The organism is Janthinobacterium sp. GW822-FHT07H10 (genome assembly GCF_058798675.1).
On record NZ_JBXAKS010000013.1, the window covers coordinates 1 to 57,671 of the forward strand.

Genomic DNA, 57,671 nt, shown 5'->3' on the forward strand with positions numbered 1-57,671 from the left:
AACTTTGCGCCGATGATAGTGCTGCAACCAGTGTGAAAGTAGGTTATCGTCAGGCTTGTTATACGCAGTAGAGAAAAACCCCACCGGACTCCGGTGGGGTTTTTTTTCGTCTGCTGATTTCATATCGTACAACCACAAACGTCAAAGTCACCGCTGCGCGCGCTGCCATTCACTGATGTTGTCGTGATTGGCCATCCTTTTCTCCAGCGCTTTCCCTGCCGTATCCAGACACTTGCCTGGCACGTTGTGCATGAAATGCAACAGCTCCCATTATTTGCATAAGCACTTATATAAATACTGCTACTATCGCTACATGCAACAAGGATGCGGTACCCAACGACGGCAGCTGACCGAATTGCTCGCTGCCGCCGTTCAGCACGGTTTTTGAACAGCGCTCCTTTGGCGGGCGCATGCGCGACACAAGCAAGCAGGTAAAAGCAATTCCCTGAATACTCTCTGAGGAAAGTGACAATGGAAACGACACTGAACATGGCAACCAAGAAATCCCCGCTGGCCCGCCTGACGGCCTATCCCCTGGTGCAGATCGTGCTGGGCATGGTGCTGACTTTTGCCGCCGTGCCGCTGACCATGATCATGGCCTCCAAACTGGTGGACAAGTCCTATCGCATCGTGTGGCCGCAGCTGCTGGCGGCGGTACTGGTATGGTGCGGCTACCGTTTCCATGTCCGCCGCATCGAGAAACGCCAGCCCACTGAACTGGCGCTGCCTGGCATGGCGCGTGAGCTGGGCTGCGGTCTGTTGCTGGGCGCCGCACTGGTCACCCTGACCTTTGCCGTGCTGGCCCTGCTGGGTGTGTATCGCTTCAGCGGCGTCAACCCTCTGAACATGCTGCTGTTGTTCCCGCTGGCCGAACTGCTGCTGGTGGGGATGGCTGAGGAGATGATGTTTCGCGGCGTACTCTTTGGCGTGACGGAACGTGCGCTGGGCAGCAAGCTTGCCATCGCGATTTCATCCCTGGTGTTCAGCCTGGCCCATTTGCCCAATGACGGCTTTTCGGTGCTGGCGATCGCCGGGCTGGTCGCATACGGGGTGCTGCAGGCGGCGCTGTATATGCGGACGCGCCGCTTGTGGATCTGCATCGGCACGCATATCGGCTGGAATTACTGCGTTGGCCAGGTGTTTTCATCGACCGTGTCCGGCCATGCGGAGACCGGCGGCCTGCTGCGCGGCGAATTGGCAGGCAATGCCATGCTGACTGGCGGCGCCTTCGGCGTGGAAGGTTCGCTGGTGACCGTCTTGCTGATCAGCACCGCCGCCGCGTACTGCCTGCGCCAGGTCTTTGCCGGCGGGCAGGCGGTACGGCCGGCGGCGGCACCGGAATAAGTGCGCGGATCTTATTGGCCAGCAACCACCGGCGTCGCGCCACTCCTGGCCACCCACTCGATCAAGGCATCGACAGCGGCGCGGCCGTTGCCGTTACCCACCAGGTCGCTATTGATCATGGCGACCACCACGCACTGCTGGTTGTTGGCGTCGGGCACATAGCCGGCGACGGCCACTACGTTCTTCAACGTTCCCGTCTTGATGCGGGCCCGCGCGGCGGCCGGACTGCCCAGCAGGCGCTTGCGCATGGTGCCATCGAGCGCGACGATAGGCAGGCTGGACTGGAACTCGGGTGCCCACGGGCTTTGCAGCATCGCTTGCAGCACGCCGGCCATTTGCGCTGGCGCAATGCGGCCCGTGCGCGACAAGCCTGAACCGTTATCGACCAGCATGCCTTGCGTCTCGATATTGTGCCGCTGGAACCATTCCTGGATGACTAGCCGCGCGCGGGCAGCCGTGTCTTCCGGCGCCGTCATGGCGACGGGGCGGCTGCCCAGCCAGCCATCGCTTTGCAGGCTGCCCAGGCTCAGGAACAAGGTGCGGGCCAGGGTGTTATCGGAGATTTTGTTGATATCGCGCAGTACTTCCGGCAAGGCGCGTGCCACATGGTCGGCCAGCATGCGCGTGCCGACCGGTTCGGCCGTCGGCGGCAACCCCGTAAACGGCGCTTCGCGGACAACGCCCGTGATGGTGCCGCCCAGGCGTTTCCAGGTGGCACGGAACAAGCGGTCCGCGTAATCGTTGCGGTCGAGCACATTGATGCTGGTGCCCTTGTTGCAATTTTGCGGGAACGTGCCGTGCAGTATCACCTGCAGCTTGCCGCCGGCATCGCGCCGGTATTCGGGCGGGCGCCAGCCGTCTTCCCATCTGGCGCAACTGCCCTTGACCAGTTTCATGTCGCTCGTGATGCTGACGTTTTCCAAGGGCGGCTGCATCAGGATGGTCAATTGCCGCTCCGTCGAACTCATGTCGATATCGAGCAGATTGGTGTTCAGCAATAAGGCATCGGGAATGACGTTGTAGCGGAACTCGGCGGACTCGTCGAAGGGCGCGGCGCCGATATCGGGCCGGGCCGGCTGGAACAGCTGGCGGTCGAGGATCAGATCGCCCTTGATTTTCACGATGCCCTGGTTGCGCAGGGTTTGCAGCATGTGCGCGAGCACGTCGGCATTGAAATCCGTGTCGGCGCCGCCGCGCAGGATGAGATCACCCTTCAGCACGCCATTGATGACGTCGGCGCTGGTGCGCAGCTCCGTACGGCCGCGGAAGATGGGGCCCAGCTGTTCCAGGCCCACGGCCGTCGTCACCAGCTTCATGGTGGATGCCGGCTGCATGCTGCGCTCGGCCCCATGCGACAGCACGGTGGTGTTGCCGCGCAAGACGATGGCGCCCATGGCGTCTTCCGGGATATTCGCGCTGCGCAGCAGCAGGCTGACGGATTCGGGCAATTGCGCTTGCGCATTGGACAGGCCGAGGCCGGCCAGCAGGGCGGCGATGATGACGGGACGGAACATGGCTCTCCTTAGTGGAAAAAGACGTAGGCGACGAAGACGGCGGTGATCACGCCGGCCAGGTCGGCGATCAGGCCGGCCGTGATGGCATAGCGCGTCTTGCGGATGCCCACCGAACCGAAGTACAGGGCCACGATATAGAACGTGGTGTCGGCCGAGCCCTGGAAGACGCAGGCCAGGCGGCCGACGAACGAGTCGACGCCGTAAGTATTCATGGCGTCGATCATCATGGCTTTCGAACCGGAGCCGCTGAGCGGCTTCATCATGGCCGTGGGCAGGGCGGGCACGAAGTCCGTATTGATGCCCAGGTTGGCGAAGAACCAGTTCATGCCGCTCATCAGAAAATTGAATACGCCCGCGTTGCGGATCACGCTGATGGCCACCAGCATGCCGACCAGGTAGGGAATCACGGTGATCGACGTCTGGATGCCGCCTTTCGCCCCTTCGATGAAGGCGTCGTACACGTTCACTTTCTTGCGCAGGGCACCGATGATGAAAATGGCGATGACGCTGATCAATACCAGGTTGCTGACCACTTTGGAGACCAGTTCGATTTCCTGTTTCGTCAGGTACTGGGTGAAGTACCAGATCATGGCGACGATGGCGCTCGTCATGCCGCCCATCCAGCCCAGCACGACCCGGTTGAGCAAGTTGATGCGCTGCTTGATGGAGACGGTGATGATGCCGACCATGGTGGCCACATAGGTGGCGATCATGCAGGGAATAAAGATGTCGGACGGATCGGCCGCGCCGAGGATAGAGCGCTGCGCCATGATGGCCAGCGGAATCAGGGTCAGGCCCGAGGTGTGCAGCACCAAAAACATGATTTGCGCATTCGTCGCCTCTTCCTTGTTGGGATTCAAGGTTTGCAGGCTTTCCATGGCCTTCAAGCCGAATGGCGTGGCCGCATTGTCCAGGCCCAGCAGGTTGGCCGAGAAATTCATCACCATGTGGCCCGTGGCCGGATGGTCCTTGGGAATTTCCGGGAAGATCCGAGAAAAGAAGGGCGCGATCACTTTCGCCAGCCAGCCGACGATGCCGGCCTTCTCGCCGATGTTCATGATGCCCAGCCATAAGGTCATCACGCCCGCCAGCGGCAGGGCGATATCCATCACGCCCATGCGCGCCGTCTCGAACGTGCCGTCGATGATGCGCTTGAAGATATCGGTATCGCCGAGAAACAGCCACTGCAGCACTGCGGCCAGGAAGCCAACGAGGAAAAAGCCGGACCAGATGTAATTAAGTGCCATATGCGATCAGTTCTGTGTGTCGGGGAGGTGAAAAATATCTGCAAGCAAAGTATAGAGGTAGCCCGATACGAGTTGATGAAAGAATGCAGCAATCGCATGCCAAAAAGTTATAAGCTGGCAGTCTGTTTTCATTGGCGCCCCGTAGCTTGCCCGCGTAGTGTGGGGGATGCCTGTCGCTTGTCGCTGTTCTTTACCCTTGTCTGCACTGGATCACTGATGATGTTGTTACGCAAAACCGCCTGCGCCGCCGGCCTGGCCCTGTTGACGCTATTTACCGCGCCTGCCCATGCCGCCACCGATGCCACCGCCACGGCTGCCCGCGCGGGCAAGACCTTGCACCTGTTCCTCAGCACCAGCGAGACGGGCCTGGATCCGGCCGTGGCCTCGGACCTGGCCAGCCTGAATTTGCTGGAAAACATCTTCGATCCGCTGTTGCGCTACGACTACCTGGCGCGTCCTGTGAAATTGCAGGGCAATACGGCGCGCGGCTTGCCGCAGGTCGAGGATGGCGGCCGCACGTACATTTTCCAGATCCAGCCCGGCGTGTATTTCACCCCCGACCCCGCCTTCAAGGGCCAGCCGCGCGAGGTGACGGCGCAGGATTATGTGTACAGCCTGACGCGGCTGTATGACCCCAGCCTGAAGTCGCCGTGGCTGTTTTTGCTGGAAGACAAGCTGGTCGGCGATGCTGCCCTGAAAACCAAGTTCAGCTATGACACGCCGATCGCCGGCTTGCAGGCGCTCGACAAATACACCTTGCGCATCCGCCTCAACGCCGTCGACCCGAACTTCCTGTTTTACCTGGCCATGCCGGCTACTGGCGTGGTGGCGCGCGAAGTGGCCGAGGCGTATCCGGCGCCGGGGCAGATCGGCAACCATCCCGTGGGCACGGGACCGTTCCTGGTCAAGCAGTGGAAGCGCAGCGACAAGATCGTGCTGCAGGCCAACCCCACTTTCCGTCCTACCGTGTTCCATACGGAGGCCGCCGCGCTGGCCGCCTTGCCGGCGGCCGAACGGGCCGTCGCCACGTCGCTGGAAGGCAAGCAGTTGCCGCTGGTCGAGCGCATCGAGGTGCGCATCGTCGAGGAATATCAATCGCGCATGCTGGGTTTCCTGAAAGGCGAATTCGATTACCTGGAACAAGTACCGGAGTCGATGACGGACATGGTGCTGGCCAATGGCGCGCTGAAGCCGGAACTGGCCGCCAAAGGCATCGCGCTCGAGCGCTTCCCCGTGCTGCAGACGTATTACATGTGGATGAATATGGACGACCCCGTGCTGGGCGGCACGACCAAGGACAAGCTGGCCCTGCGCCGCGCCATCGCCCTCAGTTACAACGGCCGCGAAGATATTGCTTTGCTGAAAAAGGGCCTGGCCTTGCCGGCGCAATCGCCGCTGCCGCCCAACGTGCTCGGTTACGACAAGAGCTACCGCAGCCCCGTCGGCTACGACCCCGTGCTGGCGCGCGCCTTGCTGGACCGCTTCGGCTACAAGGTGGGGGCCGATGGCTTCCGCACCCAGCCGGACGGCACGCCCCTGATCCTGACCATGCACACGGAGCCGAGCACGGTGGGGCGCTTGCGCGATGAATTGTGGCGCCGCAACCTGAACGCCATCGGCGTGCGCGTGGAATTTAAAAGCGACAAGAAGACGGAAATCATCAAGGCATCGCGCCTGGGCAAGGTGCAGATGTTCGAGACCAACTGGATCGCCGACTTTCCCGATGGTGATAACTTTATGCAATTGTTGTACGGTCCCAACAGTGGTCGCGCCAACTATGCCCGCTTCAACTTGCCCGATTACAATAAACGCTATGAGGAGGCGCGCCTGCTATCCGATACGCCGCGCCGACGCAGTCTGTACTTCGACCTGTTTCAGCTGATCCATGCCTACACGCCATGGGTGTTGCTGACACATCCCATCTCTGCCGACCTGCGGCAACCGTGGCTAAAAAACTACAGGCGCCACCCTGTGGAATTCACGTCCTGGCGTTACCTGGACGTCGATACAGCCAAGGGCAGCCCCGCAGGCAAGTGACCATGTCGCTGAAAAGGGCATTCATTCCAAAAAGTTATGGTTAGGAAAGCATTTTTCATTGGCTGGCCGCGGATGCATCGCGCTACTCTGAAAATGAAAACAAATAAAGTAATGCGCTGGCGTCATAAAAAAATGTACTGCGAGACAGACGCCGCGACCTTACAAAACAGCCTGACTTGAGAATTCAAGTTTCGATTGCCCAAATAAAGGAGAGACCCGTGAAATTGAAGAAGCTAGCGCAATTGGTGGCATTGATGGGGGTGGTGGGGCCGGTAGTGGCACAGGAAGCGGCGCCGCCAGCGATGCAACGGGTCGAAGTCACGGGCAGCAGCATCAAGCGGGTGGCCAAGGAAGGCGCGCTGCCGGTGCAAGTCATCACGTTTGACCAGATCGAAAAGCAGGGTATCACGACGGCCGAGCAACTGGTGCGCACCCTGTCGGCGAATGGCACGGGCGCCGATAACATGACGTCGGGCAATAACGTGTTTGGCGCCGATGCCGACCGGGTCAGTGGCGGCGCCTCGTTCGCCTCGCTGCGCGGCCTGGGCCCATCGAGCACCCTGGTGCTGTTGAATGGCCGCCGCATCGCCACGCACGGCGCCAGCGGCAAGTCGGTCGACTTGAACTCGATCCCGCTGGGCGCGATTTCACGCGTGGAAATCCTCAAGGATGGCGCCTCGGCCATCTACGGCACGGACGCCATCGGCGGCGTGATCAATTTCATTCTGAAAACCAATTACAACGGCGTGGAAGCGTCCGTTTCCACCAACGACACGCAGGCAGGCGGCGGCGCCACGCGCCGCGCCTCCCTCCTGGCCGGCATGGGCTCGCTGGAAGAAGACCGCTACAACATCATGGCCAGTTTGACCGTCGACAAGGCGCAGCAGCTCAATGGCCGTGACCGTTCCTTCGTCAACGGCTACCAGCCTGGCCGTGGCCTGTCGCCCGATACCACGGGCACGCCGTTTGCCAACCAGCTGACGGGCGCCGGCACGGCGCTGGGCACGTCGTTCCAGCTGCCGGGCGATCCGAACAAATATTTGCAAGCCAATCCGCTGAGTTTCCAGGGCAAGTGCGACAGCATCGCCGGCATGTCGCAATACCAGACGGAGCTGTGGAAAGACGTGACGTCGCCGCTGCGCACCAAGTATTCGTGTGCGTACGACTATGGCGCCGACTATGTGCTGCAATTCCCCGTCGAGCGGGCCAATCTGCTGTCGCGCGGCACCTTCCAGCTGGCGCCCGACCACCGCATGTTTGTCGAAGTGCTCGGTTCGCGCACCAAGGCCACGGCCATTTTGACGCCGATGCAGGTGCAGGCGACCATCGCCAACAAGGCTGTGTATCCGGTCGGCGGCGCGTATTACCAGGACTTGTCGGCGTACATTCCCTCGTTCGACAAGAGCAAGCCGATTTCCTACAAATGGCGCGCGAATGACGTGGGCAACCGCACCCAGGAAAACACCACCGACAATGCCCGCGTGCTGGTGGGCTTCGAAGGCAACTTCGGCAAGTGGGATTACAAGGCCGGTATTTCGCGGGCCGAAAGCACCACCAAGACCAAGCTGACGGATGGCTATTCCTACACGGACAAGCTGTATGCCGCGCTGGCGACGGGCATCATCAATCCGTGGATCGGTGCCGGTCAGAGCCAGACGGAGGCGGCCAAGCAATTGATCGAATCGACCAAGTTCCGTGGCGCCTTCCAGCATGGCAAGACGACCCTGACGCAGATCGACGGTTCCGTCTCGGGTGAGCTGTTCCAGCTGCCGGCCGGCGCGCTGGCGATGGCGGCCGGTTTTGATTTCCGCCGCGAGGGCTATAACTTTGCGCAAGACGTCGACGCCACGCAGATTCTGCTGGCGCCAGGCAATGCTGCACTGAAAGATGCCAGCCGTACCGTCAAGGCCGTGTATGCCGAGTTGCTGGTGCCGATCATGAAGGATCTGGAAATGCAGCTGGCCGTGCGCCGCGACGATTACAGCCTGGTGGGCGCGACGACCAATCCGAAAGTGGCCTTCCGCTACCAACCAGCCGATTTCCTGCTGTTCCGCGGTTCGGCCAGCAAGGGTTTCCTCGCGCCAAGCTTCCAGCAGCTGTACTCGGGGTCGCTGAGCCAGGAATTGCCGAATGGCGTGGTGGACCAGGAAGGCTGCGCCAAGCACCCTGGCGTGCCTGAATATTGCGCCATCGACCGCCTCGATTACAGAACGGGCGGCAACACGAACTTGAAGCCGGAAACGTCGAAGCAGGGCAGCATCGGCTTTGTCATCGAACCGTTCAAGGGCTATTCCGCCTCCGTCGATTACTGGGCCATCAATACCAAGGACCGCATCCTGAACCGCACGCCGCAAATCGTGCTGGCCAACTACCAGGCGCTGAACCAGTACATCATCCGCAATCCGGACGGCACCATCGAGTACGTGCAGGCGGGCTGGATCAATGCCGCAGGCAGCCGCGTGCGTGGTTTCGACGTGGCCTTGCGCGGCGAAGGCAAGATCAAGGATGCGAAATGGACGGCCACCCTGGATGGCACGTATATGGACAGCTTCAAGTTTGCGGAATATCAAGGCCAGGAATACCAGGAGCTGGTCGGCAAGTTCTACACGCGCGACCTGTACCTGCGCTGGAAACACAATGCCAGCTTTGGCGTCTCGCGCGGCGACTGGAGCGGCTTGCTGATCCAGAGTTTTGCTTCCGGCTACAAGGACCAGTTGCCGAATGGCGGCAAGGGTACGCCGCCGCCAGGCTTCAAGTCCGACGTGTCCAGCCACACCACGTATAACCTGTCGGGCACTTACACGGGCTTCAAGAACACCACCTTGACCCTGGGCATCCAGAACCTGTTCGACCGCGATCCGCCGTTCACCGCGCACAACGTGGATGAAGTGGTGGGCGCCGGCTGGGATCCACGCGTGGCCGACCCGCGCGGCCGCGCCTTCACCTTCCAGCTGAAATACAAGTTCATGTAAGGCGGCCATGCCGGCGGCGACCCCGCTGGCGTGCTACTCTCGTGCGGCGGCGCCTGGCGCCGCCGTTTTTATTCCAGGAAAGGGCCGCATGTCCAGTCAGACCAATTTCAGCCGGCGCCGCTTCGGCGGCTTGCTGGCCGCCACCCTAGGGGCGGCAGGCGCACCGGCGTTGGCGGCGGCCGCGCAAGGGAAGGAAACCCGCATGCAACAGCAACATCCATTGATCAAGCCGGCGCGCCTGCGCCAGGGCGACCTGGTCGCCATCCTCGCGCCGGGCGGCTTTACCGATGATGAGGCCATCGCCAAGGCCGTGCGCAATATCGAAGCGCTGGGCTTGCGTACCACCCTGGGCGCCAACATTCGCGCCGTGCACGGCAACTATGCGGGCACGGTAGAGCAACGCCTCGACGACTTGCATGCGGCCTTCGCCGACCCTGAAGTCAAGGCCATCTGGGCCATCCGCGGCGGTTCCGGCTGCATTTCGCTGCTGGCGCTGCTCGACTACGCCTTGATCCGCCGCAACCCGAAAGTGCTGATCGGCTATTCCGACATCACGGCCCTGCACCTGGCCATCGGCCGCCAGACGGGCTTGGTGACTTTCCACGGCCCCGTGGCCTCGTCGACGTTTTCCGACTACACCGTGACGCAGCTGCAAAACGTGCTGATGACGCCGCACGACAGCTACACGATCCCGATGGCGCTGGAGAACCACCGCCGCGCGCAGACAGAGCCGAACTTCGCCATCCGCACCGTGCATGGCGGCCAGGCCACGGGACGCCTGACGGGCGGCAACCTGTGCATGGTCAGCGCGCTGGCCGGCACGCCGTATGCGGCCGATTTCCGCGAGCACATCTTGTTCCTCGAAGAAATCAACGAGGTGCCTTACCGCATCGACCGCATGCTGTGCCAGCTCGACCTGTCCGTCGGTTTTGCCAAGGCGGCGGCCTTGATGCTGGGCATCTTCGAGCATTGCGAGGCGGCCGAGGGCGACACGTCGCTGACGCTCGACGCCACGCTGGACCAGCATCTGCAGCCCCTGGCCATGCCTGCCGTCAGCGGCTACTCGTTCGGGCATATCCGCCACCAGTTCACGATACCGATGGGCATATTGGCCACGCTCGATGCGGACAGGCAAACATTGACCTTGCTGGAAGCGGCCGTAAGCTAGTCTGTTCGTTCGCGCACGGCGCAGCGCGAGGATTGTCAGTATGCTAGAGGCATGTGCGGCAAGGCATTCAGCCATGCCGGCATCCTTGAACGGTTTGCCCATGATCAACCGCCGCGCCAGCGCCTATATCTTCAGCCATCCGCTGGCCTTCGTGCTGCAGGTGCTGAAGGCTTTCCGCGCCAACCAGGGCTTGCTGCTGGCGGGCGCCGTCGCGTATTACTCGCTGCTGTCCATCGTGCCCCTGCTGATGCTGGTGGTGGTGGCCCTGTCGCACGTGATCGCGCAAGACGAGCTGTTGCGCACCATCGGCCACTACCTGGAATGGCTGGTGCCGGGGCAATCGAAGGCCATCGTGGCCGAGGTCGCGCATTTCCTCAACAACCGGGGCGTGATCGGCTGGCTGCTGCTGCTGACCATGCTGTTTTTCAGCTCGCTGGCGTTTACCGTGCTGGAAAACGCCATGAGCGTGATCTTCATTCACCGCGTGGCCATCCGCCGCCGCCATTTCCTCATTTCCGCGGTGCTCCCCTACTGCTACATCCTGTGCCTGGGCGTGGGCATCCTGCTGATCACCCTGGTGGCCGGCAGCCTGCAGGTGATGGGCGAGGAAAGCGTGCGCTTTTTGCGCCACGACTGGGGGCTGGAAGGGGTCTCCGGCGTGCTGCTGTATCTGCTGGGGCTGGCGGGCGAAATTCTCGTGCTCAGCTCGATTTACCTCGTCATGCCCGTCGGCCGGCTGTCGATCACGCACGCGCTGATCGGCGGCGTGACGGCGGCCCTGCTGTGGGAAATCGCCCGCCACGTGCTGGTCTGGTATTTTTCCACCCTGTCGCAGGTCAACGTCGTGTATGGCTCGATGACGACGGCCATCGTCGTCATGTTCAGCCTGGAAATCGGCGCCACCCTGTTGCTGCTGGGAGCACAGGTCATCTCCGAATATGAAAGGGTGGCCCGTGGCGGGCAAGAGGATAAGCCGCTGGCGCTAAGGACTTGATTTAAAAAGATTATTGCAGTGCACAAAAAGCTGTGTTATACTACGTTCAGTGATTGAGGTTTGGCAACAAATTATCTCACCATCCAGTTTCAGCGCGGCGACCGACAGGTGTAATGTCGATGGCGTGACAGTGTGAAGAAATGGATTTTGTAATTCCGGATACGATGGTCGCTACACCTTGGAGTCACCATGCAGATAGCATGGGAGTCCGAAAATCAGGAGGCACTTTGCAGATAGCACTGGCGTCCATGACACGATTAAAGCATTGGTAATACATTGGAACAAGCCCGCGTTTTAGCGGGCTTTTTTTCGTCTGTGGCTGGCGCGTTGAGCAACCCACTGCGCAGCCCGCTCTCGACTCGGCGTTACTCGCCGTACTTCAGTACGGCTGCGTTACTCAAGCCGATATCGAGCTTGCTCGCTACGGTTGCTCAAGGCGCCGGGACTTTTACCGCTTCACGCGCCTTCTTTCCCTGCTTATAAAGCTCTGGCGATGAGTATCCTCTGGATATCGCTGGTGCCCTCGTAAATCTGGCACACGCGCACGTCGCGGTAGATGCGCTCGACGGGGAAGTCGGACACATAACCGTAGCCGCCGTGCACCTGGATGGCGTCCGAACACACTTTTTCCGCCATTTCCGAGGCAAACAGCTTGGCCATGGCCGCTTCCTTCAGGCACGGCAAGCCCGCATCCTTCATGGCCGCCGCGTGGCGTATGAGTTGCCGCGCCGCTTCGATCTGCGTGGCCATGTCGGCCAGGCGGAATTGCACGGCCTGGTGTTCATAGATGGGTTTGCCGAAACTTTCCCGTTCGCGCGCATAGCTTAGCGCCGCTTCGTACGCGGCGCGCGCCATGCCCACGGCTTGCGAGGCGATGCCGATGCGTCCGCCTTCGAGGCCGGACAGGGCGATCTTGTAGCCTTGTCCTTCTTCGCCGATCAGGTTTTCCGCCGGGATGCGGCAGTTGTCGAACAGGATTTGCGCCGTGTCCGACGAATGCTGGCCCATCTTCTGTTCCAGCCCCGCCACGATGTAGCCCGGCGTGTTCGTCGGCACCCAGAAGGCGCTGATGCCGCGCTTGCCGGCCGCCTTGTCGGTGACGGCCATGACGATGGCCACGTCCGCATATTTTCCGCTGGTAATGAACTGTTTCGTGCCTTTGAGCACGTATTCATTGCCGTCGCGCGTGGCCGTCGTGCGCAGGGCCGAGGCGTCGCTGCCCGTGTGCGGTTCCGTCAGGCAAAACGCCCCGAGCATGGTGCCTTGCGCCAGCGGGCGCAGCCATTGTTCCTGTTGCGCATCGTTGGCGTACATCATGGCGATGCTGCAGACGGGGCAATTGTTGACGGAGATGATCGTCGACGTGCCGCCATCGCCGGCGGCGATTTCTTCCAGCACCAGGGCCAGCGACACGTAGTCGAGGCCGGCGCCACCGAGCGCTTCCGGCACGGCCACGCCAAAGGCGCCCAGCGCGGCCAGTTCCTGCAGTTCTTCTTTCGGGAAATGATGTTCCTTGTCCCAGCGGGCCGCGTTGGGCGCCAGGCGCTCGCGCGAAAAACTGCGCAGCGCTTCCTGGATCATCGATTGTTCTTCATTGAGTATCATGGGACGTCGTCTCGTTTGTTTTTATAGGTGTGGTGGAATTACCAGGCTATGGGCTTGCCATCGTAATTGCGGAACACGGCCTTGTCCGTGGCCGGCAGGCTGGCCAGGGTGGCGCGGATGCCGGCAGCGCTTTCTTCCGGCGAAAGGTCGGCGCCGGCGCCGCCCATGTCCGTGCGCACCCAGCCCGGATGAAAGGCCACGCAGCTGACGCCTTGCGGGCCATGCACGAGGGCCGTGTCGATCAGCACGGAATTGAGGGCTGCCTTGCTGGCGCGGTACAGCGAACCGCTGGGATTGCCGCGTTCGCTCAGGGAACCCATGTGCGAGGACAGCACGGCCAGCTTGCCTTTGGCATTGGCCACCAGCGGCGCCAGGATGGGCAGCAGCCGCATGGCGGCCAGCACGTTCGTGTGCATGACCGTATCGAAATCTTCCTGCGCGGGAAAACCGTCGTGGCGCGGACCATACACGCCCGCATTGAGGATGGCCACGTCGAGCTTTTCATCGTCGAGTTTCCAGCCCAGGCCGGCACAGCCTTCCACATCCGTCACGTCGAGCTGGTGCGCTTCGGCGCCCAGTTGCCGGAGGGCTGCGCAATCGTCCGGTTTGCGGGCCGTGACGATGACACGCCAGCCATCGTGACGGTATTGACGGACCATTTCGTGGCCGATGCCGCGCGAGGCGCCGATGATCAATGCGGTAGGCATATCTTTCTCCCTGAAAATAAAATGAAAGGCGCGCACCGTGAACCGCGGTGCGCGCCCGTGCTCAGGAGTAGCTTATACCAGTTCGATCGCCATCGCCGTCGCTTCGCCGCCGCCGATGCACAGGGCGGCCACGCCGCGCTTGCCGCCGGTTTTTTTCAAGGCGCCCAGCAGGGTGACGATGATGCGCGCGCCCGAGGCACCGATCGGGTGGCCCAGGGCGCAGGCGCCGCCGTGGATGTTGATCTTGCTGTGTGGAATGTCGAGGTCGTGCATGGCTGCCATCGGCACGGCGGCGAATGCTTCATTGATCTCGAACAGATCGACATTGCTGCTGCTCCAGCCCGTTTTTGCATACAGTTTTTTCACGGCGCCGATGGGGGCTGTGGTGAACTCGTTGGGCGCTTGCGCATGCGTGGCGTGGCCGTGGATCTTGGCGATGATGGTGCAGCCGAGTTTTTTCGCCGTCGATTCGCGCATCAGCACCAGGGCCGCGGCGCCGTCGTTGATCGACGAGGACGAGGCGGCCGTGATGGTGCCGTCTTTCTTGAAGGCGGCCTTCAAGGTCGGGATTTTTTCCAGGCGCGCCTTTTGCGGGCCTTCATCGATGCTGACGACGGTGTCGCCGCCGCGGCCGGAGACGGTCACTGGCACGATTTCCCATGCGAAGCTGCCATCCTTGGTGGCCGCCTGCGCGCGTTTCACGGATTCGATGGCAAACGCGTCCTGCGCTTCGCGCGTGAAGCTGTATTGGCTGGCGCACTCCTCGGCAAACGTGCCCATCGAGCGGGCATTGCCTTTTTCATCGCGGCTGTAGGCGTCTTCCAGGCCATCCATCATCATGTGGTCGTAGATCATGCCGTGGCCGATGCGGTAGCCGCCGCGCGCCTTCGGCACCAGGTATGGGGCGTTGGTCATCGATTCCATGCCGCCCGCCACCACCACGTCGGCGCTGCCGGCGAGCAAGGTGTCGTGCGCGAACATGGTCGTCTGCATGGCCGAGCCGCACATCTTGGACAGGGTCACGGCGCCGGTGGAGTCCGGCAAGCCGGCCTTGCGCAAGGCCTGGCGCGCGGGCGCCTGGCCCTGGCCGGCCATCAGGCAATTGCCGAAATACACGTGTTCGACGGCGTCCGGCGCGATGCCGGCGCGCTCGACGGCGGCGCGGATGGCGACGGCGCCCAGGTCGCTGGCGGTAACGTTGGCAAAGTCGCCCTGGAAGGCGCCCATGGGAGTGCGCGCGGCACCGACGATTACGACTGGGTCATTCATGGTGGATCTCCATTGTTAAGTGATTGAAAGGCGGTGCTGGCGCTGCTGGCGCCGGGCCTGGGTGCTGCGATTGGTAACAAAAACGGATGTGCTGCGGATAGGGAAAGACGTCCTCGATATGGCCGTCGAGGATGCGCTGCTTGCGCGCCTGCCAGTAGGCGGCCGTCAGCAGCTCGGCATGGTGCTGCATGAAGTAGCTGCGGATGCGCGGATTGCCCAGCAGGAAGCGACCGAATTGCTCGGGAAACACATCGTTCTTGCCGATGGGATACCACGGTTCGGCCGACATTTCTTCTTCCTCCGTGCGCGCCTCGGGAATGACGCGGAACTGGCAATCGGTGATGTACTCGATCTCATCGTAATCGTAAAAAACGACACGCTGATGACCTGTCACGCCAAAGTTCTTGTACAGCATGTCGCCAGGGAAAATATTCGCCGCCACTAATTCCTTGATGGCGTTGCCGTATTCGACGATGCCGTGCTCGACGAGGTCGGCGCGGCCGTCCTTTTCGGCATTGCTGAGCCACATGTTCAGCGGCACCATGCGCCGCTCGATGTACAGGTGGCGAATGATGATCTGCTCGCGGTCTTCCTCGACCAGCGACGGTGCAAAATGCTTGAGTTCAGCCAGCAGTTCCTCGGCAAAGCGCGCGCGCGGAAACGCCACGTTCGAATACTCGAGCGTGTCGGCCATGCGGCCCACCCTGTCGTGGTGCTTGACCAGCAGGTACTTTTCCTTGACCTGCGCGCGCGTGGTTTCCTTCGGTGGCGGGAAGAAATCCTTGATCACCTTGAACACGTAAGGAAAAGACGGCAGCGCGAACACCAGCATCACCATGCCGCGGATGCCGGGGGCGATCTCGAAGTGGTCCGAGCTGTGCTTCAAATGCTGCAGGTAGTCGCGGTAAAACAGCGTCTTGCCCTGCTTTTGCAAGCCCAGTATCGTATAAATTTCGCTACGTGGCTTGCGCGGCAGCAAACTACGCAGGAATTGCACATAGGCTGACGGCACTTCCATATCGGCCAGGAAATAGGCGCGCGTAAACGAGAACAGCACGGCGATCTGCTGGTGCTCGAACAGCACCGTATCGAGGACCAGCTTGCCGTGCCGGTTGTGCAGGATGGGCACGACGAACGGGTATTCGCGGTTGCCGTTGATGCCTTTGCCGACCAGATAGGCACCCTTGTTGCGGTAGAACAGACTGGTCAGGACCTGGATCTGGTGGTTCGGTTCGAGCTTGTCGCCGCCGAACAGCTGGTGCAATCGCGCTTCCACCTGGGCCACGTCGCGGTCGAGGTTGGCAAACTCGCAGTTCAGCTGGAAATTCGTCACCATGCGCTTCAGGGTGTAGCGCAAGCCATCCTTGCTTGGGTAATACACGCGGTAAGTGGGGACCAGCTCTTCCGTTTCGATGTATTCCGTGGAAACGACGGGACGCACGAAAATGTAGTCATTGTGGAAATATGTGCGGTGCAGGATGTTGCAGCAGACGGAATTGAAGAAGGTTTCCGCCAGTTCCGGCTGCTTGTGGTCGCTCAGCATGCCGATGTAGTGCAGCTTGAGTTCGCGCCATACTTCGTCGCTCAACTCCGACTCTTCATACTCATCTTCGAGCATCTGCACGCATTCCTGCACGCGTTTGTCGTAAAAGCCGATGCGTTCGCGGGCCGCCTGCTGTGCCGCGGCCCAGGCGCCTTGCTCGAAATATTGCTTGGCGTGCTGGCTCGTTTCACGGAACAGGCGGTAATGCTTGTCGAAGCCGTCGCGGATAGTGCGCGCGATATCGAATGCAATCTGCGACGACAGCAGTTTGGGGAAGGCTATTTGCGTCATTGGTTTGCTCGCATGAATACACCATTACCCAGTCGACATCCGCGCACCCGTGCTTTACTTGGTTTCCGCAAACAGTTCGCGGCCGATCAGCATGCGGCGGATTTCGCTGGTGCCGGCGCCGATTTCGTACAGCTTGGCGTCGCGCCACAGGCGGCCGGCCGGATACTCATTGATGTAGCCGTTGCCGCCCAGGGCCTGGATCGCCTCGCCGGCCATCCAGGTCGCCTTCTCCGCACTATACAGAATCGCGCCGGCCGCATCCTTGCGCAGCTGGCGCACGGCTTCCGGCGTGGTGGCGCGGTCGCAGGCCTGGCCCACGGCGTAGACATAGGCCTTGCACGCCATCATGGTCGAATACATGTCGGCCAGTTTGCCCTGCATCAATTGGAATTCGCCGATGGGCTGGCCGAATTGCTTGCGGTCATGCACGTAGGGCACGACCAGGTCCATGCACGCCTGCATGATGCCCAGCGGGCCGCCGGACAGCACGGTGCGTTCGAAATCGAGGCCCGACATCAGCACGTTGACACCCTTGCCCAGGCCACCGAGCACGTTTTCGGCCGGCACTTCGCAATCCTGGAACACCAGTTCGCCCGTGTGCGAACCGCGCATGCCCAGCTTGTCGAGCTTTTGCGCGATGGAGAAACCCTTGAAATTCTTTTCAATCAGGAACGCCGTCATGCCGCGCGGACCCGCTTCCAGGTCGTTCTTCGCGTACACCACCAGCACGTCCGCGTCGGGGCCGTTGGTGATCCACATCTTGGTGCCGTTCAAGACCCAGCGGTCGCCCTTGAAGTCGGCGCGCAGCTTCATGCTGACGACGTCCGAACCGGCGTTCGGTTCCGACATGGCCAGCGCACCGATGTGCTCGCCGGTGATGAGTTTCGGCAAGTACTTGGCTTTTTGCTCGGCCGTGCCGTTGCGCTTGATCTGGTTTACGCACAGGTTCGAGTGGGCGCCGTACGACAGGCCGACGGAGGCCGAGGCGCGCGAGATTTCTTCCATGGCGATGATGTGCGCCAGGTAGCCCATGCCGGCGCCGCCGTATTCTTCGCTGACGGTAATGCCGAGCAAGCCCATGTCGCCCATCTTGCGCCACAGGTCCATCGGGAACTGGTCCGTGCGGTCGATTTCAGCCGCGCGCGGCGCGATTTCGGCGGCGGCAAATTGTTGGATCGCTACTCTTAGCGCGGCGATGTCGTCGCCGTGGTCAAAGGTCAAGCCTGGGAGATGGAGCATGTCGTCCTCGTAATCTTCGTTATGGTGTGGCGGTCATGGATGCCGGGTCGTGGAAGCTATGATACTCAGTTGTGACGTTTACGTAAACGTAAAGTGAAGCGCGTCAAGCGGCACGGGCCAGCTTGCGCCCATGTCTTACAGCGTGGCCACCTTGCCATCGTTCAAGTCCGCCAGCATGCGCGCACAGGCTTCCTCGTGCGAACTGATTTCCGCCAGCGCCATTTCGATGTCGATGCGCTGCTGCTCCAGGGTCTGGCGATGCTGCGCCAGCACGCCGAGGAAGCGGTCCATCTGCGCGCGCGTGTCCTTCGGCGACTCATACATGTCGACCAGGCTCTTGATTTCCGACAGTGCCAGGCCCAGGCGCTTGCCGCGCAGGGTCAGTTTCAGTCGCGTGCGGTCGCGCGGCGTGTAGACGCGGCTGCGCCCGCCCGCGCCTTCGCGCTTCGGGCTGAGCAAGCCCTGGTCTTCATAGAAACGGATGGCGCGCGCCGTGATGTCGAACTCCCGCGCCAGTTCGGTAATGGTGTAGGTCGTCGTTGGTGCGGGCGGTGATGGTTGCATGGGTGGTCGGTAGAAAAGTCGGTGCGCTGCAAGGCAGGCTGGGCGGCAAAGTGCCGTTTACGTCAACGTCAATACTATTGTAGCGTGCCTTGCCCGTGCTGCAACAAAGAAAAAGGGGGCGCTGGCGCCGCGATTTGGCGAATAAGGCAACAGTTACTGAAAATAAATTGATTCTTCCCGCACAAACGGGCTTAAGATCGAGAGTTGGTGGCCAACATGACACCAAAAAGAGCTTTCTTGGCGGTATGGCGACATTTTTTTCGCTACGATGGCAGTAAAATTTTTGCACGTTGCGCTATGCCAATATGCACGACCAAAAAACAACGTTTCACTATGAAAACGCCGACCTTATTGTTTCTTTATTGAAAACAACATGGCGCTTCTGAAAACTTTGTCTACAAGAAATTGTATTACATGAGCATTGCGCGAATCGGTAGAGGCGGGCATTATCCGATACCGTACGTTGTAGTGCCAAACCGAGGCTTTGAATCGTGCTGCAGTGCGAAAATCAAGGCCAGCCGCGAATTTGACCCGAAGCCACGCAGGATCACAAGAGAAAATTCGGCCCAGTTTTTCATCGGAAAAGCCAGGCTGGAGTGTTAATTGTTAATTAATGCAATTTTCAAATGTAACAATCTGTATGGTCATTCAAGAAACTGACTTTCATGTTACAACATGAAATAGTACACCTATGAATTCTTCTAACGAACGCGAAAGCTTCAGCCAGCGACTTCAGTTGGCTCTCAAAAACGCCCATTATTCTCCAGACAGCCCGACCAGACTGGCCCGGGAATTCAATATCCGTTTCGACGGGCGCCCGATTACCGTGCATGCAGCTAGGAAATGGTTAGTAGGTGAAGCAATTCCCACGCAAGAGAAATTGCGCATGATTGCCCAATGGCTGGGCGTGCCGGCGGAATGGTTGCGCTTTGGCGGGCCAGAAAGTGCCACGCCGAATGGTGAAGCGGGCAGCGCCTTGTCGCGTTTTGAGTCCGCCGATGTGAAATTGATTGCCGATTTGCAAAGATTGGATGAACATCATCGTCAAATCGCGCGTGAATTTATTCGCATGCTGGTAAGAGTCAACTACCAAAAGTAAGCCTTCAGGCCTTTCCTGGCCGGCGCCATCCGCTTTTCGCCGATGGCGCATCTCCTGTTCTTTTATTTGCGCAGAGTCATACTGGAGACATGATTTTGCCGCACAATAAGACCTCGCATGTTGCGCTGCAGCGGAATTATTTGACAATAATCCCGCCTGCGGCGGCGCAGCGGACAATACCAGCGCATAATCACATCAGAAACAGCCAGTTCATCCACTACGGAGCCGAGCACTTGAGCCGTCTTATGAAAAGTAACTACAGCAATACCGCGCAGCTGAAGGACTTGATGACCGTGCCCCCCATGACTGCCGCGCAACATGCGGAAGTGATGCGCAAACGGATCGCCCACCGCAGGATGGTTGAAGAAGCCAGGGATTTGAAGCAGGCCAGTGCCATGCAGTTCGAAAAACGCTAGTGGTGGATGCCTGAGCAAGGCTGCTGCGCGTCGCGCTTTGCGGCCGGCGATGCTCACCGTGCTTCAGCACGGTTGCGCTTCTGGGCCACAAGGGGGCGCCGAGCCCCGCTGCCGCCCGCTACGCTTTTGTCAGGCAGCGTGACGTGCGTCGTCCGCCACGTAGTTTTTCAGTCTGTCGCTGACTGGTCAGGGGCTTTCAGGCCGTTCCACCGCGGCGCCAGGCCGTGCTCGATGCCGAGCAGGTCGATGACGCGCGCCACCGTATGGTCGACCATTTGCGCAATGCTGTGCGGGTGGTGATAAAAGCTGGGCAATGGGGGGAAGATGATGCCGCCCATTTCCGTCACGGCCGTCATATTGCGCAGGTGCGCCAGGTTGAACGGCGTTTCGCGCACCATCAGGATCAGGCGCCGGCGCTCCTTGAGCACCACATCGGCTGCCCGCGTGATCAGATTATCCGACAAGCCATGGGCCACGGCCGCCAGGGTCTTCATCGAGCACGGTGCGATGATCATGCCATCGGACTGGAACGAACCGCTGGCGATCGAGGCGCCGATGTCGCGCAGCTTGTGCACCACGTGCGCCTGCGCTTCGATGTCCTTGCGCCCCACGCCCGTTTCCTGGTGCAGGGTCAATACGGCCGCATCCGACAACACCAGATGCGTCTCGACGCCGGGGATGGCACCGAGCAATTGCAACAGCCGCAAGCCATACACGGCGCCCGTGGCGCCCGTGATGGCAATGACGATACGCCGCGGCCGCTGCTGGCTATCAGGCATCGAGCAGGGACTTCAGTTCGCCCGATTCAAACATTTCATTCATGATATCGGAACCACCGATGAATTCGCCTTTGACATACAGCTGCGGAATGGTCGGCCAGTTCGAGTAATCCTTGATGCCCTGGCGTACTTCCGGGTCGTCCAGCACGTTGACGGTGGCGATGTTTTCCACGCCGCACGCTTTCAGGATCTGGATGGCGCGGCCGGAAAAGCCGCACTGCGGGAACTGGGCCGTGCCCTTCATGAACAGCACGACCGGCGTGTTCGTCACGGTTTCTTTGATCCAGGTTTGTACGTCGCTCATAGCTGCCTCTGATGGGTAAATAAATAGATGGCGTCATTTTATAAGAAAACGCCGCCACGGGTATGCGCTCAGGTCATAAATCGGGCAAGTCAGCCACGCTGATGCCTATACGGGCTTGCCCAGGCACGTCGATTGCGCCGCGCCCACGTATTTGCCCCAGGCAGCGACAGGCGCATAACCGTGTTTCGCATAAAACGCCACGGCGCGGGCATTGGCCACGCGGGTAGACAGGTGCAGCCGCGCATAGCCATGCCGGCGCGCCTGCGCTTCCACATGGGCCAGCAGGGCCGCGCCCACGCCAGCGGCGCCCGGGCGCGCATACATGCGCTTGAGTTCGCCTATGGTGCTGTCTGGCTCGCCCAGCGGCCGCAGGGCGGCGCAGCCCAGCAATGCTCCGGTCGCATCGCGGGCCAGATAAAAGCCGCCGCGCGGCGTTGCCGCTTCGATATCGAACGAGGAACGGCCGCTGTCGCCATTGATGCGCAGCAATGCTGCCGATAATTCATCGAGCAGCAGCCGGGCATCCAGGCTGGCGGCATCCACCGCCAGGATGGCAAGGTCATGCCCGGCGGCCATGGACTTAACCGCGCAGCTTGGCGAACGCGGCGGCCATGCTGCCGGCCGGCTCGGGTGCGTTGCGCGACTGCGACTGGTGCTGCGCCATGCTGCGGCGGTCGTTGCGGTCGCCACGCTGCTCGGGCTTGCTGCCGGCCTGCGGCGCGCTGTCCGTCAGGCGCATGGTCAGGGCGATGCGCTTGCGCTTTTCATCGACTTCCAGCACCTTCACGCGCACGACCTGGCCCGCCTTCACCACCGTGTGCGGGTCTTTCACGAAGGTGTTCGACAGGGCCGAGATGTGCACGAGGCCATCCTGGTGCACGCCGATGTCGACGAAGGCGCCAAAGGCGGCCACGTTGGTGACCACGCCCTCGAGGATCATGTCGGGACGCAGGTCGCGGATCTCTTCCACGCCTTCCTTGAAGGTGGCCGTCGTGAATTCCGGACGCGGGTCGCGGCCCGGCTTTTCCAGCTCTTTCAGGATATCGGAGATGGTCGGCACGCCGAAGGTGTCATCCGCGTATTTTGCCGGGCTCAAGGTTTTCAGCAGCGCCGTTTCGCCGATGACGGCCTTGATGTCCTTCTTGATGTCGGCCAGGATTTTTTCCACCAGCGGGTACGATTCCGGGTGGACGGCGGACGCGTCGAGCGGGTTTTCGCCGCCCATCACGCGCAGGAAGCCGGCCGCCTGCTCGTACGTCTTGTCGCCCAGGCGCGGCACGGCCTTCAAGGCCGCGCGCGAAGTGAACGCGCCCTTCATGTCGCGGTAGGTGACGATGCTTTGCGCCACGCTGGCCGACAGGCCGGAGACGCGCGCCAGCAGCGGCGCCGAGGCCGTGTTCACGTCCACGCCCACGGCGTTCACGCAATCTTCCACCACGGCATCGAGCGAACGGGCCAGCTGGCTTTGACTCACGTCATGCTGGTATTGGCCGACGCCGATCGATTTCGGGTCGATCTTGACCAGCTCGGCCAGCGGGTCTTGCAGGCGGCGCGCGATCGACACGGCGCCGCGCAGGGACACATCCATGTCCGGCAATTCCTTCGAGGCGAACTCGGACGCCGAGTACACCGACGCGCCCGCTTCCGAGACGACGATCTTCGTCATCTTCGCTTCCGGATGCTGCTTGATCAAGTCCTGCGCCAGCTTGTCCGTCTCGCGCGAGGCGGTGCCGTTGCCGATGGAAATGAGCGATACATTGTGCTTGGCGGCCAGACGGCCCAGGGTGTGCAGCGAGCCATCCCAGTCGTTCTTCGGCTGGTGCGGGTAGATCACGGCCGTGTCGACGACCTTGCCGGTGGCGTCGACCACGGCGACCTTGACGCCCGTGCGCAGGCCCGGGTCCAGGCCCATGGTGGCGCGCTGGCCGGCCGGTGCGGCCAGCAGCAGCGCTTTCAGGTTGGTGGCAAAGACGTTGATGGCGTCCAGTTCCGAGCGTTCGCGCAGCGCGCCCATCAGTTCCGTTTCCAGGTGCATGAAACTTTTCACGCGCCAGGTCCAGCGCGCCGTGTCGGCCAACCATTTGTCGGCCGGGCGTCCCAATTGCTTGATGCCGAAGCGGGCGGCGATGCGGCCTTCGCATGGATTATGCGGCGCATCCCATTTCGGTTTTTCCGCTTCCGTGTCCAGGCGCAGGGTGACGTCGAGGATGCCTTCGCGGCGGCCGCGCAGCAGCGCCAGCGCGCGGTGCGAAGGGACTGTGGCAATGGTTTCCGAGTAATCGAAGTAATCGGCGAATTTTTCGCCTTCGTCCTGCTTGCCTTCCACCACTTTCGATTCGACGATGCCATGTTCCTGCACGTATTCGCGCAAGGTTTGCAGCAGGGTCGCGTCTTCGGCGAAACGCTCCATAAGAATCTGGCGCGCGCCGTCGAGGGCCGCCTTGGTGTCGGCCACGCCGGGGTTGTTGCCGTCGGCACTAGTAAACGCATCGCGCAGGAACTTGCCCGCTTCCATTTCCGGCGTCAGTTCCGGATTGTCCAGCAAGCCGTCGGCCAGCGGCATCAGGCCCGCTTCGATGGCGATCTGCGCCTTCGTGCGGCGCTTCTGCTTGTACGGCAGATACAGGTCTTCCAGGCGCGTCTTGTCTTCCGCGTGCATGACGGCGTCGAGCAGCGCGGGCGTCATCTTGTTCTGTTCCGTGATCGAGGCGACGATGGCGGCGCGCCGCTCCTCCAGCTCGCGCAGGTAGCGCAAGCGCTCTTCGAGCAGGCGCAGCTGGATATCGTCGAGGCCGCCGGTCGCTTCCTTGCGGTAACGGGCGATGAAGGGCACGGTGGCGCCTTCGTCGAGCAGTTCGATGGCGGCGGCAACCTGCACCGGTTTGGCGGCAAGTTCAAGGGCAAGGCGTTGTTCGATAGTGGGCAGCATGGTTGTTTCCAGAGCGATCAAGCCTGGAATGATACGCAATCGGCGCGATTGCGCAATCTTGACAGCGCAAATGGACTGTGCGTTGACAACACGCCTAGCGCGGCGGCAGCAGCGGGCTGGCGGGCGCTGGCGCTGGCGGTCGCTGCGGCGTGACGGATTTGCCGAAGGCATTGCCCATGCGGTGCTCCAGCGCGGCGCGGTTGTACAGGCCCAGCTGGTTAGACGGCCGCTGCAGATTGCTTTCCGCCCCCGATAGCGTGGGCGGACGTTGCGACTTGGCACTGTGTGGTGGCAGCAATTTTTCGCTCAGGCAAGACATGGATTGTTCGCGCTTGCCGTTCACTTCCACCTCCACGCAGCCCTTCTCGGGCGCGGCCGCCTGCAGGACGACGGTGTGCTCGTCCGCCTGCGCGGGCACGGTGGCGCAAGCCAGTAGTACGGTCAAGAACAGGCGCGCCATGCTGGCTCCCGGAACGGTGAATGGGCGATTAATAAACGATTCAATACGCCGCCAGCATAGCAAGTCCATGTGTCGCAACGATGACACAGGCCGCCATGCGGACGTGCGCCATGTCATGCAGTTGTCATGTTGCGAAGCTACTATCTTGCCATTCTGCAGGCAACATTGCAGTTAAGACACTCCACAAGCAGGCTTTTCGTTGATGTTCCTGGAAAATGACACGCACCCACCGTCGCACCGCAACGGGCAATGCCCTGGCCCTGTCGGCCTGTTTGCTGATGACATTGATGACATTCGTGCGGCCGGCCGCCGGCGCTGACGGCAGCGACGCCGGCGCGCAGGCCAGCGTGCGCTTCGACTTGCCCGCGCAGCCACTGGACGCGGCCCTGGTGGCATTTGGCGAAATCACCGGCTATTCCGTGCTGGTCAGCAGCGACCTGGCGGCGGGGCGCATGGCGGCGCCCGTGCGCGGCGACTACACGCCGGCCGAAGCGCTGCAGCGCTTGCTGGTGGGCACGCAGCTGGGCGTGCGTTTCAGCGGCAGCAATGCGTTTACCTTGCTGGCGCTGCCCGCCGAAGCGCCGGCGGCGCCCCCATTGCCTGAGGCAGCCCCCGCCGGCCTGGCCTTGCAGGCGTATGCGGCCGTGCTGCAGCGCTCGCTCACGCGCGCCCTGTGCCGCTTGCATCCGGATGCCTTCGGCCGCTACCGCCTGGCCTTCCAGCTGTGGCTTGATGAGCGGGGCAAGGTGCGCGCCGTGCATGTGCTCGAAGCGAGCGGCGTGGCGCAGCGCGACCGCGCCGTGCTGCAGCGCCTGCGCAGCCTGCTGATGGATGGCGCGCCGCCGGCGAACCTGCCGCAGCCGCTGACGATATTGCTGACGCCGCGGCCCGATCCCGCTGCCGATTGTGCGCCGTATCTGTCCCTGGCCGGGGCGTCCTGAGCATGCCGGATTTGCTGAAAGCCACCTTGCGCAAGCTGTTCCTCGAGCGTTACGGCCAGTTTCGCCGCCACCTGCAGCGCCGCCTGGGCTCGGAAGACCTGGCCAATGACGCGCTGCACGAGACGTATTTGCGGGTGGAGCGGATGAACGCGCCCGAAGCGATCAGCTATCCATCCGCGTATCTGATGCGCATCGCCATCAACATTGCGGAAGATCAACGCCGCGACAATGCGCGCCTGCTCAGCCTGCCCGATATCGACGAGCTGTACGAGATGGCCGATGAGTTGGCCGACCCGGCCCGCACCTTCAGCGCGCGCGCCGAGCTCGAAGAACTGGAGCGGGCCCTGCAGGAATTGCCGAAGCGCCGGCGCGCCATCGTCATCGCCGCCCGCGTCGACCAGTTGCCGCACCGCGACATCGCCGAGCGTTTCGGCATTTCCGCCCGCACGGTGGAGAAGGAATTGCGTGCCGGACTCGAACATTGCTGCGAGCGCATGGGACGCGATTTCATTCAACGCTTCGGTCCCGGCGCGGGAAAAACGTCTAAACATCATGATTGAACAAGCGGAAGACGACATGGGTGTCATCCAGAAGGAAGCGCAGGCTTGGGTGGTGCGTCTGGCATCGGGCCAGGTCAGCGAGCGCGACGCGCAAGTGTTTCGCCACTGGTGCGCGCGCAGCCGCGCGCATGCGACGGCGTTTGCCGAGGCGCGCGCCGTGTGGGGCGCCATGGCGCCGGCCGCGCGCGCCGTCAAGCGGGCGCAGCAGCCGGTGAATACGGCGCGGCGCGCCTGGCTCGGCGGCGCCGTGGCCGCCTCGCTGGGCTTGCTGGTGCTGCGCCCGCCCACAGACCTGTGGCCAGCCGTGGCGGGCCTGGGCGCCGATTACGCCACCGGCACGGGCGAGCAGCGCGCGCTGGCGCTGGACGGCGGCGTGCTGGTGCAAATGAATACGCAGACGCGCCTCGACGCGGCGCCCCTGCACGATGGGGCGGCGGCGCTGGTATTGCTGGCCGGCGAGGCCGAATTCCAGGCAGGTTCACGCGGCGCGGCGCGCGTGCGCGTGCAGGCCGGCGACGGCACGGTGTCGGCCGGCAGCGCGCGCTTCAATATCCGGCTGTTCGGCCAGGAAGTGTGCGTGACATGCCTGGCGGGCCGGCTGCGTGTGGTGCAGGGCGGTAACGACGCGGAACTGGCCGCCGGCGAGCAGTTGCGCTACCGGCCCGAGCATTTCGGCATCGCGCGCGCCGTGAATGGCGGCGACGTCAGCGCCTGGCGTCAGCGCCTGCTGGTGTTCAAACAAAGCACGCTGGCCGAGGTGGTGGCCGAAGTCAACCGTTACCGTCCCGGCAAGCTCATCTTGAACGGCGATGCGCTGGGCAAGACCCGCGTGCAAGCCAGTTTCTCGCTCGACCGCCTCGACGATGTGATCGCCCTGATCCAGGATGCGTATGGCGCGCGCGTGACGCGCTTGCCTGGCGGCATCGTGCTGTTTGGCTAGTGCCTGGCCGTGCTGGCGTCGTGTCAGGGCGGCGCGCCAAGGCACTGCGCCATTTATGACATTTTCATGACCTTTTGCAGTCCCGGACCTTGTCCCCTGTCAATGCTGCTGGAAGCCGCGAAACAGTGCCTGCCGCCCGCCCCCGTGCGTGCCGCGCGCCGACTCGCGATATCGGTCAGCAACGGAACATGAAAAGGGAATGTCGCCATGCAGCGAAGCAAGTCGGTCACGAAACACGCATCCTCCTCCGCCACGGCGGACCGCCAGAAGCAGCACCCGGTGCGATTGAAACCGCTGGCACTGGCGATCGCCATGCTGCTGCAGGCGGGTGGCGCGCAGGCGCAGCAGCCGTTCAGCGGCGCCTGGTTCGCCGGCAAGGGTGCGCAGCAGGGCGCGGCCACCGCCACGGGACGCTTGCCGAATGGCCAGCCGGCCGCCTTGCTGAACAATCCCCAGGCCCAGCAGCAGAAGGCGGAAGGCAAGCTGCAGCAATCGTTGAACAACCTCTTGCTGGCTGCGCGCGGCATCGCCGCCGAGCAGGCGGTGCAGGCCGCCGCGCGCCAGGCCGCGCTGGCGGCCGGCGGCGCACCGGACGGCCTGGTCAAGGGCGGCTTGCAGGTCGACAGCAACAGCCTGACGGCGGGCTGGCTCAATGCCCAGGCGCCCGTGCAGACCCAGGCCGACGGCAAGAGCGTCGTGAAGGTCGTGCAGACGGACGACAAGGCGATACTGAACTGGGAAAGCTTTAACGTCGGCAAGAACACCACCTTGCAATTCGACCAGAAATCGAACTGGTCCGTATTGAACCGCGTCAATGATCCGCTGGCGCGCCCGAGCCAGATCCAGGGCCAGATCAAGGCCGACGGCACGGTGATGATCGTCAACCGCAATGGCATCGTGTTTACGGGCAGCAGCCAGGTCGATACGCGCAACCTGGCCGCCGCCGCCATGGGCATGAGCGACAGCCAGTTCAAGAGCGGCCTGTACGGCAAGGCGCAGGGCGCGGGCGCCGTGCCGACCTTCGCGAATGACTTGGTGCTGGGCCAGAATGCCTTTACGCATGGCAAGGCCGAGGCTGACGTCGTCGTCGCCGCCGGCGCGCGCATCGACACGCGCAAGCCGCAAACGGTGACGGAAGGCGGCGGCTATGTGCTGCTGGCCGGGCGTGCCGTCGAGAATGCGGGCGCCATCACCACGCCGAATGGCCAGACGACCCTGGCGGCCGGCGACGCCATCGTCGTGCGCCAGGGCATGGGCACGGACAAGAACCAGTATTCGAGCACGCGCGGCAATGAAGTCGAGATGCTGCGCACGGCCGGCAGCAGCGCCGGCACCGTCGTCAACAACGGCGTGATCGAGTCGGCCAGCGGCGACATCACGCTGAGCGGCAATCGCGTGCGCCAGGATGGCGTATTGCTGTCGAGCACGAATGTCAACGGACGCGGCACCATCCACCTGGCGGCGGCGGGCGAGAACGCCGACGTCACCCTGGCGCGCGGCAGCGTCAGCGCCATCGTCATCGACGACAACGGCGCCACGGCGCTCGACGTGCAGCGCGATGCCCTGCTGAAAGATGCGGGCAAGAGCACGGAAGGCATCGCGGACCGGCGCGACCAGTCGCTGGTGCGCATCGCTTCGGCTGGCAACGTCGAGTTCGAAGGCGATTCGCTGACCCTGGCCACGGGCGGCCAGGTGCTGGTCGATGCGGCCCGCCGCAGCCATGTGGCGCGCGACGCCGCCATCGACGTTTCCGGCGCCGTCGGCGTGAAGGTCGCCATGAGCAGCAACAATGTGCTGATCAACGTGCAGGGCAACGAGCAGCGCGACGCGCCCGGCAGCCGCGACGCCAAGTACCTGAACAACAGCGATGTGTGGGTCGACCGCCGCGACCTGGTGCTGGTGCCGGCCGGCACCAACGGCTACGCCACGGACCGCTGGTACACGGCCGGCGGCTTGCTGGAAGTGAGCGGCTACCTCAATACGAGCGGCCACGGCATCGGCGAATGGGCGGCCCAGGGCGGCACCGTGGCCTTCGGCGGCGGCGAAGTCGTGACGCAGGCCGGCTCGCGCATCAACATCGCCGGCGGTTCGCTGGACGTGCAGACGGGCATGGTCAAGCAGACGTGGCTGAAGGGCGCCGATGGCGCGATGTACAAACTGAGCACTGCCCCCGGCGACAATCTGTACACGGGCCTGTACCGCGGCCATGAAAGCACGCATGCGCGCTGGGGCGCGAACACGACGGAAACCCATGCGAATGCCTTGATCGGCCCGCGCGAACGCCTGGAAAACGGCTATACGGTGGGCCGCGATGCGGGCCGTCTGATCGTTTCCACGGGCGCGGCCGTGCTGGAAGGCGATATCGACACGGCCGTGTTCCAGGGTGAGCGCCAGCAGCGCAAGCGCGATGAAGGCATGGATGGCTACCGGCAGGCGCAGACATCGGCGGCACGCGCCGGTCAATTGATCGTCGGCAAAATGACGCCCGTCTTCGATACGAAGGCGGGCCAGTTGCGCGACAGCCCGCAAGCCGTGCTGGAAAAGGTCGAGATCGGCAAGGTGGCCGCCATCGCCGATGGCCAGCTGCTGGACGAGGCCTTGCCGGCCGCGCGCCGCGCCAGCCTGCAGCTCGACGCGGACTGGCTCAACGGGCTGGAACTGGGCGCGCTGACTATCCATGCCTACGACAAGCTCGACGTCAACGCCGACGTGCGCGTGGCCGATGGCGGCGACATCGCCCTGCACGCCACCGACGTGGCCATCAAGGCCAACGTCAGTGCGCGCAGCGGCAGCATCTCTGCCGGCAATATGGTGTCGCGCTACCTGGCCAACGCGGGCGCCGTGTGGATGGATGTGCCCGTGTCGCCGGACAGCCGCCCAGCGGGCCCGGCCGGCGTGCGCGTGGCGCCCGGCGTGCGCCTCGACGCGCGCGGCGTGTGGAGCAACCTGGAACTGGACCCGGCCGCCAGCAGCGGTTTGCCGTATGTGAATGGCGGCAAGGTCAGCCTGAAGAGCTCCGGCGGCATCGAACTCGCCGGTGGCAGCGTCATCGACGTTTCGTCCGGCGCCGCCCTGATGAGCAATGGCAGCCTGCAGGGCGGCCGTGGCGGCGACATCACCCTGGCCGTCGATTTGCCGCGCGAAAAAACGCCGACGGGCGCCTTGCTCAAGCTCGATGGCGAGCTGCGCGGCCATGGCGTGAAGGGCGGCGGTCGCCTGGTGATCGACAGCGGCGTCGCCGTCAGCCTCGGCGGCAGGCTGTTCGACGGCGGCGACGTGCTGCAGGCGGGCGCCAGCGCCCCCGTCGGCCTGCGCCTCGTCGATGCATTCCCGATTGCCAAGGGCGAGAAGATCCCCTTCGATTTCGCGCTCAGCACCAGCCTCATCAAGCCGGGCCAGACCTTGAGCCAAGCCGTGACGGTGGACGTGTCGGCGCAGAAACCGCTGGTCCTGGGGGCCGCCATGGTGGTGCCGCAGGGCGCGCAGGTCGTCGTCAACGGCACGACGTATCTCGGCAGCGGCAGCATCGTTCCCGCCGGTAGCGTGTTGACGTCGATCAACGGCTTGAATACCGGCTTCGCCGTCTCGGCGGCGGCCTTCCCGAACGGCTTGCCCATCCTGCCGATGACGACGCAGTATGCGGCCGGCAGCATCGCTGCCGAAGCGCTGGTCGCGCCGCGTGGCCAGCTGCTGCCGTCCGGTATTGCGCTGGGGCGCGACGTTGCCGTCCAGCCCTTGCTGGCGCTCGATGCCAGCCTGTTCCAGAGCGGCTTTGCCGACTACGCCGTCACGGGCCGCGACGGCGTCGTGGTGGTGAAGGATGCGCATATCGACGTCACGATGCCCGTGCTGCGCTTCAATCCCGCCACCGGCCATACGGTGGCGGGCGGCACCGATCCGGGCGCCGCGCTGGAAGTGTGGACGCCGGAGCTGTACCAGGAAGATGCGCGCAAGGGCCGTTTGACGCAGCGTGCCGGCGCCGACCTGGCGCTGACGGCCGGCAGCCCGTACGTGAAGGGGAGCCTGGCGGTGCAGGAAGGCGCCGTCATCAAGGTCGATCCGGGCCGCCAGATCGGCCTGACGGGCAATGGCCAGGTCAGCATCGACGGCCGGCTCGACGCCTGGGGCGGCAAGATCGCCGTGCTGCCGGGGACGTTTGGCACGGGCAGCGATGCGGATGTGCCGAACGGCAAGGGACAAGCCACCTCGATCTGGATCGGCGAACATGCCGTGCTCGACGTGGCCGGCCGCGCCATCGTCGCCACCGACATGCGCGGCGGCCGCTATGGCCGCGCCGACAAGGGCGGCAGCATCGAAATCGGCGCCCGCTACAAGGCCGACGCAGCCAGCGTCGACGCGGCCGACGCCTTTGTCGTCGTGCGTCCGGGCGCCCTGCTCGACGCCAGCGGCGCGGCCGCCACCCTCGACTTGCCGAACCAGGGCGCCGTCAACGTGGCCGGCAGCGGCGGTTTGATTTCCCTCAGTTCGTATAACGGCATCTTTGCCGACGGCACGTTGCGCGCGGCGGCCCGTGGCGCCGGCGCGGCCGGCGGTACCCTGGCGCTGGCGCTGGATGCGCCCAATTATGGCCAGGTGGACCGCCAGACGCTGCAAGGCGGCGCCGTCGACAATGTGGTGCGGGTGCCGCGCGAATTCGTGCTGGCCCAGGTACAGGGCGACAGCGCCTTGCCGGCCGACTTGCGCGCCGGCCAGCAGGACGAGGCCTTGCGTTACGGCAGTGCGCGCCTGGGAGCCGACCGCGTGCAGGCCGGCGGTTTCGACAACCTGGCGCTGCATGTCAACGGCATGCTCAGCATGGATGGCGACGTCAACCTGGCGCTGGGCCAGAGCCTGCGCCTGAGCGCCACGTCGCTGGGCCTGGCGCAGCAGCCGCAGCAGCCGGAGGCGGATGGCCAGGAGAAGCTGCACAGCCTTGCCAGCCAGGTGCACCTGGCGGCGCCGTATGTGCGGCTGGGAACGGCCACGCGCGCGCAAAAGGATAACTTCATCGTGCCCAATGCCGTCAAGGGGTCGAAAAACCTGGGCAAAGGGCGCGGCATGCTGGGCGTGCCGCTGGTGGCCGACGCGTCCCTGCTGCAGATCGACGCGGGCATGTTCGATCTCGTGGGCGAGGTCAACATGGGCACGCGCGGCGAGATCGTGCAGAGCAGCGGCAAGCCGCTGGCGGTCGAACGCGATGCCTTCGAACAGCTGACCCTCAACAGCCGTGGCGATATGCGTCTGTCGAACAACGCCGCCCTGTACCAGCCGGGCAATGCCACCCTGGCCGCGGCGCAAATCTACCCGGCCACGGGCGACAGCGGCATGGTCACCGTGGGCCAGAGCAGCCGCGTCGACGAATACGGCATCGTGCGCGTCACGCTCGATCCGCTGCGCACCCTGAATATCGAGCGCAGCGCCGGCAGTGCGACGCCGAATCAACCTTTTTCCGTCTTTGGCAGTCTGAGCCTGGTTGCGCCCACGATCAACCAGCGCGGCGTGCTGCGCGCACCGCTGGGGCAGATCAACTTGGGCGCCGAAGGCTATGAAGCCTATACGGGCCATGTCAACCTGCTGCCGGGCAGTATCACCTCCGTCAGTGCGAAAGGCTTGACCATGCCGTACGGCGGCACGCTCGATGGCCTCAGCTACCTGTATGACGGCAACGACGTCGTGTTCAAGGGCGTGGGCAACGGCCCCGAGATCGCCTTGACGGGCGCCGCCGTCGATGTGCAAGCCGGCGCCGTGCTCGACCTGTCGGGCGGCGGCACCTTGACGGGCGCGGCCTTCCTGGCAGGACGGGGCGGCTCCACCGATGCGCGCTTCAATCCGCTGGTGCAGATGAAGCCGAACGGCGGCTTTACCTTGCCCGGCCTGAATACCAACCCCGTGTACGCCATCATTCCCGGCGTGCAGCCGGACGTGGCGCCGCTGATGGCCGAGCAGGGCGCGGGCAAGCCGGCCGTGGGACGCCAGATCACCATAGGCGCGGGCGTGCCCGGCCTGGCGGCCGGCACCTACACGCTGCTGCCATCGAATTTCGCCCTGCTGCCGGGCGCTTTCCGTGTGGAATTAAATGGCCTGGCCGGCGCCGTCGAGGCGGGCGGCACGGTGACCATGCGCAACGGTTCGTATGCCACGGCGGCGCAGACGGGCATCGCCGGCACGGCCATCCGCGACGCCGTGCCGGGCCAGGTCATCCTGACGCCGGCCGACGTGCTGCGCAGCTATTCGCAATACAATGAAACGGGCTATGCCGCCTTTGCCATGGCGCAAGCCACGCGCGACGGCGTGCCGCGCGCCATGCTCGAACGCGACGCCAAGGCCGTGCGGCTGCAGCTGATCGCCCCGTCCCTGCACGGCGTCGAGGATAACCATACGCCATTGATGATGGATGGCAGCGCCCTGTACGCGCCGGCCGAGGGCGGCTTTGGCGGCTCCCTGCTGCTGGGGACGGGCGGCCATGCGTCGACCCGCTATCAAGTGCTGGCCGACGGCACGTCGGCGCTGGCCGACTTCGATGGCGTCTCCGTGCACGCTTCGCAGATCAACGCCTTTGGCGCCCAGCGCGTGGGCATCGGCGGCTTGCCGCGCGTGACTTACAGCGATTTCGCCACGGGCAGCAACCAGCGTGCGAATATCGCCGCCATCAACGAATCGGCGGGCGGCATCGTGCTGCGCGACGGCGCCGTGCTGAAGGCGGCCGAAGTGTTCCTGGTGACGACGAAAAAAAACGACGGCATCATCCTCGAGCAGGGTTCCGGCATCAATACGCTGGGCCGTGGCAAGGCGGCCTGGGACTCGCGCGACGGCTATGTCTACCAGCCGATGGGCAGCGTGCTGGCCGTCTCGAACGGCTGGCTGGACATGCTGCCGGCCGCGCGCGCGCCGTCCGAATCGTATGGCCCCGGCATCATCGACATCGGCGCCTGCGCCAAGGTCAATGGCGTTTGCGGCGGCAGCACCGCGCTGTATTCGGAAGGCACCATCGCCGCCGTGACGGAGCGCGCGTTTACCCTGCGCGACAACGTGCGCTACGGCACGCGCAACCTGGTGCTGGCGATGGGCTCGATCAATATCGGCAGCGAAGCCTCGCTGGCGGACGCCAGCGCCCGTGGCGCCCTGCCCGATGGCCTGGCGCTGAACCAGGGCGTGCTCGACCGCCTGCTGCGCGGCGATACCAGCACGGGCGCACCGGCACTGGAAAGCCTGGGCTTGACGGCGCGCAATTCCTTCAACTTCTATGACTCGACGCAGCTGTCGACCATCGATGCGGCCACGGGCAAGTCGTCGCTGTCGCGCCTGGTGCTCAATACGCCCGCCATCTACGGCTATGGCGGCGCGGATGCGCTGGCGCGCATCCACACGGACACCCTCGTGTGGCAGGGGGCGACGAATGCGCCCGGCGCCGTCGTCACGGCGGGCCCCGGCACGGGCAGCGGCCGCCTGCAGGTCGATGCCAAGCGCATCGAGTTCGGCTTCACGCCGGACAGCCGTCCCGACACCATCCATAACCTCGACCGTTTGATACTGGGCTTCGGCCAGGTGGTGCTGAACGCCAGCGAGCAGGTCACGGCGAACAACAAGGGCAGCCTGTCCGTCTACCAGTCGCAGGGCGCGTGGGACACGGCCATCAATGGCTACCGCTATAGCGGCGGCGACGTCGTGATCAACACGCCGCTGCTGACGGGCGCGGCCGGTTCCATCAACCGCATCACGGCGGGCGGCGACCTGAAGGTGAGCGTGCCGGCAGGCGCTGCCGCCGCCACGCCGACGAATGCGGCGCTGGCCGGCGCCCTGGGCGCCGAAGTGGCACTCAGCGGCAACAATGTCAGCGTGGATACGTCGGTGGTCTTGCCAAGCGGAAAATTGACGCTGTCGGCCGAGCGCGATGTGCTGCTGGGCGATAAGGCCAAGCTGGACCTGGCGGGCCGCAAGATCGATTTCTACGACACCAGCAAATACAGCTGGGGCGGCGACGTGATCCTCGACAGCCGCGCAGGCGACGTGCGCCAGGCGGCCGCCTCCGTGATCGACCTGTCGGCCGTGAACAACCGCGCCGGCAAGCTGAGCGTGATCGCCACGGGCGACGCGGCGGGCACGGCCGACTTGCGCGGCAGCTTGCTGGGCGGCGCCAGCGGCCGTTATGACGCGGGCGGCACCCTGGTGCCGTACGCGGCCGGCGGCGCGGAGATCCGCGCCCAGCGGATCGGCGACTTCGCCGGCCTGAACCAGCGCATGAACACGGGCAAGGTGTACGGCAGCCGCAGCTTCCAGCTCAAGCAGGGCGACCTGGTTATCGGCGACGAGGTCAAGGCGCGCGAAGTGAGCGTGTCCGTCGATGGCGGCGCGCTGACGGTGAACGGCCGCATCGACGCCAGCGGCGAACAGGTGGGCAGCATCCGCCTGGCCGGCCGCGACGGCGTCACCATCCAGTCCGGCGCCGTGCTCGACGCGCATGGCACGGTGCTGCGCACGGACAGCTACGGACAGGCGATCGAGGCGCCGAACCGCGCCGTGATCGAACTCGCGTCGGCTGGCGGACGCCTGACCCTGGAAGGTGGCGCGCGGTTCGACCTGCGCAGCGGCGAGGCAGCGCAAGGCGGCAACTACGGCAGCATCGACTTGAACGCGCGCCGCCTGGGCGGCGCCACGGGCGACGATATCGACATCGATGCGGCCGGCGTGCTGAACATCGCCGGCGCGCGCAACATCCACGTGAACGCCTTCTGGCAATACAAGGATGCACCGGCCGGCGCCGGCAAGGATGCGGACGGCCGCAACTACCAGAGCATCGACCAGGCTTACCTGGACGAGAAGCACGCGGACAGCCAGGATTTCATGCGACACGCGCTGGCGAACGGCAACTTGATGAACAGCAAGCTGCGCGGCTTGCGCGGCGACGCCAACGCCTTCCATTTGCGTCCCGGCGTCGAGATCGTCAGCGCCACGCCGGACGGCGACCTGCATATCGATGGCGACATCGACCTGTCCGGCCACCGCTACGACGGCGTCAATCCGCTGGCGCGCCTGAGTGGCGTGTACGGCTCGGGCGAGGCGGGCGCGCTGGTCGTGCGCGCCGGCGGCAAGCTCAGCGTCTTTGGCAGCATCACGGATGGCTTCGATACCCGCAGCTTGCCCGTCACGTCGGACGACCAGGGCTGGCAACTGGTGAAGGGCCGCCTGCCGTGGGGCGGCGATGTCGTCGTGCCGCAAGGGGGCCTGGTGACCCTGGCCGAGGACACGTATTTCAAATCGGGCACGAGCCTCAATTTCGCCGTGCCGATGAAGCCGATGCAGTTGCGCGGCGGCACCTTGCTGGCGGCGCGCGCCACCTTGACGGCGGAGTTGAACTTGCCGGCCGGTAGCGTGCTGGGCGGCGCTGTGCGCAACGCCGATGGCAGCGTGCTGTACGCGGCCGGCACGGTCTTGCAGAAGGCGCTGACCTTATCGAGCGGCATGCAGCTCGATCCCGGCCTGCGCCTGCCTGGCGCGGCCAAGGTGGCGGCCATGGTGTGGCCCGCGAATGTGGCTTTGCCCTTCCCGGAAGGCAAGCCGTGGGACCTGGGCGATGAATGGAATCCCGTCAACGGCGTGGTGCTGGCTTCCGCGCTGGCGCTGGACAAGGGCAGCGTGCTGCCCGCCGGCACCATGGTCAAGCTGCCTGACGACGCGGCCATGGTGGCGCTGCGCCCAGTGGGCGGCACGGGTGGCCAGGGCCGCAACCTGGCGCTGGCGCCCATGCTGGCCCAGGGTTCGCAAGCGTGGTCGCTGCGCCTGGTGGGTGGCGCCGATACGGCCGCGGCCGACACGCGCGCGCTGCGGCCGCATGCGAAGGACGCGCATCTGATGCTGGCCGATACGCATTACGGCATGGGGGAAAGGACGTCGATCAAGCCGGGCACGGGCTTGCCGGGCAAATATATCTACAGCGCAGAAGCCATCGAGATGGGATTTCCGGAAGGCGAGGTCAACGTCGATGACTGGGGCGGCGAGCAATTCATGCTGGAATACTACGCCAATCTGGTGGTCAAGATTGCCGACGGCACGCCACCCGAGACGGTGACCACCGTGGAGCCGGCGCGCCAGCCCCTGTTCAGCGTGCTGCGCACGGGCACGGGCGATCTCGACCTGCTGGCCGCCGGCGATTTCGACATGCGTTCGCTGTACGGCGTCTACACGGCGGGCACGCAGTCGGCCTCGCCGCTGGTCGATGGCAAGGATCTGTTCAACCTGCCGCGCGGCGTCAATGCCAAGGGCCAGTTGCTCGGCGCCCTGGACAACAAGCTGACGCGCTTCGTCGATGGCGGCAGCGAGAGCCTGTACCGCGCCTGGTATCCGGAGCACGGCGGCAACCTGCTGCTGCGCGCCCAGGGCGACGTCAAGGGCGATACCGTGGGCACCGCCACGCAGCGCCGCGAGGACGCCATCGGCGTCCTGAGCCGGCAGCAGGATACCAGCGACATCGGCACCTGGCTGTGGCGCCAGGGCAGCGGCAGCACGGGCGCGGGCGTGCCGACGGCATGGTGGATCAACTTCGGCACCTATGTCGCGCGTCCCGACGGCAGCGAGCTGTATGCCGGCCAGCCGGCCGTGTCGGGCTTTACGGGCATCGGCACCCTGGGTGGCGGCAATGTCCTGCTGCAGGCGGGCGGCGATGCCGGCATGCTGACCTCGCGCGCGGATCCGGGCGGCGAGTACGAGCCGCGCAGCCAGGGCCTGAACGTGGCCGTGGGCAGCACGGGCAGGGTGACGCCGGACGGCAAGCTGCTGCTGACGGGCGGCGGCGACCTCGATATCCGCATCGGCGGCGGGCTCAACCCTGTTGCCGAGGTGCGCAGTTTCGACCGCAACAGCGATGCCTCGAATGCCGATACGCGCTTCGAGCGCCAGTATCCCACGCTCAACAGCACCTTCACGAACCTGCGCGGCGCGCTGCGCATGGAGGCGGGCGCCGTGGGCGGCGTCGAGCTGCGTTTCGACCGTGCCGATCCGAAGGAATCGCGGCCGTATGAAACCTATACGGCGGGCACGGCGATTGCCAGCGGCGGCCCGATCCTGGTGCCGGGCGACAGCGGCGTGCGCATCGATGCGCGCGGCGACCTGGTGCTGGGCGGCACGGCCGATGCGGGCCGCGTCAAGCAGCTGGGCAACGGTTCGCCGTTCAACTACCAGGGCGTCGAGCGCGCCGGCGAGGGCTGGAGCTGGTTCTCGCTGTGGACGCCGGCCACGGCCATCGACCTGTTCAGCGCCGGCGGCAACCTGACGCCGACGTCCGCCTGGATCAATACGCTGACGGGCAACAACCATGCGCCCTCGGACGGACGTTTCGTCATGCCGTCCGTGCTGCGCGCCGTGGCTGCCAGCGGCAGCTTGTACTACGGCAATGCCAGCCTGGGCAGGTTGGGCGAGGGCGGCAAGGTCGACATGCCGCAAAACGGCGTGATCCTGGCGCCGTCGCCGGTGGCGCCGCAATTCGTCAAGACGGGCACGGGCCAGCTGGAAATGCTGGCCGCCGATTCCATCCATGCGGCCGGCTATCCGATCACGCCATCGGGCGCCGACCCGCGCCTCTTGCCGAACCCGTTCAATCCGGGCTTCGTCGGGGCGCTGGACAAGGTCTGGTTCGGCCTGTTGCCCTTGCATAACGTCAGCACGAATGCGCTGGCGCCATCGCCGTTGAAGTCGTTTGCCGGGAATGCCAATGGCGCCGGCGGCGATGCACAGACTTATCCGCTGTTCAGCATGACGGCACCGACGGTGTCGGACTATGTGCCCGTGGGCCAGCTGCCCGCGCATTTCTATGCCAACAGCGGCGACATCGTCGGCCTGCGCACGGGCGGCATCGTGTACCGGGCTACGCTGAAGGGAGAAGCGGGTCCGCTGGGCGTGTGGTACGAGGGCGGTGGCGCCGTGGCCGTGCGCGCCGGGCGCGACATCGTCAATTCGGGCACGCCGCTCGGCAGCGTCGAAGACGTGCCGGACGGCGCGGCCGGATGGACCAGCCAGGGCTTTGTCGGCCGGCCGGACTATCCGGACAAGCCGGTCGTCACCGGCAGCTCGTCGGCGCGCGGCAATCTGTTCGTGCACCGCCATGCCGATGACATCTCCGTCGTCAGCGCCGGGCGCGATATCCGCTACAGCACCTTCTATGTGGCGGGGCCCGGCCAGCTGAACGTGAGTGCCGGGCGCGACCTGTACATGGCCGACAAGGCCGAATTGCGCAGCCTCGGTTCCATCGTCGGCACCGGTCCCGGCGAGCGCGGCAATGGCGCCGGCATCAGCGTGGCCGCCGGCGTGGGCCGCAATGGCCCCGACTATGCGGCCTTCGCGGCGCGTTACCTGGACCCGGCCAAGCTGGCCGACCCGGGCCGCCCGCTGGCCGACCAGGCCGGCAGCGCCGTGTACGTCTACGGCGGCAAGCTGACCCTGGCCGACTGGCTGCGCGGCCAGTTCGGCTATGGCGGCGACGAAGCGGGCGCTTCCGCCTTCCTCGGCACGAAACAGGCGGAACTGGAAAAGGCCGGCGCGCAAACGGGCGGCGTGCGGCGCGACCTGGCGCGCGAATACGCGCTGGTCAGCCAGTTGCACCTGGTGAACTGGCTGACGACGCGCTTTGGCGGCGACAGCGGCCTGGGCATCCGCTACGACCCGGCCACCGATGCGCGCAGCTTCTTTGCCGCCTTGCCGAAGGAACAGCAGCAGGTGTACCTGAGCAATGTCTACTTTGCCGAACTGAAGGCGGCCGGGCGCGAATACAACGATCCGGACGGCATGCGCCGCGGCAGCTACCTGCGCGGCCGCGAAGCCATCGCCACCCTGTTTCCCTCCCAGGACAAGGCGGGCAAGAAGATCGAGTACAAGGGCGACCTGACGATGTTCAGCAGCGCGCTGTATACGGTCAACGACTACGACGGCATTTATACCAAGCGGCCGGTCGCGGGCGTGCGCTACCTGAGTCCGCAGGAGTGGGCCGAGGCGGGGCGTCCGGTCGTCAACGTGCCGCACGTGATCGTCAACGATGCCGGCATCCACACGGATTTCGGCGGCGATATCGGCATCGCGGTGCCGGGCGGCCGCGCGCTGATCGGCGTCGATGGCGGCTATGCGCCGGGCGAAGGCTCGGGCGTGCTGACGCAGGGGGCGGGCGAGATCCAGATGTATGCGAGAGACAGCATCCTGCTGGGCCAGAGCCGCATCTTCACCACCTTCGGCGGCAACATCCTGGCCTGGTCGGCCACGGGCGACATCAATGCGGGCCGCGGCACCAAGTCCACCGTCGTCTACACGCCGCAGCGCCGTAACTACGACAGCATCGGCCTCGTCAGCCTGTCGCCGAGCACGCCAAGCACGGGTGCCGGCATCGCCACCCTGAACCCGATCCCGGAGGTGCCGCCCGGCGACATCGACCTGATCGCCCCGCTGGGCAGCATCGACGCGGGCGAGGCGGGCATCCGCGTCTCGGGCAACGTCAACCTGGCGGCCCTGCAGGTGGTGAATGCGGAAAACATCCAGGTGCAGGGCAAGTCCACGGGCATGCCGGTGATCGCTGCCGTGAACGTGGGCGCGCTCAGCAATGCCAGCGCGGCCGCCACGCAGGCCGTGGGCGCGGCGCAGGAGGTGCTGCAGCGTGAACGGGCCGCGACGCGCCAGGCGCTGCCGTCGCTGTTCACGGTGAAGGTGCTGGGCTTTGGCAACGAGCAGGCGGACGAGGGCGGTGCCGGCAAGCTGCAGGGCGGCGAACCGCAGGCATCCGCCTACCAGCCGGCCGGCGTGGTGCAGGTGCTGGGCGCGGGTCCGCTGACGCCGCCGCAGCTGCAGGCGCTGACGCCAAACGAGCGGCGCGGCCTGCAGCCGTGAGTTTTATGAACATTTGATGACATTTGACAGTCGCCGCGCGCGGCGGCTGTCTAGGCATCAGTAGATCAGTATCGGCAGCAAGGAAAACCGCCGGCCCAGCGCCGCAACACAGGGCAACCGTTTGATTTTAAGGTGAATGGAAGATGCGTGAAATGAAAAAGATGGGCAGGCCCGCGGCGCCCGCGACCGCCTTGACGATGCTGTGCCTGGCCATGCTGGCGTTGCCCGGCCTGGCGCGCGCGCAGGCAGCCGTGGCCGCCGCGCCGGAACGCCAGGTGACGATCGAGGAATACCTGGTGCGCGGCAATACCGTGCTCGACGCCCGTGCCATCGAAGAGGCCGTGACGCCGTTCCTGGGGCCGGGCCGCACCCTGAAGGACGTGGAAGGGGCGCGCGACGCCCTCGTGGCGGCGTACCAGGCGCGCGGCTACCAGTCCGTCTACGTGGACTTGCCGGAACAGCAGGTGGAGCAGGGCATCGTGGTGCTGCAGGTGAGCGAAACGAAAGTGGGCCGCCTGCGCGTGGTGGGCGCGCAATACAACTCGCCGCTCGACGTGCGCCAGCAGGTGCCGGCCCTGACGGAAGGCACGGTGCCCGACTTTACCCAGGCGCAGGTGGAACTGACGGCCCTGAACCGCGGGCCCAAGCGCCAGGTGATGCCGCTGGTGCGCCAGGGCACGTTGCCCGGCACCATGGACGTGGACTTGAAGGTCGACGACAGCAGCCCGTGGCGCGCCAGCGTCGGCCTGAACAACGATTACAGCGCCGATACGAAGAAGTTGCGCACCAGCATGTCGGTCGGCCACGACAACCTGTGGCAGCTCGGGCACAGCGCCACCATCAGCTTTTTCGGCACGCCGGGCGACCTGAACCAGACCAAGGTGTGGTCCGCCTCGTACGTGGCGCCCATCGGCACGCAGGGCTGGAGCGTGGAAGCGACCGGCTACCAGTCGAACAGCAACGTGGCCAGCACCGGCGGCACCAGCGTGCTGGGCAAGGGGCATGCGCTGGGCATGAAAGTCAACTACACGGTGCCCAACAGCGGCATCTGGTGGCACAGCTTTTCCGCCGGCATCGACTTCAAGGATAACCAGGAAGCGCTGAAACTGAATGGCACCGGCTCGAGCATTCCATTGAAATACGTGCCGCTCAGCGTGGCCTACAACGGTTTTGCGCAGACGGACACGGCGACGTACGGCCTGGGCCTGTCGCTGGTGGCCGGCACGCGCGCCTCGTTCGGCTACGGCAGCGACAGCGCCGCCTACGATAACAAGCGCTACAAGGCCTCGCCCAGCTTCCTCGTGCTGAAGGGCGATGCCAACGCCACCGTCACCCTGGGCAGCGGCGCGCAGCTGCACGGACGCATGTCGGGCCAGCTGGCCGACGCGGCGCTCGTGTCGGGCGAGCAGATGGCCGCCGGCGGCGCCAATTCCGTGCGCGGCTATCTGTCGGCCGAAGCGACGGGCGACTACGGCGTCTCGGGCACCGTCGAATGGCGCACGCCGCAGCTGACGTATTTCAGCCGCCTGGAAAACTGGCGCCTCTTTGCCTTTGCCGATGGCGCGCGCCTGCGCCTGCGCGACCCGATGATCGAGCAGAAAGACCTGTTCGGCCTGGCTTCCGTGGGCGTGGGCAGCAGTTTCCAGTTCCTGCGCTACCTGAATGGCCGCATCGATTTCGCCTATCCGCTGCGCGATGGCCCGCGCACGCACAAACATGTGCGGCGCATCAACTTCAACCTGTCGGCCAGTTATTGATGGTCCGGCGCACCCGTACCGCACTTTTCTAGACTTTTCTTCGGAGAATCACTGTCATGCAACGTTTTCGACGTCTGTTATTCCTGCTCACGATCCTGGGCACGCTCGCTCCCGGCCTGGCGCATGCCTGGTGGCAACCTGACTGGGCTTACCGCAAACCCGTCACCATCGATGCCGGTCCCAAGGCGGGTGCCGTGGGCGGCGATCCTGGCCGTATCCCGGTGCTGCTGCGCTTGCATTCGGGAAATTTCAACTTCGAGGGCGTCAGCGACAGCGGCGCCGACCTGCGTTTCGTGGCCGGCGACGATAAAACCGTGCTGAACCACCAGATCGAGCAATTCAACCCGCTGCTGGGCATCGCCCTGATCTGGGTCGACGTGCCGGCCCTGACGGCAGGCACGCCGCAGCAGCTGTGGATGTACTACGGCAATCCGAAGGCGCCCGCCTCCGGCAATGGCCAGCGCACCTTCGATCCCGACTACAGCCTGGTGTACCACTTCGCCGAACCGGGCGTGCCTTCGCGCGACAGCACCGCCTACGGCAACCATGCCCAGACGGCCGTGCCGGCGCTGGACGGTTCCGTCATCGGCACGGGCGCCCGCCTGGGCACCACGCCGCTGATGCTGCCTGCTTCGCCATCGCTGGCGCTGGCCGCCGGCGCAGCGTTCACCTTTTCCGCCTGGGTACGTCCCGACAACCTGGGCCCGCAGCAAGTGCTGTATGCGCGCCGCGACGGCGCCAATGAATTGCTGATCGGCGTGGACCAGGGCGTGCCCTTCGTGCAGGTGAATGGCCAGCGCAGCAAGCCTGGCCAGCCCATCCAGGCGGGGCAATGGTCGCACCTGGCCGTCAAGGCGGAGAAGAACAACGTGGCCCTGTATGTGGGCGGCCGTCCGGCCGTCTCGCTGGCCACGGCCCTGCCGGCGTTCGGCACGGCCGCTTCGGTGGGCGCCGATGCGCCGCCGGTCGCTTCCGGCGCAGCCACCCTGGGCAACTTCACGGGCGCCATCGACGAGCTGCGCCTGTCGCGCACGGCCCGTGCCGATGCGCTGCTGCTGGCCGACGCCGTCTCGCAAGGTTCGGAATCGCGCCTGGCCGTGTTTGGCGCCGATGAACAGCAGGCAGGCAAGAGCCATTTCGGCTTCATCATCGCCGCCATGCCGCTCGACGCGTGGATCGTCGTTGGCGTGCTGGGCCTGATGATGGTCTTGTCGTGGATCATCATGATCGGCAAGGGCCGCAGCTATGGCGCCATCTCGCGCGCCAATGCGCAATTCATGCAGTCGTTCCACGAAGCGGCCGGCGCGCCGCTCGACCACCTGGCGCGCAATGGCAAGCTGGGCGCTTCCGTGAAGGCCGATTCCTCGCTGTGGCGCCTGTACGACGTGGCCATCGACGAGATGCGCCGCCGCCATGACCGTGGCTACGACTTGAACGCCGTCTCGAACGCCACCATCGGCGCCATCCGCGCCGCCATGGATGGCGTGATGGTGCGCGAAAGCGAGCGCATGTCCAAGCGCATGATCTGGCTTTCCACCACCATCGAAGGCGCGCCCTACGTGGGCCTGTTCGGCACCGTGATCGGCATCATGCTGGTGTTCGTCGTGGCCGCCATGGCCGGCGCCGTGGACATCAACTCGGTGGCGCCGGGCATGGCCGCTGCGCTGCTGTGTACGGCTGCCGGCCTGGGCGTGGCGATTCCCGCCCTGTTCGGCTACAACTGGCTGTCCTCGCGTTCGGACGCCATCGTTGCCGACATGGCCGTCTTCGTCGACGAATTCGCCACGCGCCTGGCGGAAGAGCAGGGCGACGGACGCCAGATGCGTCCCGTGCTGCAACAGGCGTGAGGGGCGCATAACCATGGCCACCTCCGCCAAGTTTACCCCCCGCAAGCGTAGCGGCGGCATCAACATCACGCCCTTCGTCGACGTGCTGCTGGTGGTGCTGGTGATCTTCATTTTGACCAGCAACGCCAGCATTCCCGGCATCAAGGTCGACCTGCCCAAGGCCAGTTCGGCCATGGCGCTGGAAAAACCGAAGACCAAGGCCATCACCATCGACAACGCGGGCCAGGTCTTCCTCGACGCCTATCCCGTCACCCTGCCCGAGCTGGAAGAGCGCCTGCGCACGGAAAAGGCGCTCACGCCCGATTTTCCCGTGATCGTGCGCGGCGATGCGGCCGTGCAATACGCGAAAGTGGTCGAAGTGCTCGACCTGCTGCGCCGCATCGACCTGAACCAGGTGGGCCTGGTGACCGGCAAGCCGGCATGAGGAGCGCAAGGTGAAGCGTGACGACATGACGAAGATGGCGGCCTCGGAACCGTCGGGCGCGGTGCTGTGGTGGCGCCGCTGGGGCGGCGTGGCCGGCGCCGCGCTGCTGGCCGGCGCGCTGGCCGCGCTGGTCTGGTATCTGCTGTCCGACACGGCGGCCACCAAGCGCGAAGTGGCGGCCACGCCGATGCTGATGCTGCCGCCGCCCCCGCCGCCGCCGCCGGAACCGGAAAAGCTGCCGGAGCCGACGCCCGACAAGGTCGTGCCGGAAGTGTCGGAACCGGAACCGACGCCGGCCGACAAGCCCATGGACGACGCGCCGGAAAGCCCGTCGCCGGAGAAGGGCGATCCCGTCACCATCGACGGCGCGGCGCAGGCCGGCAGCGATGCCTTCGGCATCCAGGCCGGGCGTGGCGGCGGCATGACGGGCGGCGGCGGTGGCGGCGGCCTCGGCGCGGGCTCGTACGGCCGCTACGTGGCCAATGCGCTGCAGATGGCCTTCGCCCGCGATCCGCGCACGCGCCAGCTGGCGTTTGCCGACATCCGCGTCGACCTGTGGCTCGATACGGAAGGCAGGACGACGAAGGTGCTGCTGGTGCAGGGCACGGGCAATGCGCAGACGGATGAACTGGTGCTGGCCATGGTGCGCGATTTCCGCGCCGATGAGCGGCCGCCGGCGTCGCTGCGGTTCCCGGCCCGCGTATCCATCAAAGGCCGCCGGCCGTGAACACCCGACCAAACCTGCTGCGCGTTGTGATTTGCGGCCTGCGATGCTCGCTGACTCGGCGTCCCCGTGCATACGCACAGCTGCGCTTCTCAGCCACAACGCACTGCCGCTCGCGACGGTTTTGTCAGGCGTTCTTTACGACATTCATTTTAATTTTTTACCGAAAGAAGCGATGAATTCCTTATTTTCTTCCCCACAGCGCATGCGCCGCCTGCCGCTGGCGCTGGCCGCCTTCGCCCTGAGCGTGGCGGCCAGCGCGGTGCAAGCGCAAGCGCCGGCCGACAGCACCATGGTCAAGTTGATCCGTGGCCTGATCCAGAGCGGCGCCCTGAACAAGGACGCCGGCGAAGCGCTGCTGGCGCAGGCGCAGAGCGAGGCGCTGGCGGCCGCGCAAGCCCGTCCGGCCGCGGCGCCGGCAGCCCTGGCGCAAGTGCAGCCGGGCGACGTGCGCGTGCCGTACATTTCGCAAACCGTGCGCGAGCAGATCCGCGACGAGATCAAGGGACAAGTGCTGGCCGAGGCGAAGGCGGGCGGCTGGGCCGCGCCGAACGAAACGCCGGCATGGACCAAGCGCATCCGCATGGAAGGCGATGTGCGCGCGCGCTACGAGTCGCGCTATTACGACATGGCCAACAGCAATATCGAGATCGACTGGCGCTCGCTCAACGGCGGCAGCGGCTACGACGTCAATTCGAATACCAACCTGGCCCTGCCCTCGCTGCTGAACACGCGCCAGGACCGCAAGAACCTGCTGCGCGCGCGCGCCCGCCTGGGCATCCTGGCCGATATTTCCGAGAGCACGCAAGCGGGCATCCGCCTGGCCAGCGGCAACGACGACAGCCCGGTATCGACCACGCAAACCCTCGGCGGCGGCCTGGGCAAGAAAAATATCTGGCTCGACCAGGCCTGGCTGTCGTACCAGCCCGCGTCCTGGCTGACCCTGACGGCGGGCCGCTTCGACAACCCGTTCGTGTCGGGCGACGAGCTGTTTTCCAGCGAACTCAATTTCGACGGCATCGCCGCCAAGGTGCAGCAACCGGTGGGCGCGGCCAAGGACGTCACCGTCTTCGGCACGCTGGGCCTGATCCCGCTCGAATATTCGTCCGACAATGCGCCGAGCCGCAGCCAGGCCAAGATGGCCAGCGAGAACAAGTGGCTGCTGGGCGCGCAGGTGGGCGCCTCGTGGAAGATCAATAGCGACCATCAGTTGCGCGGCGCGCTGGCCTACTACAACTTCCGCAACATCAGCGGCGAGTATTCGCAGCCGTGCGCGCTGTACGCGGGCGCCGATGGCTGCAGCACGGACTGGTCGCGTCCGTCGAGCATGCAAAAGGGCAACAGCTTGATGTTGCTGCGCAATATCGCGCTGAACCCGCTCGATCCGGCCAATACGCCGCAGCCGCAATTCGTGGGCCTGGCGTCGAAGTTCCGTCTGGCCAACCTGAATGCGCGCTGGGATAGCAAGGTCGCCGGTGGCAAGGACTTGCGCATCGAAGGCGATTATGTGCGCAACATGGCCTATGACAAGAATGCAATGTGGGCGCGCGCCAAGGGCGGCATCATGAACAACTTCGGCGGCACGGGCGGCGTTTCGCAAGCCGATTTCAGGAGCGGCGGCAACGCCTACATGCTGCAAGCCACCCTGGGCAAGGCCAGCCCCGCGGCGCGCGGCGACTGGAACGTGCTGCTGGGCTACAAGCGCATCGAACCGGACGCCTTGCCGGACGCCTACAACGATTCCACCTTCCACCTGGGCGGCACGAATGCGCGCGGCTACTACCTGGGTGGCGCGTATGCGCTCGACAAGAATACGTGGCTGAACGGCCGCTGGACGTCGAGCCGCGAAGTGTTCGGCTCGGCACTGTCGATCGACACCCTGCAAATCGAACTGAATGCGCGTTTTTAAGGAGTAATGATGTTGATATCCAACACAACGCGTGTCTCCGCGCTGTTGCTCGCCGTGCTGGCCGGCGGCGCGGCCCAGGCGCAGGGCCAGAAGGGGCAAAGCATGGAAGAGCGCCTGCGGGCCGAGTTGCGCAATGTCACGGCGCAGCTGCAGCAGACGCGGGGCGAACTGGAATTGCTGAAAGCCAAGGGTGTCCCTGCCGCCCAAGCCGCGCCGGTGGCCGCTCCCGCCAGCGATGGCGTGAAAAAGGAATTGGCGCGCAGCCAGGCGCTGCTGGCGCAAGAGCGCGCGCAGCGGGAAAAGCTGCTCGCCGAGCAGCAGCGTGGCGCGGTCGCCACGCAAGAGGCGGCCGCCAACCTGGCGCAGTTGCGCCAGGCCAGCGAACAGCTGGCCGCCACCAGCAAGCAGATTGAAGCGGAACGCCTGCGTCTCGACGGCGAAGTGGCGGCGCAGCGCGGCGTGCTGGCGCGCTGCGAAAGCAAGAATGCCCAGCTGTACGTCACCGGGCAGGAAATCCTGCGCGCATACGAAGGGCTCGACGTGCTGGGCGTGATGGCGGCGCGCCAGCCGTTTGCCGCGCAAAGCAGGGTCAAGCTGGAGCAAATCGCCCAGCAATATGGCGACCAGCTGTACCAGGGCCGCTTTGATGCGCGTCAAACTGAAACGCCGGCCGCCCCCGCGCCTGCCCCCCAATAACTTTATTTTTTGAAATGAATGGAATGACGATGGAACACACGAATAGCAACTTGCTGACCACCCTGAACGCCGAGCAGATGGCCGACGCCATCAAGGCGGCCGGCTGCGCCGTCACCAGCATCGAGCACGATGGCGTCGTGCGCCTGCACAGCGCCAGCCACGGCATCGGTTTCCAGGTGCTGTGGGGCAATGAAGCCTCGCCCGGCCAGTACGCCGACCTGACCCTGAGCTGCCCCCTGCGCGTGCATGGCGGCGACTTGCCTGCCGGCTTGCTGGCCGAATGGCATCGCAGCAAGCGTTTTGCGCGCGTGGCCCAGCATGGCGATTTTGTTGTGCTGGAAATGGATGTGCTGGTTGCCGGCGGCGTCAGCGCAACGCACCTGAATATCAATCTGCAATTGTGGACGCAGATGATGGGCCAGTTTTTCTTGTTTTTACGCAACTTTACGCCAGCCGACACGTCGGTAGCGGCGTCAGCGGCGGCGCCTGCCGTGGTGGAAGAGGAAACAGTGCCGGCCTGATAAAACCCGCACAGGCGGCAAAAATGGCCGCTGGCGGGCCATTTTTGCCGCTGGCGGGGTCCGAGTGTCGCATTAAATACTTATTTTTTAAGCATCGCGCATTAAAACTGCTCAAAGAGCGTGTGTGAATCAAGCCAGCAACGCCTGTATGGCGGATAATATCGCCTGTTGCCGATTTGGATACGACCTTTACACTCTAATGCGCCCCATGGATTTTACCCGCGACGAAACCAGTGAAACCCCAGTTGCCCCGGCAAGTAGCCCGGGAGCGCCTTTGCCGTATGCCGTCGCCACCTGGCTGCAGCGGGTGGAGGCAGCCGCCCATCCGAAGGCCGTGCTGAGCATTGCCGAACCCGACCCCAAACTCAACCAGCATCGCCTGATCTACGTGCTGGCGCCCACCAGCGGCGGCCGCCACGTGGCCCTGTGCCTGTACAAGGCGCGCCTGCGGCCGAACGGCGACGTGGCGGCAGCCTCGCCCATCAGTGAAATCTTTTCGCTGCTGTCGGCGCCGCCGAGCTTTCTGACGCCGGCCGATGAAGACCTCGTGCGCTTCTTCGTGGCCATGCGCAGCGGCCAGAATTCGCAGACGGGCAGCGCCACGGAGCCGAAGGGCAAGGTGGGCGCGGCCCTGCTGGGCATGCTGGCCGAGCAGGACAAGCTGCTGTGGGCCAATTCCTGGGCCGACGTGGGCAATGGTCTCGTGTATCCATTGCAGGAGGGGCCCGTGCGTCCGGCCCGGCTGTTCTGGCGCGACGAGGGCAAGACCATGCGCCTGGGCTGGCAAGTCGATCCGCCCGAAGGCGCGAAACACCATGGCGCCGACCAGATCGACTACATGCTGCCCACCGATCCGCCGTGGTACATCGACAACCTGTCGTGCGGCGTGCTGGAACTGAACCAGGGCGGCTCCGACATTTCCCTGGCCGACTTGCAGGCGCTGGTGGCGCAGGCGCCGCCGCTGAACGCGAACGACAAGGTGCGCGTGTCGCAACTGCTGCTGGCGCAGGGCTTGCAGCACCTGATGCCGCTGCCGCAGCCCTTGCCGCAGCGCTTGCGCAAGGATGTACCGGCGCAGCCGGTCTTGTTGCTCGACAGCGCCATGCTGGCCGATGGCAGCGTGCAGCGCTGGCACGACTTCACCGTGCTGTCCTACGATTACGATGGCGAGCGCGTCTCGTTCGACCCTTCGCAGCGCGTGGTGCGCCAGGTGGGCGAGGTGACGGAAATTATCCAGAGAAATACGGACGACGAGGCGCGCGCGCTGGCCACCCTGGCCGAGCTGCAATTCAAGAAGCCCGGTGCCGCCCCCTTGAGCGGCTTGAAGGGCGCCCTGCTGCTGCCTTCCCAGGCGGAATGGCTGCGCTTTGCCGAGTCCGGTATCGACGCCTTGCTGGAGCAGGGCTGGATCGTGGAAAAGACGGCCAAGTACCGCTATGACGTGAGCGAAGTGGACGACTGGTATGCGGAAATCGACGACCAGGACCCGGACAGCGGCAACGCCTGGTTCGAGCTGGAACTGGGCATCGTCGTCAATCACGAGCGCGTGCCGCTGCTGCCCGTGCTGGTGCAGCTGATCCGCAACGCGCCCAACGATTTCAATCCGAAAGTCATCGAGGCGCATGCCGAGGATGACCAGATGCTGGCGACCTTGCCCGATGGCACGCGCGTGGCCCTGCCATGGGGCAGGGTGCGCCCCATCCTCAACACCCTGGGCGAGCTGTATTTCAACGACAAGATCAAGCGTGCCGTGCGCATGTCGACCCTGGACGCGGCGCGCCTGGAAGAGCTGGCGCGCGGGCTGGAATTGCGCTGGACGGGTGGCGAGCAATTGCGCGCCATGGGCCGCAAGCTGAGCCAGTTCGGTTCCGTGCAGAAGGTGGCCGCGCCGGCCGGCTTGCAAGCGACCCTGCGCGATTACCAGGCCGACGGCCTGGCGTGGATGCAATTCCTGCGCGACCATGACCTGGCGGGCATCCTGGCCGATGACATGGGCCTGGGCAAGACCGTGCAGACCCTGGCGCATATCCTGGTGGAAAAGGAGGCGGGCCGTTTGACGCATCCGGCCCTCGTCATCGCACCGACGAGTTTGATGGGCAACTGGCAGGACGAGGCGGCCAAATTCGCGCCCAGCCTGAAGGTGTTGCTGCTGCAGGGCAAGGACCGCGCGCAGCAGTTCGACCAGATCGGCCAATGCGACCTGGTGCTGACCACCTACGCCTTGCTGCCGCGCGACGAGGAAACCTTGCGCGAGCATGATTTCCACCTGGTCATCCTCGACGAATCGCACTACATCAAGAATACGCGCAGCAAGGCGGCGCAAAGCGCGGGCCTGCTGCGCGCGCGCCACCGTTTGTGCCTGTCCGGCACGCCGCTGGAAAACCACCTGGGCGAGCTGTGGTCGCAATTCCATTTCCTGCTGCCGGGCTTGCTGGGCGACGAAAAGACCTTCAACACCCAGTTCCGTCACCCGATCGAGCGCCAGGACGACCCGCTGCGGCGCATGCTGCTGAACCGCCGCATCAAGCCCTTCCTGCTGCGCCGCACGAAAGACAATGTGGCCAAGGAACTGCCGCCGAAGACGGAAATGGTGCGCAAGGTGGAATTGACGGGGCCACAGCGCGACCTGTATGAAACCGTGCGTCTTGCGATGGATCAAAAAGTACGCGAAGAAATCGACAAGAAGGGCGTGGCGCGCAGCCAGATCGTCATCCTCGAAGCGCTGCTGAAACTGCGCCAGGTCTGTTGCGACCCGCGCCTGGTGAAATCCTTGCCGGCGAAGAAGCAGTCGGCCGGCTCGGCCAAGCTGCTCGACCTGATGCAGATGGTGGAAGACTTGCTCGACGAAGGGCGCAAGATCCTCGTCTTCTCGCAATTTACCAGCATGCTGGAATTGATCGAGGAAGAACTGGAATCGCGCGACATTCCCTACGCCTTGCTGACGGGCGAAACCAAGGACCGCGGCGCGCAAGTGGCGGCCTTCCAGCAGGGCGCCGTGCCGATCTTCCTGATCAGCCTGAAGGCGGGCGGCGTGGGCCTGAACCTGACGGCGGCCGACACGGTCATCCACTACGATCCGTGGTGGAATCCGGCGGCGGAAAACCAGGCCACGGACCGCGCCTGGCGCATCGGCCAGGACAAGCCCGTGTTCGTCTACAAGCTGATCGCCAAGGGCACGCTGGAAGAAAAAATCCAGCTGCTGCAGCAAAAGAAATCGGAGCTGGCGCAATCGATCCTGGCCGAAGGCGAAGCGCAGAAGATGGCCCTCACGCAGGAAGACTTGCAGCAGATTTTTGCCCCGCTGGAAGATTAAAGGGGCGGCTGTTTCCCTGCTGGCTCTATACTTGGCATTTCGACCTTGCCAGGTATAAAGCATGCTGCCCTTCCTGCCCTTCCTTGTATTGCTGCTGGCCGGCGTCATCCTGATGGCGCTGCGTTTCATCCAGTTGCGCCGCGCCCTGCTGCGCGCACGCACGGGGGAAGCGACGTTCCGCCTGCTGGCCGAGCACGGCCGCGATGCGGCCTTCCTGCTCGACGCCACGACCCTGGAATTACTCTACATCAGCCCCGCCGCGCAGCGCCTGAGCGGTTACGACTTGCCTGCCCTGCAAAGCCACGCGGCGCGCCTGGCGGCGGACGTGCCGGCACGTTTGCAGCGCTGGCGCGACGGCGACGCCAGCCGCGCGACCTTGCTGCGCGAAGTGGAACTGCCGCACGCGGACGGCCATCCGCTGGCGCTGGAAATCCATTCCACCATCGTGCCGGCCGCCGCCGGGCGCGGCGTGAGCGTGGTGGGCAGCGTGCGCGACGTGAGTGCAGCGCAGGCGCAGGCAGCGGAGCGCGAAAAGGAACACAAGCGTTTCGCCTCGATGCTGTCGCATGAATTCCGCACGCCGCTGGCCACCATCGACGGCGCCGTCCAGCGCCTCGTGTCCACCTCGACGGACGCCGACGAGGCCACGCGCAAGCGCTATGTGAAGATTCAAACGGCCGTCGACCGCTTGTTGGCCATGATCGACGACTATCTGTCGCCCGAACGCATGGCGGCCATCGGCCGCGAGCGGGCCGCCGCCGGCATCGCGCCGCTGGCCCTGCTGCAGCAGGCGGCCGCCGGCGTGCCCGCCAGCCATACGGTGCAGCTGCAACTGGACGAGGACTTGCCGGCCACCTTGCGCTGCGACGTGCCCGGCATGGCCCTGTGCCTGAAGATCCTGCTGGAAAACGCCGTCAAGTTCAGTCCGCCTGGCAGCGCCATCACCCTGGCGGGCAGGCGGGCGCCCGAAGGTGGCGTGGAACTGTGCGTGCGCGATGCGGGACCGGGCTTGCCCGAGGCGGAACTGGCGCATCTTTTTGATAGAGGTTTCCGCGGCATCCATGCCGCCGGCCACCCGGGCGCGGGCCTGGGCCTGTACATGGCGCGCGCCGTGGTGGAAGTGCATGGCGGGACTTTGCACGGGCATAATCTGCCCGCAGGCGGCGCGGTTTTCCGGATTTGGCTGCCCGTTCCTGTCCAGACAAGGAAAAGCCTTGCTTCCGCTGAAGGCAACCGTGATAATTCCTTGACGTAAACCTATTCGTCCGTCCATCATGGTGCAGAAGTGAATGGCATGGTTTGCCCACGGTTTGCTTACTAACAAAGAATGGCGTAGCAATGACGAAAATACTGATCGTCGAAGACAATCTGGACTACGCCGAAGACATGGCGGAATTCCTCGTTGAGCTCGAACACGAAGTCCATATCACCAGCTCGGCTGGCGGCATGTGGACGGCGTTGAGCCATGGAAATGTCGGCGTGGTGGTGCTGGACCTGGGCTTGCCCGATGAAGACGGCTTCAATGTCATCCCCCGCATGCGCCAGCTGTATCCGCAAATCGGCGTGCTGGTGCTGACGGGCCGCGTCGCCTTCGACAGCCGCATCCTGGGCCTGCGCCTGGGCGCCGACCATTACCTGACCAAGCCGATCAAGTTCCCCGAACTGGCCGCGCACATCGAGGCGCTCGACCGCCGCGTCGGTCCGCAAGATCCGCTGCCCGAGCCGGGCAAGTGGACCTTGAAAGTAAGCGCTCGCCAACTTGAGCTGATGGGTTCGGTCATCGCCCTGACGGAAAAAGAATTCAACTTCCTGCACCTGCTCACCATCAACACGCGACCCGTGCCGCGCGATGTCATCGTGGCCGGCATGGGCGGCGAAGATCCCGATGCGGGCCGCCGCGTCGACATGCTCGTGTATCGCCTGCGCAAGAAAGCCAAGACGGGCCTGGGCCAGGACTTGCCGCTGCGCAGCGCTTACGGCGAAGGCTACAGCCTGTCGGCCAGCTTTAACCTGTCCTGATGCATTGCCTGCGGCCGGCCGCAAGCGGCTGGCATCATAAAAGGGACAGAGTCAATCGCTTTTTTTTATGCCTGAAATAAAATAGGGTCAGAGTCGCGTCCGACGACTGGAAGTGTGTAAAATCAAGGCCTTAGCCTTTCTTTTACGACTTTGCCATGGCCCGATTGCCCCGCCTTATCATTCCCGCACTGCCCCATTACATCATTCAGCGCGGCAGCAACCGCCAGCCCGTGTTCCAGGATGCGGCCGACTACGCGCAGTTCGTGTCCTGGCTGAAAACGGGCGCGAAAATGTTCAAGGTGGCCATCCACGCCTATGTTTTGTTGCCTGATCAACTACATTTGCTGGCCACGCCCGGCGATGCCACGGGCCTGGGGCAGCTGATGCAGTGGCTGGGGCGCTATTACGTGCCGTATTTCAACCAGAAATACGGCCGCGAAGGGGGCTTGTGGCAGGGACGCTACAAAACTGCCGTCATCGATCCCGACAATTTCCTCCTGACTTGCTGCCGTTACCTGGAATGCGTGCCCGTGCAGACGGGGCTGGCGGGGCAGGCCCTCGAGTACGCCTGGTCCAGCCATGCCCACCATGCGGGCGTGCGTCCCGATCCCGTCATCACCGATCACGCGCTGTATTGGGCACTGGGCAACACGCCGTTCGACCGCGAGGCGGCCTACCTGCGCCTGTTCGAGCAGGGACTGGGCGGCAGCCAGGTCAAGGTGGTGGAGCAGGCCGTGCTGAAGGGCTGGCCGCTGGGCAGCGACGCCTTCAAGCAGGCGCTGGAGCTGAAAATGAAGCGCCAGGTGCTGCCCGCCAAGCGGGGCCGCCCGCGCAAAGTCGCGGCTGAGCCGGACATCAACTGACACGCATTCGCATTTCACTCAAAAAATGAGGGCTTCCTGATGTTTTATTGAGATTCGATTGACTATGTCCCTATTAAATTTTATGGGCGACGGAAACGAATTTAATTCGACTCCGACCCTAATTGTTCTGGTTGAGTTTTTTGTTGCGTTGCACTACTCTAGTTTTTCGATATCCATACGCAGCGGAGAAGCCCATGAAAGCGCAAGGCCTGTACGACCCAGCCAATGAACACGATGCCTGCGGCGTCGGTTTCGTCGCCCACATCAAGGGCAACAAGACCCATTCGATCGTCGAACAGGGCTTGCTGATACTGAAAAACCTCGATCACCGGGGCGCCGTGGGCGCCGATGCGCTGATGGGCGATGGCGCCGGCATCCTGATCCAGATTCCCGACCAGTACTACCGCGAAGAGATGGCCAAGCAGGGCGTGGAATTGCCGCCGCCTGGCGAATACGGCGTGGGCATGGTCTTCCTGCCGAAGGAACACGCGTCGCGCATCGCTTGCGAACAGGAAATCGAACGCGCCGTGCGCATCGAAGGCCAGGTCGTGCTGGGCTGGCGCAACGTGCCCATCGATACGGACATGCCGATGTCGCCCACCGTGCGCGCCAAGGAACCGGTGATCCGCCAGATCTTCATCGGCCGCGGCCCGGACATCATGGTCACCGATGCGCTCGAGCGCAAACTGTATGTGATCCGCAAATCCTCGGGCCACGCCATCCAGGCCTTGAAGCTGCTGCACGGCAAGGAATTCTTCGTGCCGTCGATGTCGGCGCGCACGATTGTGTACAAAGGCCTGCTGCTGGCCGACCAGGTGGGCGTGTACTACAAGGACTTGCAGGATGCGCGCTGCATCTCGGCCCTGGCCCTGGTGCATCAGCGTTTCTCGACGAATACCTTCCCCGAATGGCCGCTGGCCCACCCGTATCGCCTGATCGCGCACAATGGCGAGATCAACACGGTGAAAGGCAACTTCAACTGGATGCGCGCGCGCGAAGGCGTGATGAAGTCGGCCGTGCTGGGCGACGATTTGCAGAAACTCTTCCCGCTGATTTATGAAGGCCAGTCCGACACGGCGTGCTTCGACAATGCGCTGGAGCTGCTGTTGATGGCCGGCTATCCGATCGCCCAGGCGATGATGATGATGATTCCGGAAGCGTGGGAAAACCACACGACGATGGACGACAACCGCCGCGCCTTCTATGAATACCACGCGGCCATGATGGAACCGTGGGACGGCCCGGCCGCCATGGCGTTTACGGATGGCCGCCACATCGGCGGCACGCTGGACCGCAATGGCTTGCGTCCGGCCCGCTACATCGTCACCGACGACGACCTGGTGGTGATGGCGTCGGAATCGGGCGTGCTGCCGATTCCTGAATCGAAGATCATCCAGAAATGGCGCTTGCAGCCTGGCAAGATGTTCCTGATCGACCTGGAAGCGGGCCGCATCATCGATGACCAGGAATTGAAGAACACCTACGCCAACGCCAAGCCCTACAAGGCATGGATCAACTCGGTGCGCATCAAGCTCGACGAGATCAAGATGGCCGAAGGCCAAGTCAAGCACGACCGCGCCCAGGGCGAAAAAGTCCAGCCATCGCTGCTGGACCGCCAGCAGGCGTTCGGTTACACGCAGGAAGACTTGAAATTCCTCATGGCGCCGATGGCGCTGGCCGGCGAAGAGGCGACGGGCTCGATGGGCAATGACTCGCCGCTGGCCGTCATGTCGAACAAACTCAAGCCGCTGTATAACTACTTCAAGCAGCTGTTCGCGCAAGTGACGAACCCGCCGATCGACCCGATCCGCGAAGCAATGGTGATGTCGCTGGTGTCCTTCATCGGCCCGAAACCGAACTTGCTCGATACGAATAACGTCAACCCGCCGATGCGCCTGGAAGTGGCGCAGCCCGTGCTGGGCTTTGACGACATGGCGCGTTTGCGCAACATCAGCGCTCACACGGGCGGCAAGTTCAAGTCGTACGAGCTCGACATCTGCTACCCGCTGGCCTGGGGCAAGGAAGGCGTGGAAGCGTGCCTGGCCTCGCTGTGCGCGGAAGCCGTCGACGCCGTCAAGTCGGGCCACAACATCCTGATCGTCTCGGACCGCGCCATTAGCGCCGACCAGGTGGCGATCCCCGCGCTGCTGGCCACCTCGACCGTGCACCAGCACCTGGTGAGCAAGGGCTTGCGCGCCTCTACCGGCCTCGTCGTGGAAACGGGCTCGGCCCGCGAAACCCACCACTTTGCGCTGCTGGCAGGCTATGGCGCGGAAGCCGTCCACCCGTATCTGGCGATGGAAACCCTGGTCGAACTGGCGCACGGCTTGCCGGGCGACCTGTCGGGCGACAAGGCCATCTACAACTACACCAAGGCAGTGGGCAAAGGCTTGATGAAAGTCATGTCGAAGATGGGCATTTCCACGTATATGTCGTATTGCGGCGCGCAGATTTTCGAAGCCATCGGCCTGAACAAGTCGCTGGTCGACAAGTATTTCAAGGGCACGGCCTCGAACGTGGAAGGCATCGGCGTGTTTGAAGTGGCGGAAGAAGCGCTGCGCCTGCATGCGCTGGCCTTCGGCAACGATCCCGTGCTGTTTGACAAGCTCGACGCGGGCGGCGAATACGCGTTCCGCGTGCGCGGCGAAGACCATATGTGGACGCCGGACGCGATTGCGAAGCTGCAGCATTCCACGCGCAGCAACAATTTCTCCAGCTACAAGGAGTACGCGCAAATCATCAACGACCAGAGCCGTCGCCACCTGACCCTGCGCGGCCTGTTCGAATTCAAGCTCGACCCGACGAAGGCCATCCCG

The 57,671-nt window shown here is 64.3% G+C and carries 36 protein-coding genes (1 of these 36 running past the window's edge); 23 read left to right on the forward strand and 13 right to left on the reverse strand.

The window, feature by feature from the left end:
* Positions 1 to 471: 471 nt before the first annotated feature.
* Positions 472 to 1,344 (forward strand): CPBP family intramembrane glutamic endopeptidase, encoded by an 873-nt coding sequence (locus tag AC1RDJ_RS23670; protein ID WP_493028887.1) that lies wholly within the window; start codon positions 472 to 474, stop codon positions 1,342 to 1,344.
* A gap of 11 nt (positions 1,345 to 1,355) precedes the next feature.
* On the opposite strand, the gene dacB is transcribed toward AC1RDJ_RS23670, so the two are convergent.
* Entirely contained in the window at positions 1,356 to 2,858 is a 1,503-nt protein-coding gene (gene dacB / locus AC1RDJ_RS23675) for a D-alanyl-D-alanine carboxypeptidase/D-alanyl-D-alanine endopeptidase (RefSeq protein ID WP_493028888.1), read from the reverse strand.
* Positions 2,859 to 2,866: 8 nt separating this feature from the next.
* Positions 2,867 to 4,105, reverse strand: a complete 1,239-nt coding sequence (locus AC1RDJ_RS23680) for a nucleoside recognition domain-containing protein (protein ID WP_034753725.1) — start codon at positions 4,103 to 4,105, stop codon at positions 2,867 to 2,869.
* Positions 4,106 to 4,321: 216 nt separating this feature from the next.
* On the opposite strand from AC1RDJ_RS23680, the gene AC1RDJ_RS23685 reads away from it, so the two are divergent.
* From AC1RDJ_RS23685 to AC1RDJ_RS23700, 4 genes are all read left to right on the forward strand, one after another.
* Positions 4,322 to 6,142, forward strand: a complete 1,821-nt coding sequence (locus AC1RDJ_RS23685) for an ABC transporter substrate-binding protein (RefSeq protein ID WP_493028889.1) — start codon at positions 4,322 to 4,324, stop codon at positions 6,140 to 6,142.
* A gap of 218 nt (positions 6,143 to 6,360) precedes the next feature.
* The gene (locus AC1RDJ_RS23690) at positions 6,361 to 9,114 is read left to right on the forward strand and encodes a TonB-dependent receptor (protein WP_493028890.1); all 2,754 of its coding nucleotides are present in this window, start codon (positions 6,361 to 6,363) and stop codon (positions 9,112 to 9,114) included.
* Between the two features lie 88 nt (positions 9,115 to 9,202).
* Positions 9,203 to 10,282, forward strand: a complete 1,080-nt coding sequence (locus AC1RDJ_RS23695) for a S66 peptidase family protein (protein WP_493028891.1) — start codon at positions 9,203 to 9,205, stop codon at positions 10,280 to 10,282.
* Between the two features lie 73 nt (positions 10,283 to 10,355).
* Positions 10,356 to 11,276 (forward strand): YihY/virulence factor BrkB family protein, encoded by a 921-nt coding sequence (locus AC1RDJ_RS23700; protein WP_289889525.1) that lies wholly within the window; start codon positions 10,356 to 10,358, stop codon positions 11,274 to 11,276.
* 477 nt (positions 11,277 to 11,753) lie between these two features.
* Here the strand turns inward: AC1RDJ_RS23700 and AC1RDJ_RS23705 are convergent, their stop codons facing one another.
* The 6 genes from AC1RDJ_RS23705 to AC1RDJ_RS23730 all read right to left on the reverse strand — a co-directional run bounded on the left by AC1RDJ_RS23705 (position 11,754) and on the right by AC1RDJ_RS23730 (position 18,494).
* Positions 11,754 to 12,881, reverse strand: a complete 1,128-nt coding sequence (locus AC1RDJ_RS23705) for an acyl-CoA dehydrogenase family protein (RefSeq protein WP_493028892.1) — start codon at positions 12,879 to 12,881, stop codon at positions 11,754 to 11,756.
* A gap of 38 nt (positions 12,882 to 12,919) precedes the next feature.
* Entirely contained in the window at positions 12,920 to 13,588 is a 669-nt protein-coding gene (locus tag AC1RDJ_RS23710) for an SDR family oxidoreductase (protein WP_493028893.1), read from the reverse strand.
* A 72-nt stretch (positions 13,589 to 13,660) separates the two neighbouring features.
* Entirely contained in the window at positions 13,661 to 14,857 is a 1,197-nt protein-coding gene (locus tag AC1RDJ_RS23715) for an acetyl-CoA C-acyltransferase (RefSeq protein WP_071326032.1), read from the reverse strand.
* Positions 14,850 to 16,691: a bifunctional isocitrate dehydrogenase kinase/phosphatase gene (aceK, locus tag AC1RDJ_RS23720; protein ID WP_289889528.1), complete on the reverse strand. Its 1,842-nt coding sequence runs from the start codon at positions 16,689 to 16,691 to the stop codon at positions 14,850 to 14,852. Before aceK ends, AC1RDJ_RS23715 begins: the two co-directional genes overlap by 8 nt.
* Before the next feature lie 54 nt (positions 16,692 to 16,745).
* The gene (locus AC1RDJ_RS23725) at positions 16,746 to 17,930 is read right to left on the reverse strand and encodes an isovaleryl-CoA dehydrogenase (RefSeq protein WP_071326034.1); all 1,185 of its coding nucleotides are present in this window, start codon (positions 17,928 to 17,930) and stop codon (positions 16,746 to 16,748) included.
* A 135-nt stretch (positions 17,931 to 18,065) separates the two neighbouring features.
* A complete protein-coding gene (locus AC1RDJ_RS23730; RefSeq protein WP_071326035.1) occupies positions 18,066 to 18,494 on the reverse strand; it encodes a MerR family transcriptional regulator in 429 nt (142 codons plus the stop codon).
* A gap of 691 nt (positions 18,495 to 19,185) precedes the next feature.
* Here AC1RDJ_RS23730 and AC1RDJ_RS23735 point away from each other — a divergent pair.
* Positions 19,186 to 19,593, forward strand: a complete 408-nt coding sequence (locus AC1RDJ_RS23735) for a hypothetical protein (protein WP_034753756.1) — start codon at positions 19,186 to 19,188, stop codon at positions 19,591 to 19,593.
* A gap of 89 nt (positions 19,594 to 19,682) precedes the next feature.
* Positions 19,683 to 20,009 carry a hypothetical protein gene (locus AC1RDJ_RS23740; protein ID WP_071326036.1) on the forward strand — a complete coding sequence of 109 codons (327 nt, stop codon included), beginning with the start codon at positions 19,683 to 19,685 and terminating at the stop codon, positions 20,007 to 20,009.
* 167 nt (positions 20,010 to 20,176) lie between these two features.
* Here AC1RDJ_RS23740 and AC1RDJ_RS23745 read toward each other — a convergent pair whose 3' ends face one another.
* The 5 genes from AC1RDJ_RS23745 to AC1RDJ_RS23765 form a co-directional block, all read right to left on the reverse strand.
* The gene (locus AC1RDJ_RS23745; protein WP_493028894.1) at positions 20,177 to 20,788 is read right to left on the reverse strand and encodes a UbiX family flavin prenyltransferase; all 612 of its coding nucleotides are present in this window, start codon (positions 20,786 to 20,788) and stop codon (positions 20,177 to 20,179) included.
* Entirely contained in the window at positions 20,781 to 21,092 is a 312-nt protein-coding gene (gene grxD, locus AC1RDJ_RS23750; protein WP_034753766.1) for a Grx4 family monothiol glutaredoxin, read from the reverse strand. The genes AC1RDJ_RS23745 and grxD overlap by 8 nt, the downstream gene beginning before the upstream one ends.
* Positions 21,093 to 21,197: 105 nt before the next feature.
* Entirely contained in the window at positions 21,198 to 21,668 is a 471-nt protein-coding gene (locus AC1RDJ_RS23755; protein ID WP_493028895.1) for a GNAT family N-acetyltransferase, read from the reverse strand.
* A 4-nt stretch (positions 21,669 to 21,672) separates the two neighbouring features.
* The gene (locus tag AC1RDJ_RS23760) at positions 21,673 to 24,021 is read right to left on the reverse strand and encodes a Tex family protein (RefSeq protein ID WP_071326039.1); all 2,349 of its coding nucleotides are present in this window, start codon (positions 24,019 to 24,021) and stop codon (positions 21,673 to 21,675) included.
* 94 nt (positions 24,022 to 24,115) lie between these two features.
* Positions 24,116 to 24,481 carry a hypothetical protein gene (locus tag AC1RDJ_RS23765; RefSeq protein ID WP_493028896.1) on the reverse strand — a complete coding sequence of 122 codons (366 nt, stop codon included), beginning with the start codon at positions 24,479 to 24,481 and terminating at the stop codon, positions 24,116 to 24,118.
* A 215-nt stretch (positions 24,482 to 24,696) separates the two neighbouring features.
* Between AC1RDJ_RS23765 and AC1RDJ_RS23770 the strand changes: the two genes are divergently transcribed.
* The 16 genes from AC1RDJ_RS23770 to AC1RDJ_RS23845 form a co-directional block, all read left to right on the forward strand.
* Complete coding sequence (locus AC1RDJ_RS23770) at positions 24,697 to 25,422, forward strand: secretin and TonB N-terminal domain-containing protein (protein WP_493028897.1); 726 nt, start codon at positions 24,697 to 24,699, stop codon at positions 25,420 to 25,422.
* Between the two features lie 2 nt (positions 25,423 to 25,424).
* The gene (locus AC1RDJ_RS23775) at positions 25,425 to 25,982 is read left to right on the forward strand and encodes an RNA polymerase sigma factor (protein ID WP_493028898.1); all 558 of its coding nucleotides are present in this window, start codon (positions 25,425 to 25,427) and stop codon (positions 25,980 to 25,982) included.
* Positions 25,975 to 26,922: a FecR family protein gene (locus AC1RDJ_RS23780; RefSeq protein WP_493028899.1), complete on the forward strand. Its 948-nt coding sequence runs from the start codon at positions 25,975 to 25,977 to the stop codon at positions 26,920 to 26,922. Before AC1RDJ_RS23775 ends, AC1RDJ_RS23780 begins: the two co-directional genes overlap by 8 nt.
* Before the next feature lie 207 nt (positions 26,923 to 27,129).
* Positions 27,130 to 40,782: a filamentous hemagglutinin family protein gene (locus tag AC1RDJ_RS23785; protein WP_493028900.1), complete on the forward strand. Its 13,653-nt coding sequence runs from the start codon at positions 27,130 to 27,132 to the stop codon at positions 40,780 to 40,782.
* A gap of 143 nt (positions 40,783 to 40,925) precedes the next feature.
* Positions 40,926 to 42,539, forward strand: coding sequence for a ShlB/FhaC/HecB family hemolysin secretion/activation protein (locus AC1RDJ_RS23790; protein ID WP_493028901.1), 1,614 nt, complete (start codon positions 40,926 to 40,928; stop codon positions 42,537 to 42,539).
* 56 nt (positions 42,540 to 42,595) lie between these two features.
* The gene (locus AC1RDJ_RS23795; protein ID WP_071326044.1) at positions 42,596 to 44,386 is read left to right on the forward strand and encodes a DUF2341 domain-containing protein; all 1,791 of its coding nucleotides are present in this window, start codon (positions 42,596 to 42,598) and stop codon (positions 44,384 to 44,386) included.
* Positions 44,387 to 44,399: 13 nt separating this feature from the next.
* Entirely contained in the window at positions 44,400 to 44,810 is a 411-nt protein-coding gene (locus AC1RDJ_RS23800; RefSeq protein WP_034753784.1) for an ExbD/TolR family protein, read from the forward strand.
* A gap of 10 nt (positions 44,811 to 44,820) precedes the next feature.
* Positions 44,821 to 45,537 carry a hypothetical protein gene (locus tag AC1RDJ_RS23805; protein ID WP_232251005.1) on the forward strand — a complete coding sequence of 239 codons (717 nt, stop codon included), beginning with the start codon at positions 44,821 to 44,823 and terminating at the stop codon, positions 45,535 to 45,537.
* A gap of 172 nt (positions 45,538 to 45,709) precedes the next feature.
* Complete coding sequence (locus AC1RDJ_RS23810; protein ID WP_083412067.1) at positions 45,710 to 47,443, forward strand: putative porin; 1,734 nt, start codon at positions 45,710 to 45,712, stop codon at positions 47,441 to 47,443.
* 6 nt (positions 47,444 to 47,449) lie between these two features.
* A complete protein-coding gene (locus AC1RDJ_RS23815) occupies positions 47,450 to 48,139 on the forward strand; it encodes a hypothetical protein (RefSeq protein WP_493028902.1) in 690 nt (229 codons plus the stop codon).
* Positions 48,140 to 48,168: 29 nt separating this feature from the next.
* On the forward strand, positions 48,169 to 48,660 hold the full coding sequence (locus AC1RDJ_RS23820; protein WP_493028903.1) for a YbjN domain-containing protein: 492 nt from the start codon (positions 48,169 to 48,171) through the stop codon (positions 48,658 to 48,660).
* Between the two features lie 208 nt (positions 48,661 to 48,868).
* Positions 48,869 to 51,973 carry a DEAD/DEAH box helicase gene (locus tag AC1RDJ_RS23825; protein WP_493028904.1) on the forward strand — a complete coding sequence of 1,035 codons (3,105 nt, stop codon included), beginning with the start codon at positions 48,869 to 48,871 and terminating at the stop codon, positions 51,971 to 51,973.
* Between the two features lie 61 nt (positions 51,974 to 52,034).
* Entirely contained in the window at positions 52,035 to 53,228 is a 1,194-nt protein-coding gene (locus AC1RDJ_RS23830) for a PAS domain-containing sensor histidine kinase (protein WP_493028905.1), read from the forward strand.
* 83 nt (positions 53,229 to 53,311) lie between these two features.
* Positions 53,312 to 53,992, forward strand: a complete 681-nt coding sequence (locus AC1RDJ_RS23835) for a response regulator transcription factor (protein ID WP_071326049.1) — start codon at positions 53,312 to 53,314, stop codon at positions 53,990 to 53,992.
* 155 nt (positions 53,993 to 54,147) lie between these two features.
* Positions 54,148 to 54,855 carry a transposase gene (locus AC1RDJ_RS23840; protein WP_493028906.1) on the forward strand — a complete coding sequence of 236 codons (708 nt, stop codon included), beginning with the start codon at positions 54,148 to 54,150 and terminating at the stop codon, positions 54,853 to 54,855.
* A gap of 194 nt (positions 54,856 to 55,049) precedes the next feature.
* Positions 55,050 to 57,671 carry the 5' portion of a glutamate synthase-related protein gene (locus AC1RDJ_RS23845; RefSeq protein WP_493028908.1) on the forward strand. Its footprint extends 2,079 nt past the window's final position, so only the first 2,622 of its 4,701 coding nucleotides appear in the window; its start codon is at positions 55,050 to 55,052; the stop codon falls past the right edge of the window.

Excerpts from the sequence above, each read along its gene's own strand:
- AC1RDJ_RS23670 (WP_493028887.1), top strand. The coding sequence starts at position 472 with ATGGAAACGACACTGAACATGGCAACCAAGAAATCCCCGCTGGCCCGC.
- dacB (WP_493028888.1), bottom strand. The coding sequence starts at position 2,858 with ATGTTCCGTCCCGTCATCATCGCCGCCCTGCTGGCCGGCCTCGGCCTG.
- AC1RDJ_RS23680 (WP_034753725.1), bottom strand. The coding sequence starts at position 4,105 with ATGGCACTTAATTACATCTGGTCCGGCTTTTTCCTCGTTGGCTTCCTG.
- AC1RDJ_RS23685 (WP_493028889.1), top strand. The coding sequence starts at position 4,322 with ATGATGTTGTTACGCAAAACCGCCTGCGCCGCCGGCCTGGCCCTGTTG.
- AC1RDJ_RS23695 (WP_493028891.1), top strand. The coding sequence starts at position 9,203 with ATGTCCAGTCAGACCAATTTCAGCCGGCGCCGCTTCGGCGGCTTGCTG.
- AC1RDJ_RS23700 (WP_289889525.1), top strand. The coding sequence starts at position 10,356 with ATGCCGGCATCCTTGAACGGTTTGCCCATGATCAACCGCCGCGCCAGC.
- AC1RDJ_RS23705 (WP_493028892.1), bottom strand. The coding sequence starts at position 12,881 with ATGATACTCAATGAAGAACAATCGATGATCCAGGAAGCGCTGCGCAGT.
- AC1RDJ_RS23710 (WP_493028893.1), bottom strand. The coding sequence starts at position 13,588 with ATGCCTACCGCATTGATCATCGGCGCCTCGCGCGGCATCGGCCACGAA.
- AC1RDJ_RS23715 (WP_071326032.1), bottom strand. The coding sequence starts at position 14,857 with ATGAATGACCCAGTCGTAATCGTCGGTGCCGCGCGCACTCCCATGGGC.
- aceK (WP_289889528.1), bottom strand. The coding sequence starts at position 16,691 with ATGACGCAAATAGCCTTCCCCAAACTGCTGTCGTCGCAGATTGCATTC.
- AC1RDJ_RS23725 (WP_071326034.1), bottom strand. The coding sequence starts at position 17,930 with ATGCTCCATCTCCCAGGCTTGACCTTTGACCACGGCGACGACATCGCC.
- AC1RDJ_RS23730 (WP_071326035.1), bottom strand. The coding sequence starts at position 18,494 with ATGCAACCATCACCGCCCGCACCAACGACGACCTACACCATTACCGAA.
- AC1RDJ_RS23735 (WP_034753756.1), top strand. The coding sequence starts at position 19,186 with ATGAATTCTTCTAACGAACGCGAAAGCTTCAGCCAGCGACTTCAGTTG.
- AC1RDJ_RS23740 (WP_071326036.1), top strand. The coding sequence starts at position 19,683 with ATGATTTTGCCGCACAATAAGACCTCGCATGTTGCGCTGCAGCGGAAT.
- AC1RDJ_RS23745 (WP_493028894.1), bottom strand. The coding sequence starts at position 20,788 with ATGCCTGATAGCCAGCAGCGGCCGCGGCGTATCGTCATTGCCATCACG.
- grxD (WP_034753766.1), bottom strand. The coding sequence starts at position 21,092 with ATGAGCGACGTACAAACCTGGATCAAAGAAACCGTGACGAACACGCCG.
- AC1RDJ_RS23755 (WP_493028895.1), bottom strand. The coding sequence starts at position 21,668 with ATGGCCGCCGGGCATGACCTTGCCATCCTGGCGGTGGATGCCGCCAGC.
- AC1RDJ_RS23760 (WP_071326039.1), bottom strand. The coding sequence starts at position 24,021 with ATGCTGCCCACTATCGAACAACGCCTTGCCCTTGAACTTGCCGCCAAA.
- AC1RDJ_RS23765 (WP_493028896.1), bottom strand. The coding sequence starts at position 24,481 with ATGGCGCGCCTGTTCTTGACCGTACTACTGGCTTGCGCCACCGTGCCC.
- AC1RDJ_RS23770 (WP_493028897.1), top strand. The coding sequence starts at position 24,697 with ATGACACGCACCCACCGTCGCACCGCAACGGGCAATGCCCTGGCCCTG.
- AC1RDJ_RS23775 (WP_493028898.1), top strand. The coding sequence starts at position 25,425 with ATGCCGGATTTGCTGAAAGCCACCTTGCGCAAGCTGTTCCTCGAGCGT.
- AC1RDJ_RS23780 (WP_493028899.1), top strand. The coding sequence starts at position 25,975 with ATGATTGAACAAGCGGAAGACGACATGGGTGTCATCCAGAAGGAAGCG.
- AC1RDJ_RS23785 (WP_493028900.1), top strand. The coding sequence starts at position 27,130 with ATGCAGCGAAGCAAGTCGGTCACGAAACACGCATCCTCCTCCGCCACG.
- AC1RDJ_RS23790 (WP_493028901.1), top strand. The coding sequence starts at position 40,926 with ATGCGTGAAATGAAAAAGATGGGCAGGCCCGCGGCGCCCGCGACCGCC.
- AC1RDJ_RS23795 (WP_071326044.1), top strand. The coding sequence starts at position 42,596 with ATGCAACGTTTTCGACGTCTGTTATTCCTGCTCACGATCCTGGGCACG.
- AC1RDJ_RS23800 (WP_034753784.1), top strand. The coding sequence starts at position 44,400 with ATGGCCACCTCCGCCAAGTTTACCCCCCGCAAGCGTAGCGGCGGCATC.
- AC1RDJ_RS23810 (WP_083412067.1), top strand. The coding sequence starts at position 45,710 with ATGAATTCCTTATTTTCTTCCCCACAGCGCATGCGCCGCCTGCCGCTG.
- AC1RDJ_RS23815 (WP_493028902.1), top strand. The coding sequence starts at position 47,450 with ATGATGTTGATATCCAACACAACGCGTGTCTCCGCGCTGTTGCTCGCC.
- AC1RDJ_RS23820 (WP_493028903.1), top strand. The coding sequence starts at position 48,169 with ATGGAACACACGAATAGCAACTTGCTGACCACCCTGAACGCCGAGCAG.
- AC1RDJ_RS23825 (WP_493028904.1), top strand. The coding sequence starts at position 48,869 with ATGGATTTTACCCGCGACGAAACCAGTGAAACCCCAGTTGCCCCGGCA.
- AC1RDJ_RS23830 (WP_493028905.1), top strand. The coding sequence starts at position 52,035 with ATGCTGCCCTTCCTGCCCTTCCTTGTATTGCTGCTGGCCGGCGTCATC.
- AC1RDJ_RS23835 (WP_071326049.1), top strand. The coding sequence starts at position 53,312 with ATGACGAAAATACTGATCGTCGAAGACAATCTGGACTACGCCGAAGAC.
- AC1RDJ_RS23840 (WP_493028906.1), top strand. The coding sequence starts at position 54,148 with ATGGCCCGATTGCCCCGCCTTATCATTCCCGCACTGCCCCATTACATC.